Genomic DNA, 57,671 nt, shown 5'->3' on the forward strand with positions numbered 1-57,671 from the left:
TTATAGCTCTTGTTGTATTAAAAGCTTCGTTGCTTTTACATGATATTGTATAAGTAAGTGGTGTGTAGATTTTTTCTTCACTATCTGGATATTTTATAGTTATTGTTGCATTAAGGATGTCTTTCAGAATATCGTTTTCTCTAGCTATGTCTAAAATTTCTTGAATAACTTTGCGATCATGTAATGCGGCAAGTAACTTATCAGTTACTTTTTGATTATTTTTATGTTTTATGGTTATTGTTGTGTTAAGAATGTCTTTCAGAATACCGTTTTCTTTAGCTACTCTTAACATTTTCTCAACAGCTATACTATCTTTACGTAGTATAGCATAAGCAAGTGGTGTGCAAGTTTCTTCCTGACCATCTGGATATTTTATAGTTGTTGTTGCGTCAAGAATGTCTTTCAGAATACCGTTTTCTTTAGCTACTCTTAACATTTTCTCAACGGCCATACTATCTTTACGTAGTATAGCATAAGCAAGTGGTGTAACAGTTACTCTCCGACCATCTGGACATTTTATAGTTATTGTTGCGTTAAGAATATCTTTCAGAATACTGTTCTCCTTAGAGATTTTTAAAATTTCTTCAATAGCTATACTATTTTCACGCAGTATAGCATAAGCAAGTAGTGTGTAAGTTACTTCCCGGCTATCTGAATGTTTTATAGTTGTTGTTGCGTCAAGAATGTCTTTCAGAATATCGTTTTCTTTAGCTACTCTTAACATTTTCTCAACAGCCATACTATCTTTACGTAGTATAGCATAAGTAAGCGGTGCGCAAGTTTCTTCATGACCATCTGGACATTTTATAGTTGTTGTTGCATCAAGAATATCTTTCAGAATACCGTTTTCTTTAGAGATTTTTAAAATTTCTTCAATAGTTTTGCTATTTTTACATGATATAGCGTAAGTAAGCGGTGTGTAAATTTCTTTCTGACCATCTAGATATTTTATAGTTGTTGTTGCGTCAAGAATGTCTTTCAGAATATCGTTTTCTTTAGAGACTTTTAAAATTTCTTCAATAGTTTTGCTATTTTTACATGATATGGCGTAAGTAAGCGGTGTGTAAATTTCTTCTTGACCATCTAGATATTTTATAGTTGTTGTTGCGTCAAGAATATCTTTCAGAATACTGTTCTCTTCAGCTGCTACTAGAATTTCTTTAATAATTTTGCTATCCTTCCGGAACATAGCAAAAGCAAGTGGTGTGTAAGTCACTTCCCGGCTATCTAAATGTTTTATAGTTGTTGTTGCGTCAAGAATATCTCTCAGAATACCTTTTTCTTTAGCTACTCTTAACACTTTTTCAACAGCTATACTATCTTTACGTAGTATAGCATAAGCAAGTGGTGTATAAGCCACTTCTCGGTCTAGATATTTCATAATTGTTGTTGTGTTAAGAATATCTTTCAGAAGAGTACTGTTCCCTTTAGCTGCTACTAGAATTTCTTTAATAGCTTTGCTATCCTTCCAGAACATAGCATAAGTAAGTGGTGTGTAAGTCATTTTCTGGCTATCTGGATATTTTATAGTTGCTGTTGTGTTAAGAATATCTTTCTCCTTAGAGACTTTTAAAATTTCTTCAATAGCTATACTATCTCCACATAGTATAGCACAAGCAAGTGGTGTAACAGTTGCTCTCCGACCATCTAGATATTTTATAGTTGTTGTTGCGTCAAGAATATCTTTCAGAATACCGTTCTCCTTAGAGACTTTTAAAATTTCTTTAATAGCTTTGCTATTTTTACATAATATGGCATAAGTAAGCGGTGTGTAAATTAATGAATCATCACTAATGATTTTTGCATTAAGAACACTCTTTAAAAGGTTGCTCAATTTGGCTTGTTGCAAAATATCCTTTACAGCTTGACTATTCTCGCAAAATATAGCATGAGTAAGTAGTGTAAAAGTTGATTCTTTACCCCGATGTTTGCTTACTTCCGTAGTAAGAATTCTTTGTTTTTCCTTTTCAGATATTTTTTCTAGTTCTTCAGCAATGCTACTTTCTTTGCCTTCTATTTTTGATGCTAATTTTAAAATACTTTTTTCATCTTTCTCTTTCAATTTCGAATCGTTTACCTGATGAGTCATTTTTTTTCTCAAGGTCTTTCTTATTAAACTAAGCATAACATTTTCTCTCTTCGTGGTTATAATATTTGCTTTTATGAATCAGTTGTGTTGATAATGTATTAATTGCATAGTTCAGACATTGTTTTATAAAGCAAAATTTTAGTAGACCACCTTACAAGAACGTTTCTTGCTAATTCTGAATCCGAAAAAAGGACGCAGTAAAGTTATTTGTAAGGGAAGAATGAAACTTGTAGCTATAGCTAAACTGACTTACGATAATTTGAAAAACCGTCATCCCGCTGCTTGTTAGCGGGATCTAGAGATACCGCGGCGGGATGACGGTTCGCAGTGGTATGACGGTTCGCGGCGGGATGACGATAAGCTCGTCATCCCGCTACATTAATATTGTATTAATAAAAACTTAATAATAATCCTTAATAATATATGAACTAACATGTTCGCAATTTCGTATGACAGAGGAAACAAAAGATGGATATGCTTCCTTATACGTTGCAATTCAGGAAGGTAATATTGAAGCTGCAGAACTACTAATAAAATGTGGCACAAACGTCAATGATCATTATGAACGCAATCGTACGCCACTGCATATTGCCATCGGACGCAAACAATTAGAAATAGCAAAATTGCTGATAAAAAATGGAGCAAACGTTAATGCAAAAACTCAAAATCATGGTAAAGATGATCTAACACCAATGCACTTTGCAGTTTTTGCAAATACGCCAGAATTTATAGAATTACTAGCTAGCCATGGTGCATTGATTAATGAAAGAGAAAGTACCGAAGGGTATACTCCTCTTCACTTTGCTGCTTTGTATGGGAATAAAAATATAATACAAGCCTTAATTGATAAGGGGCAAAATATCGAAGATGTGGACAATAATGGGCGAACAGCTCTGTTTTTAGCTGCTAGGCAGTGCACTGAAGCAGAAGATGATAGCAGAATAGAAATTATCAAGTATTTGATAGACAAGCTCAAAGCAGATGTAACAAAGAAAGACAATAATAACAATGCAGTACTCTTTCCTGCCGCTAATAATTGCCCTGGAAAAGTGGTAGAATTCATCATTGAGCAATGTATAAAAATCTTTGAGTTAGAGAATTTTATCAACCACAAAAATAATGATGGAATGGATGCTTTGGATATTGCGCTGAATAGTGGAAACGAGAAAGCTATTGAAGTATTAAGATCATATGGAGCAGATATCAAGAATAAGGCAGATGGTAGCACTCAAAAAATTACTGCAGAAAAACCAAGTAGTACCCTAGACAGAGCAGAAAGTGCAGAGGTAGCACCTCCAATTAAGCAAAGAGTATAAAGCTTTTTACAAAGCGATTATAAATTTCAGTAAGTTGCAGAGGCTCTACAATGGGAAGTGTAGTATGTTAGCAGATACAAATGACTAGATAAATTATATTTCATTAAAGTCATTTATCTTGAAACATAAGCAGGATTTTGTATAGTTGTTTCAATTTGGGTCTGTATATTGAAACAATGCGTGAAAATGACAGGTCATTGTACAAGAGATACCTAATTCGCCGACAAGAATACTAGATAAAGAAACTTACATTTCAATTATTTCACAATTTCTGTATAATCTTAAAAACTCAATTAGTGCGTTATGAAGATAATAATAGGTAATGCTAGTAAGGAATTAGGGGAATCAGTAGTTAACCGGCTAGATGTTCAACCATCCTCTGCTTGGATATCAAAGTTTACCGATGGTGAGGTAAATGTAGAAGTAGCAAATGATCTATATAATCAAGAAGTATATATAATACAATCTCTTTCTCCCCCTGTGAATGATAATCTTATGGAGCTTCTGCTTATAATTGATGCAGTAAATAGATTAGGAGCCAAAAGGATAGTAGTAATTATCCCTTATTATGGATATAGCAGGCAAGATAGAATTATCAAGAACAATAATGTGCAGTCTGCTTTAAGTGCCAAATTAGTTGCAAATCTTATTCAAACTGCAGGTGCAAGTAGTGTTGCAGTTATTGATTTGCACTCAAGTCAAATTGAAGGATTCTTTGATGTACCGGTAACTAATTTGAACTGCTTTGAAGCATTTGTTGACTCTATAAACACGGAAAATTTGGCAATTGTTGCACCTGATGTTGGAGCAATTGGCAGAGCACGTGCTTTTGCGAGGGCTTTAGAGGAAAAGTACAAGATAGGGTTAAGTGATAAGATTATTGTAGTAGATAAATATAGGGAGAAAGCAGGCACATCTCAAGTAATGAACATAATAGGAGAAGTTGCAAACAAAAATTGTGTCATTGTTGATGATATAGTTGACTCTGGTGGAACATTGTGTAATGCAGCTCTTGCTTTAAAAAGTTACGGAGCAAAGTCCGTAACTTCATGCATCACACACGGTGTGCTTTCAGGAAGTGCAGTTGAGAAAATCTCTTCCTCTTCTTTAGATAAATTAGTGATTACGGATACCATACTTCACAAACTTGAAAAAACTGGTAAAATAGAAGTTGTTTCGGTTGTAAATATTTTAACTCACTTCATCCAAGGAGGTAGAAATGCCAGCTAAGTCAACAGAAGACGTTATTACTTCACTAATAGGATTTGCAAATAAGAGAAAAATAACAATTACCAAGGAAGAAATGCTTAAAATTGCACAGCTTGTAAGGATTAAGTTATCAAATGACGAGATTGATCACTACTCCAAAGAACTGACAATGCTGGATTGGATACACGATACTTTATTGCAAGTTAATACTGAAGGTGTTTCTCCTATGCGTTATGGCAGCATAGACAAGGACATTCATGTACGCGATGATGTTATAAATTCTCAAAACATTAAAAAAGAGATATTGTCCAATACAAAACCTGAGCATGGGTATTTTGTAGTGCCAAAGGTTATAAGCGATTAAAGTAAAATAAGGCTCATATCAAACCTATAATAGATCTACTTTCAAAAATAAGACCAATCCGGTAAAGAAGCATTTGTGGGAGTGGAAACCATTTTTTGATTTTTCTTTACTAAGTCTACTAAATATAGTTTAGAGTTGCTTGGTGATTCTGTTCTTGTAAAAATGATTTCTCTACCATTTGGTAGCCATGCCGGGGATTCAATTTTATGCCCCTCTGAAAGCAGACGTTCTTCTTTGCCATCTGGCTTCATAACTCCTATGTAAAATTTTCCTGACTGAATCTTTGTAAAAGCTATCAGATCTCCTTTTGGCGACCAAACAGGCGTAGCATATCTTCCACTTCCAAAACTAATTCTTTTAGGTTTTTTACTTTTGTTAGTAAAATCGATAACGTACAGTTGCTGACTCCCACTTATATCAGAACTAAAAGCCATATACTTTTGATCTGGAGAAAAAGAGGGAGAAGTGCTTATAGCTGAACCTTTAGTAATTTTTTTTGTTCGTTTACTACTTAAATCCAAAGATAATATATTCGTTTCACCACCCAATGAGTGGGAAATTAAAAGAGATTTACCATCGGGAGAAAATCTTGGTGCAGAAACAACTCCTTCAAATGCGCTGATTATTGATTCAGTGTTATCTTTTAAATTTTTTAATATTATATAACTTTTACCATTTGCGTACGAGATATAAACAATACCCTTTCCATTTGGTGAGAATCTCGGTGTTGACACAAATCTATCGCCATTTGTTAAGTATTTTATATTACTTCCATCTTGATTCATCACAGCAATTTTACGCACAGATTTGTAGTTGCTATCTTTTTCTTCAGCGATATACGTGATTTTTGTGTTGAAGTGCCCTTTCTCACCAATTAATCTATCATGTATCACATCCGAAACGAGGTGACCAATTTTTCTCCAGTCTTTTGCTGGAAAAACAACTGACTGAGTAAGTAATTCTCTTTTTGTAAAAGCGTCAAATAAACGAAATGATAGCTCTAATGCACTACCAGATATTTCGCTTAAACTTACTGTGACTACAGTATCGCTTTTCCAAGATTTAGATTCAGCTTCCGCGCCACGTTTTACATTAAATAAGCCACAATTAGATAAATTTGTTCCTATTACCTTTGCAATATTTTCGCTTAATTCGCTTTCCAACGCTGTTTTACATGTACATTTAGATACAACAAGACCAATGTTACCAACACTGCTTTTTTTTATATCAACATATAAAGCAGCTTTTGTAAAATAAGGAATAAATAACGAAATAAATAACACCAGATGAACGAATAGCTTCATTCATTTCATACCTGTTCTATCTGAACCTCAATTATAGGTCTTTTTAGTAAATATTCCTTTAAGATACTCAATATTGAACTTTCAATCTTATTTTTAATTTTTTTTGTTGGCTGCAAACTAAACAACGACTCAACTTTCTTGACAATTTTCTGTATGGTAGCTGCATCTTCTAGCACTTCAAAAACACCAGGTACAAATACTTTTGGTTTAGCAAGCAATTTATTTTTCTTGTTTACAACTGCTGTTACCACAATAACTCCGGCATCTCTCATTCTTTTACGCATTTTTATAACACTGCTCTCCGGATGACGTAGCAACATACCATCAATACCAAAGTAGTCAACATCAATTGAATCAACCTTTTCTCCGTTCTCCAAATTAACAATATCACCTGGTGCAATCATTATTGCTTTTGCCACACCGCACTCTTTAGCAAATTTTACATGTGCATGCGTGTGAATATATTCGCCGTGAACTGGAATAGACATCTTTGGTTTTATTAAAGAATACATTTCCTTTAGCTCTTCTCTTGTTGGATGCCCAGAAGCATGAACATGCTCTGTTTTTTCAGTAATAACTTCTACCCCCATCTCAATAAAGGCATTGAGCATGTTGTGCGCACGAGTTTCATTTCCAGGAATGATTTTTGACGAAAAGATCATGGTATCACCTTGCTGCATTTTAAATGCTTGATGACTCTTAGCAGCAAGTCTTGCGGTAGCTGCCAGTGGCTCACCTTGACAACCTGTGCAAAGTAGCACCAGTTCTTCCCTTGGAAAATTTACTGCTTCCTTTGCTTCAAGAAACTGAGGAGAATCAGTTAAATAACCACTATCTTGCGCAACTTTCACTATTCTCCATAAAGATCTACCAAGTAAAACTACTTTTCTATTTAGTGCTTTTGCAGCTTGGCTTATCGTTTCAATTCGTGCCACATTTGAAGCGAATAGCGAAACAGCAACTAATTTTTTAGACCGCTTTATTATGTTATAAATATTATTATAAATTTCACCTTCTGACTCAGGGTGATGCTTGCTTAATATATTGGTTGAATCGCAAATTGCTGCAAGCAGGTCACCTTTATCGCCAATTTCTTTTAGACGCTCCATATTAGAAGTTAATCCAACAACAGGTTTTGGATCAAATTTCCAGTCTCCGGTATGGAGTGCACTACCCATTTCAGTGCTAATTAATATTGAATTTGCCTCAGGAATTGAATGAGTTACATTTATAAACTCGACGGTAAAAGGACCCAAATTTATGCTGCCATTTATGTCTACCTCTTTCACAGGCACTATACCTTCCAATCGAAATTCTTTTAGTTTCTCTTTAAGAAAATTAACCGTAAACTTTGTTGTATATATGGAGCACTGCAACTCTTCCCACAAGTGGGGCACTGCACCGCAGTGGTCCTCATGTGCATGTGTAATTATTATTCCAAGTAAATCTTTTTTTCTTTGAGCAATAAAATCTATATCAGCAATGAGCAGCTCAACACCTGGCATAGTTTCATCTGCAAAACCAACACCAAGGTCGATCATAATCCACTTACCTTGGTAATGATATAGGCTAACATTCATCCCGATTCTTCCTACTCCCCCAAGCGGAAGAAATAAAAACTCATTTTTGTTTATATTCATTAAATTTAAATTATTAAAACCTGAGAATAGCAAAACTTCGACCTTAAATAAAGAAATTTATTGCTTTTACATAGTTTTAAGGAACTAAGAAGTTTCTGTTGGCTAATAATAACACTATTGTTAAGTTTTCCATTAATAAGGTCAAAGAATTGCAGGATTAAATGAAAACCCGTAAACAGTTACCCCTTTATGTCATTTAGCAGATTTCTTATTTTTTTTTTACTTTACTAAAAAACCCTTCAGATTGCTGTTGTACACTTGCATTTTCCTCTTCTTCAAGCGCTTTTAATAGTTCAATTTGCTTTTTAGTTAAATTTTTTGGATTTAAAGTCTCAACTATTACCTGTACGTATAAATCACCACGAGCATGTGAGTTCATATATGGCATACCCTTTTCCCTACAACGTAGTTTGGTACCAGTTTGAGTGCCTTCAGGGACCTTTACTTTTATTTTAGCTCCATCAATTGATTGAATATCGATTTCACCACCAAGCACTGCTAGTGTCATTCTTATAGGCACTTTACAGTGTAAATCTGCTTTATTTCTAGCAAAGATTTTATGGAAAATTATTTTCACGTATACGTATAAATCTCCACTTTTTCCACCTTTTGTTCCAGCTTCTCCTTTACCACTTATCCTTACCTTAGCTCCTTCTTCTATGCCTTTTGGAATTGAAACGGATATATTTACTTCATCTCTTCTACGTCCACTTCCACCACATTTCTTACATTTGTTTTGTATTATTTCTCCTTCCCCATAGCATGTAGTACATGTTCTTTCGATGGTAAAAAAGCCTTGTTGAGTTCTAATCCTACCGCTTCCCTGGCATGTGTGGCACTGAACTGGTTTAATTGCTCCTTCGCCACCTGTGCCTTGGCATGTATCACATTTTACATTTGTCACATAATGTATAGGCGCTTGTATTCCTTTAAATGCATCTTCTAAGGTAATTTCAAGATCATAACGTAGGTCTGCTCCAGATACTCCTGTTGTACTTCTTTTTGCTCTCGATCTACTTGCACCACCACCGAATCCTCCACCAAAGAAGTCATTGAATATGTCGCTAAAGTCTCCTGCAGAGCTGAAGCCTTGAAATCCACCAGAAGCACCTTCGTGGCCATAACGGTCATAGCCTGCCCTTTTCTCAGAGTCAGACAGAACTTCATATGCAGCTGTTACTTCTTTAAATTTTTCCTCTGCTTCTTTATTGCCAGGATTTCTATCAGGATGATATTTTAACGCTAATTTTTTATATGCTTTTTTTATCTCATCAATACTGGCATTTCTGCCTACTTCCAGCAGATCATAGTAGTCTTTTTTGCTCATATATAATAGTTTAGTGTTTAACCTTTAAAGATAGGTATTACATATATTAATTTCAAGTGTGACTTCTGTTTCCTATAAAATGTGGTGCACCCTGAGCGACTTGAACGCCCGACCTTTTGATCCGTAGTCAAATGCTCTAATCCAACTGAGCTAAGGGTGCTTTCACAAAGTTAACTTTAGCAGGTTTTGTAGCTTGATTCAATTAATTTGGCTAAAAATAAAACTGTTAATTTTTATCACGCGTGAACCCCTTACAATTCCCAAACTTCTGTTGCAAATAAGGATTATCAAATGCATTTTGAGGAGGAGCAGTTGGAGTAGTATTAGGATCTTGAGAAAAGTAAGGAGGTGGTGCATCACGAGAAGAATCTCCATAACCATGCACTTGTTTAAGATAGCTATCTACCGCTCTTTCAGCTTTCTCGATATTTTCTGATTCTTCCTCATGCTTCATATGAAAAGCTAAACCACCAGCAAAACATACGAGAGAATTAACGCCAAGGATAGCTAAACCCCACACTGGTAAGACTGGGTAAACAGCACAAGCTACCAAAGCTGCCAAAGAAACAACGCCAACCGCAAATTCTATATTTCTGAACGTTTTAAATTTACTATCCAGGTAATCTATTTTTTCTTCTTTTCTAGCCACTTTTCTGCTGCTGTTATACCAAAAACACATACCAGCATGGAAAGCAACACACACAACTGCAGCTACCATACCTAAAGCTAATAACTTTCTATTGTCTTCTGAGTCTTTTTTCTTATCTTCTCTGCTTTGATGGCTACCACTACTGAAACCAGGGTTATTTATAACTGTAGTATGACCACCAAACAGGCTGCGAAGTAGTAAATAATCCCAAAAATCTAAACCTCTATCATTGTATACATGTATATGTGTAGTCTGAGGGCCTGTAGGTTGTGTGTTATTCCCTGCGTTATATTGATCATTTCTGCTTCCTGTATCGTGCCTATTGCTTGAATTTGGATATGTAAATTCTTCATACACATTTTTAAAATTCTCCTTGCTCCAAGTTAAATTCGGTGTATTATTACAATACTGTAGAAACCCTTCAATATTATTATTATTACCTAATTTCTTTATATAGGCTAACGCATACCTTTTTAAAACACTATCACTTGCTACCATAAATACCCTCTTAAGTTAAGATTAAATTAATAAATATTTATTATAACAAGATAACACCTACTTGTCAACTTGAGCCTGATTCAAGTATCCGTTCAGAGTGTGGCAGAAGAACTTATTCAAATAAAGTAGGTGGTAAAATATAAACATTTTATAAAGTGAAAAATGGACTTTTCAGACCACTGCCGAGCTAAAAAAGCCCTGAAAACCGTGATACTTAGGCCACTTCTTGCTTAAGCTGTACAATTTCAGCTTGAGAAAGGCCAGTGGATTCAGCTATTAAATTAACAGATACACCAGCTTTAAGTAAATTTTTTGCAACTTCGATTTTTCCTTTCTCTATACCTTCCTCAAGTCTGTATTCAAGAATGGCTTCTTCCTTACGTAGATCCATTATTCTTTCTTCATATGCTACTAAATCTTTTTCATTCCAGCTAAACCTGTCTAATTCATCGTAGGCTAACTTTATTATTGGTGCTTTTTCTGCTATTTTCCTTAAGTCTTCTTCCGTAGTTTCATCTGCATATTGTTGTCTAAGTGAAGAAGGTCGCCCCTCCTCACTCGATTTCAAAACCGTACGTGAGACTTTGCGCCTCATACGGCTTCTCTCTAATTTGGTGCTTGTCATGCACACCTCCTGTGTAATTCATCGTGACAATGTCCATGTAACAAAGATAAGTTTTTGATCATATTGTTTCGTCTATTCCGGTTTTTGTGATGTATTTCTATTGTATCATCACTTTTAAACCATAGTCTACAATTATCACATTTACTTTGTTGTAACTTCAATAGTTTTATTACTCTTGATGGCTTATCTGGTATTTTTCTCAGACGTTTACCCCAATAAACCCAATCACCATCATATGGAGATCTGGTTTTTTGCACTTTGATATGTCGTTTAATAACATGATCGCTGTGTATAATAAGATGTATCTTGTTACTTGTAATAAAACGCCAGTTATCGTTATTATACTTTTTAAAGTATTTTCTTTTTATCCAGCATTTCCCTTTGTTTGGGTGCCTAAAGACTGACCACTTCCAGAGCTTTCTATGTATAGTATTATCCAATGAGCTAAAGATTTTACATGAAACTACCGAAGAGTAATATTGACTCCATCCTCTGTTTATTGGATTGAGATTCCTTATTATTACTTCCTGTGGCGCCCCACGCATTTCTCTAAGTTTATGTTTAATAGCAAATGTATGCTGCTTTATAGAATTACGACTTGGTTTTATTAATAATGTGTAACCTTTTTTACTTTCTTTTGTTGGATATTGTCTTATTGAAAATCCAAGAAAATCAAATCCTGGTTTTGTTTCGTCAATGGTTCTTAATGTATGAGAAATTCTTGTTTTAGAGGGCTTTAATTTTAGTCCAATGGTTTCTAACCATTCTTCAACTAAAATTTTTGCTTTAAGAATAATCTCTTCGTTTTCATGTATGATGACAAAATCATCACAGTAGAAAATTACACTAATAGACTTTTGCGCGTTTTTATGCGATATCCTACCATATTTTCTTTTCATGCATTGAAAGAGTTCGTTTGTTAATGCTTTTTTGACATGTTGCTCTAATCCGTGTAATGCAACACAAGCTAGCAACGGTGCCTCCTTGAATTGTACCACGTTTTGTGGATTGAAACTTTCCATCTTCCATAACGCCTGCCCTTAACCATCTTCTTATGATTTTCTTTAACGTTGGTGTGGTTTTCAAGCAGTTTATTATGGTTAATATTGTCAAAACATCCAGAAATATCAGCATCTAATACATATGCTGTTTTCTGTTTTAGCACATCAAATATGGCTTCAATTGCATCATGACATGATCTACCAGGTCTAAAACCATAAGTGTTTGGCTCAAGTTTTGCCTCCCATTCTGGTTCTAAAGCCATTTTTACAAGTGTTTGTGATATAGTAGGTATACCAAGCGGGCGATGCTCCGATGGCTTACCAGGTTTTGGGATTCAGACGCGTCTTGATGGCTTTGCTTTTTCTTTTATATCTAAAGAATATGATAGTTGTAATCTTTCTTTTTGATTAAGATTAGCCTTTCCATCAATACCTGCAGTCTTCTTCCCCCTATTGTCCTGTGTTACTTTCCTAACAGCGAGTGTTTTTGCACTTGTTGATTTGAGCAATAATTTTTGAAGATTATGCATCTTTTTGATATCATTACATTTAGAGGCTTGGTAAATTCGTTTTTGTAGCTTAAATGAAGATTTCTTCAGCTTTCGCCAAGGAATTCCATTCCATTCATACCTAGCTTTTTGCTGATCCATAACATATTCACTACTATTCACCACTTTACCTTCCAAATTAAAGTGTTTACGTCTGCATATCCCAGATATTACTTTGGGCATTAGCTTCTTAAACAATCCTTCCACATAGCAGCTTGTGGTTGGCTACCTACTTATATTTTAATGAATATAAGAGCTTTTATGTGGTTACTCCGTTCCATGGCTTCGTTTCACGTTAAACTTAGATTCCTACTATTTGCCGGAAGCTGGGAACATCAATAACTAAAGTCTTCAATCTTTAGTTCCCCTTTTGCTTCGTACCATTTTGGTCTATGCGTAGTTCAACCTCTTTTCGCATACTATGCTTTGACGACAATTCAAACATAGGTTCCTCTCGTAATCATATCTAACTCTGTTTGCAGGGATTCACCATGAGGTTTAGTGTTACCTGCTTTTATCTCATGCTTGCATCCCAAAGGTTGCCATCCTTTGAAATGTGAGACATACATTATCCCCGATGTCTAGGGAAGATGGAATTTAACCATCACAAAACCACGGCTTTCCGGGTCGCACTGAAGAAAAATAACCAACGATCCACTATGCTTTCTAGCTGTTCTTCCTTATTCTTAGGAAATTTAGGTAGTTCAATAAATACAAATTGAAAATCTTTTAAGTCATGCTCATTGGTTTTCTCATCTCTTATAGTGTGGCTGGATATATAATCAAGCTTATCAGGAAATAAATTACAATTAGAGATAGCAATAAAGAAAACCTTCTTTAAATCAATGTACTTACCAGATTTATCAGCTTGCCTTGAGTAAGCCTTAGCAGCATATAGTTGAGCTCGTTTCTCAAAACCTTTATCACGAGCAAACTGGTCAGGTAAGGAAGCAGTATTACTACTACTCCCTCCCTTAGAAACCTTACTATTACCCACAAATATGAGGTTCGTGAGCAAGTCGCCATCCTTCTGCTAAATCAAAGAGACGTTTATATCCTTTCCAAAGAACATAAGGTCCTGGTTCTGGGTCATTTTTTCCTGCTAAATGGCCTCCAAGTTCATGAAACAGCTTCTTTTATGTTGGGAACTACACTTGGACATGGTTTTCTGTGTATTTTAACGTATAAAACTTTCCATTCTTCTTCAGCTAATAAGGTAGTACATGGTAATGTTGGGTTAGTTCTTGCAATTGATGTAATAAAGAAAATTCTCCAAGCAATAATGCTCATGACTGTTAAATACCTCATTAATCTTTCTGCTGTTCCAAGTCTACATTCCTCAACTTTGAGACCAGATTTTAAAATCTTATGCAATATCTCTATTTTCCATCTCAAACAATACCAACTAACTTTTTCAACAGCTTCTTCAAAAGTACTGACCGGAAAAAAGCATCCACTCTAGAGGACTTGCTTCGGGAGGAGAGTTTTTTTCAACAACATGAATTGCGTGAAGTTGTAGACTCTGTCGGTTTATATTTTATGTGACCTTCTTTACATTTTATATGGCCTTCATGTGATAAATTTTCCGAATCTAATTTCTAAAAACGCTGTCCTTTTTTGCTTGTTATCTCTAGCAGGGATTTCAACTTCTACTTTTCCAGCGCAAGGGAGGCCTTGGATAAATGACCATAATTTTTGCTTGTTCCTGGTATGCATGAATTTTTTATTTACATTTCTGTTGTGGCGAGCTCTTACTAAAATTGCTGAGTTAAGATTATGTGCAAGTTCAAAAAAATCATGCATATCTGCTTTTCTGTCACATACAGTTATAGCTTCGGTTTGGGCCAGATCTATAATATTATTTGTTTTCTTTAAACTTTCTAGCCATTTCATACTTTCTTTATCCTCAATATGAACGTTGTTACGATGGCTCTTTAGTCTTTTTTCTTCTTCAGAAATGAGTTGCCTCGAGTAAATCTTTTGATCCAGTATTCCCAGCTTCCGTACTAACAGCAAGGGCTGTATGCATTACTGCTCCTTTTCCAGCAATAGTTCCCAATCCGCTTATGGCTTGAGTATGAAATATAAGTTGTATCTTGAATCACAAGAATTCTTTTATGAGCTTTTGTTCTTTCAACTGTTTTATCAATGTGTGAAGCTAGAATATCGACTTCTTTTACGTTCTCATTTTGAAAAAAACGTTATGCTGCTTTTGCTTCTGACCAACTTCCGCATGCCTCATTAATTGAGCTTTCAGGTAAACTTATCAAACTATCAGCAATCTTTACTAATCGGTCAGTTAATCTTTTATCTCCAAGTACAGCATCTCCAAATTCATTTTTAGCCCATTCATTACTCTCGTTTGCCATTTTTATACCCTCAATATTTGCAAACTTTAATATTGTAATACTTTATTTATAAGTACATTTATATTTGTGGGTAATAGTAAGATTTGATATGCTGCCAACACTTATGTTCAAATTAAAAATGTCATTTATGATACTAGCCACTTCACGCTTTGAGTTTTTGTAAAATCCGCTGAGTGCTGCAATTATAGACTTAACCCTTGGACCAAATGTATCTGGCGTAACACCTTCTGGTAACTTGCTACTTTTTCTTTTTCTGCATCTCCAACAACGACCATGTTCCAATTACTACATAAGGCCTAATTTCCGGAAGATCAACTTTTTGGTGAACATAAGGTTTTTCGCATATTACAAGCTCTCCTCCGCATTCGCAAATATTAGGCAACTCTATTTTTACTACTTTATCCGCTTCCATTGTGGCATGAAAATTTCCTTTATGCCCAACCTGATCGCCAACATTCCTTTCGCTTTTTGGCTTGTCCTTTTTTATTTTGTATAGCTCTTTTGAGCTGGGCAGGGATGAGTTTTTTGAATTTAAACCGAGCCTTTCCTTTAATTCAGCGTTCTCTATCTTTAAAGCTTTATTTTCTGCTTTTAAGTTTTCTATCTCTGCTTTCAGTTTTTCTATTTTTTGCTGTAAATTTTTGCAAAGTTCTCAAAGGTTTACCACATTACCTCACTTTTGCTCTATGATTATCTTTATTATCTTGCTTTGTCTACCTTATTCTACCACTCCGCTGAACGGATACAATTTACTAAACAGAAAAAAAGGCAAAAGAAACCCTAGGGTAGCTAGTTATTCACTATCCATTTTTTAAGTTGGCGTTTTTTAATGTTTTAAATAGCGCATTTCAGCTTATATTAGGTAAAAACCTAGAAATTTTATAAAGACATAAGGTGCACATAGTGCAAAAAATTAAAAATAAGACGCCAACTACGTTGTTTTCTTGCTGTTTAATCTGCACAGATGAAGATAACTGAATACCTTCAGTTTCATGATAAGGGGGCTGGCGAAGGGTGTCAAGCAAGTTTTTTCGTTTCTATTTCCAATAAAAGTTTGTTATATGGTTATGCAAGAAGTCTATTATAAATGAAATGAATGTGAAAAATATCTTGTTAGCACTTTTAGTACAAATGATATTCAGTTTGCCGCTATTTGCAGCTGATCCTGTTTTGCTCAACTGCATTGAAACTCCGGAAATATATGACCTTGATGCAAGGCCAAAAAATTTTAGCTCTTCAAACAATTTAAGAAGGAAACCCGGTTCTCCAAATAGTGCAACAGGAGAATTAATACACATAGTGGGTAGAATTACTGATATAAACTGTTTACCAATACAAAATGCTGTAGTTTCTATATGGCACGCGAATTCACGCGGCGTGAACCATTACGATAAGAATATAGAGGATGATCCGAATTTTGCTGGATCAGGAAGGTTTGTAGTGAATAATCTTGGCTATTATAATTTTATTACGATAGCACCTGGTAAAGTTGGTGATAGAGCTCCACATATCAACTTTCTAGTTCAACATCCGGATTTTCCAGAATTCACAACGCAAATGTTTTTTGCTGACCATAATTGCGATAATTGTGCTGATCCTGTTCTTGGAGATTTTGTTAGTAATGGGCTTGCAAGCCTTCTCATAACACCATTTACTTACAGTGATCAGGTCATAAAAACCTATACGTTTAACATTACCTTGGGCGGATATAATAAGTTCTCTAATAAAAGATAAAAAACCCTTGCATGTAAGGGAGTCCATAGTAAACTTGAGTATTATTGTACTTAGGATGTATATGAAAAATATCTTACTGATGTTTTTGCTGTGTTTTATGTACAGTTTACAATTATTTGCAACGGAGATGCCAGCAATGAAAATAACAATTTCTAAAATTTCGCCCGATTTTAAAACAATAGTAACGGGTTTATTTGAGGACAACGAAACCGTAAATGATGGCGGAGTTTTGCAAGGAAAACAGATCATGGATAATATAAAGCAATTTAGCAATTTCAATGGAAGTTTTGGTGAATTTTTCTCTACTACTTTGCCAGAAGAAAAAAATGTCATAGTTGTTGGACTTGGTAAGAAGGATGAATGGAATGAAAATAAAGAATTAAATATTGGTGGTAAAATATATTGTGAGCTAAGCAGATTAAAAATTAAAAAAGCAGCGGTTTTAATCGAAGGTAGTGCAGCAAATGTTGCATATGGTGCGTTTCTGCGTAGTTTTAAGTTTGATAAGTATAAAACTAAAAAGGATGAGAAAATTACAGAGGTAGAGGAAATTACCGTATTAGTAAAAGATGAGCAATTAAGTAATGCTGAAAGATCATTTGAGCACTTAAGGCAAGAAGGTGAGAGTATATTTCTTGCGCGCTCTTTTATAACAGAGCCTCCTAACATTCTATATCCAGAATCCTATGCTGATCATATAAAAAAAGAACTTACTAAGCTTGGCCTTGAAATTGAAGTGCTTGATAAAAAGCAGATGGAAGAGAAAAAAATGGGAGCCTTGCTTGGAGTCGCACAAGGAAGTAGTAAAGAACCAAAATTAGTAGTGATAAAATGGAATGGAGCTGCTAAAGAACAAAAGCCAATTGCTTTTGTTGGTAAAGGCATAACGTTTGACACTGGTGGAGTATCACTCAAACCTTCACGTGGTATGGAGTCGATGAAATATGACATGGCAGGCTCTGCTACTGTGGTTGGGGTGATGCATGCTTTAGCAGGACGAAAAGCAAAAGTAAATGCAATCGGCGTGGTTGCACTTGCAGAGAATGCAGTGGGTGGTAATGCTCAAAGGCCGAGTGATGTAGTAACTTCAATGTCTGGACAGACGATAGAAGTGTTAAACACTGATGCAGAGGGAAGGCTTATACTTGCAGATGCTTTGTGGTATACGCAAGAGAGATTTTCACCACAATTTATGATTGATCTTGCAACCTTAACTGGTGCTATAGTGGTTGCACTTGGAAATAACGAATATGCTGGTCTTTTTTCAAATAATGATGAATTAGCAAACCGTCTGATTGATGCAGGAAATGAAGTAAATGAGAAGTTATGGCGTTTTCCTATGAATGAAACTTATGACAAAATTATTGATTCACCGATTGCTGATGTTCAAAACATCGCTCCTGCGGGCTCTGGCGGAGATAGCATAATGGCTGCACAGTTTTTACAGCGTTTTGTGGATGAAACTTGCTGGGCACATTTAGATATCGCAGGCACTGCTTGGCACGAAAAAGGTACTGACATTTGTCCAAGAGGAGCAGTAGGTTTTGGTGTAAGGTTACTTAATAAGTTGGTTGAGAAGTACTACGAAGCCAATGATTAAAGGTCTTTATACTGGATTTATGGCTTAGCTACATGAACGTTTATTTTCGAGGCGCAGCAAATGAAAGTAGCTGATACATATTTCTTTTTTTCTGGATTCCAGTGTCAGCTACTTTCATGACACCCTGACAACCGTCATCCCGCTACTTGTTAGCGGCTGAGATACCGCGAATGAATCGCGGTATGACGGTTTGTGGCGGCGTGACGATAAGCTCGTCATCCCGCTGCTTGTTAGCGGGATCTAGAGATACCGCGGCGGTATGACGTAGGACTGCTGTCATCCCAGTGCTCCTTTTTTTGTCATCCAAGTAGCCTCCTATGGTGTCATCCCAGTGCCCAGACACTGGGATCCAGTTGAGCTATTTCAACAAAAATACTGCATTTTGAGATGAACGTTTATTTTCACCAGATTATTTACAAGTATAACAATTAAAGTCTGGATTCCAGTGTCAAGCACTGGAATGACACCGTCTTGGATGGAAACCAGTGTTGGCTACTCGGATGATATCATAGGGGCGCTGGGATGACACCCTGACAATCGTCATCCCGCTGCTTGTTAGCGGCTAAGAGATACCGCGGCGGCATGACGTAGGGAAACCGTTTTTTGGGTTAGCTATAACAGTAGTCAGGAAACAATAGCTTAAAAAGAGACTTAGTGTTAAATTTCTAATAGATTACTTATAAAAATAAATCTTATGGAAAGCAGAGCTAAGGCTTGGTTCATTTGGCTGATTAGTAACTTGGTTGTTATATTCAGCAACATGCAGATAATTTATACCTTTATAAGTGTAAATCTCGAAAAGGAACTTGGACTTACAATCGCGCAAGTTGCACTGGCTAATTCAGCATATACTTGGACTTTCGCCATCTTACAATTTTTTAGTGGAGCAACGTTTAATGTTTTTTCCAGTAAAAAAATTTATTTTTTCTCGTTATCAACTATGATCTTGGGGTTTTTTGTCCTTATTAATAGTGACAATTTCTCCCATTTGATTTTGTCTCAAGTGTTGATTGCAACTGGAGCATCATTTGGTTTTATTGGTGCTGCTCACACAAGTAGCATATGTTTTTCCGCTGCCCAATTTGGACTAATGTTTTCACTAGTGCAGACAATTTCAAGCCTTTCTGCTTTGGTAATTCAAATACTGTTCTCTAACTTGCTTGCCGAAGATGCATATTGGAAAAATCTGATTGTATGCATAATACTATTTGGTGTGTTGATATTTGTACTTACGCTTTTTTGTCCAAACACACTTCCAGAAAGCAGCTCAGAAAAGCGCACAATAAAAAGCTCTATGAAGACAGTAATGTGCTCTATATTAACAGTGCTAAAATTAAGAGATATCTGGATAACTTCAGTGGTGGGTGCTATTACTTTTGGAACATTTTTAGCACTTAATACCTTGTGGGCTCCAAGGTTACTGGGCAACTCAGAACTCAATGCAATGGAGTCAGGTATAGCAACTGCAATACTATGGCTTGGTCTTGCAGTTGGTGCTCCAATTGCAGATCGAATCTCAAACTTATTTAAAAATAGGAAACATGTAATTTCTGCTTTTGCTTTATTGCAAGGCGTCTCAATTATTATTTTACTATACAGCCATTTAACAGTCCACGTTGTGTACTTTTGTATGTTAATGTTCGGGTTTTTTGCGGGAGGACATATGCTTAATTTTACTGTCGGCAGCGAGATTGTGAAACGAAAATACATCAGCACATCATCATCCATTATCAATGGATTTATGTTTATTGGCAGTGGAGTTATAGTGTCAATGTTAGCACTTTTTACAGATCATAAAATGGCACTTTTTGCAATATTTGCGATATTGATAGTTGCCGGTATTTTAAATTATGCAACAAAAGAGACATACTCTAAAAAATAAAGTAGCTGAATCTCGAGTCGATTGCTATATTATATTTACGTATTGTAATATTTATCAATAATGGATCACGTTACAACAAAAGACACAACAGTAACTAAGGCAACGATAGCTGGAGATATAAACCAAGAAATAGGATTATCAAAGGAAGACTCTGTTTCGATAATAGATGATATATTGGACGAAATAAAGACAAGCTTGGTAAAGGATGGAATAGTAAAAATATCGTCATTTGGAACATTCTTGGTTAAGAAAAAGAAGGAAAGACCAGGAAATATACCAAATACATCGGAGAAAGTGATGATTCAGGCAAGAAATTCAGTTTCTTTTAGGCCTTCAAAAATTATAAAAAAATCAATCAATAATTAATGAACAAGGAAAAATTATTTTATACGATTGGGGAAGTAGCTGAAGAGCTACATTTGGAACAGCATGTTTTGAGATTTTGGGAAGGTCAATTTCATCAAATTAAGCCTACAAAGCGTAAAGGAAGAAGGCTATATGATCGCAAGTGTATAGAGGCCATAAAGAAAGTAAAATACATGCTATATGATAAAGGATATACAATAAAAGGAGTGCAAAAAGAATTTGGTAATGATATAAAAGTCACAAAGAATTTGTTGCAAGAACTCACCGATTTGAGGGACTATTTAACTAGTAAAATAAATAACGAGGAAAGTAACAAGCAGGCGTGAAACACTACGTCTCGCTAAAATTTTGGAGTTTTGTGAGAGTTTAAAATGTGGCATATAGCCTCATTTCTTATGTTATTAGCAATATTAATAGGCTGTGGCCTGCAAAAACCTGCACCTGTGCTGCTTAAAGGCGAAGAATTTTACGGAAAAAGAGATCTGGAATATACAAGAGAGTACCATTTAATTAGGGAGCCTTCAGTGCAAAAAGAAAGTAGAAAAGCCATCATAAATAGGATATACAAAGATAACAATAATACACAAAATGTGGGGGTAAATTGTAAATTTGTAATGCCAGTTAAAGGTTCAGCTACCTCTTCTGATGAAATGTGTAAGGATGGCATAAAAATTGCTGCTCAAAATGGAACGAACGTAGTTTCCTCTGCACCAGGCAAAGTGATATATGTAGGCAAAGGGCTGAGATGGTATGGGAATTTAATTATAGTGGAACACAAAGATAATTACATGACTGTGTACTCCTATTTAAAAAACATACATGTTGAAATTGGCGATAAAGTAAAGCAAGGTCAAGTAATTGGATCTGCAGGTAAATCAAGCACACAAGATAAAGATCCACAGATGTGTTTCACAATACGACATAATGGCCAAGCGGTTGATCCTTTGATGCATATGAACTGTAATTGAATTTGGATTTATATGAAATATGATTTTAAAAGTGTTGAAAAATTTTATCAAGATAAATGGGATTTTTCTGTAAGCAAGAGTGGTAAACAAGAAAAGTGTTACGTGTTGGAAATGTTTCCATATCCATCTGGTAAAATTCATATGGGACACTTACGTAACTATGCAATAGGGGATGTGATAGCGCGTTACAAGAGAGCTAATGGATTTGAGGTTTTGCATCCAATTGGCTGGGATGCGTTTGGATTACCAGCTGAGAATGCAGCAAGGGATAACAATATTAGCCCCGAAACATGGACAAAAGAGAATATAGATAATATGCGTACACAGTTGAAATCTATAGGTCTTTCTTATAATTGGGAGCGTGAGCTCTCCACATGTGAGCCTGATTATTACAAACACGAACAAAAATTTTTCCTGGATTTTTTAAAGCATGGGCTTGCCTATCGAAAAGAATCATGGGTTAACTGGGATCCAGTGGACCAAACAGTGCTTGCAAATGAACAGGTGGTTGATGGAAAAGGATGGCGATCAGGTGCAGTTGTTGAAAAACGTAAGTTGTCCCAATGGTTTTTAAAGATTACTGATTTCGCTGAAGATTTACTCAAGTGCCTGCAAAGTTTGAAAAATTGGCCAGAAAAAGTCAAAACAATGCAGGAGCGTTGGATAGGAAAATCTGAAGGAGCAACTATAGAGTTTGAAGTAGTTGGCCTGAATAAGAAATTAAAAGTTTTTACAACTTATCCTCATACTTTGTTTGGGGCTTCTTTTTGTGCAGTGGCAGCAGAGCATCCTATTGTGCAGGATTTAAAGAATGGTTCTTCTGTTGTCATCCCAGTGCTTGACACTGGGATCCAGGAAATAAAATCGAAAAGAGAGAACGATGAAAAAATAGGAGTTTACACCGGATTAAACGTCAAACATCCATTTCTTGATAAGGAATTGCCGCTTTACATAGCGAATTTTGTGTTGATGGAATATGGGGAAGGCGCGATTTTTGGTTGCCCTGCACATGATCAGCGTGACTTTGAATTTGCACAGAAATATAATTTGCCGATAATTCCCGTTATTTCTTCAGCCCACTTAGGTGTCATTCCAGCGCGTGACCAGAATTCTTACAATGGATCCCAGTGTCAAGCTACTCAGATGACAAAGGAGGCGTATACTGGAGACGGGACAATGTTTAACTCCGAATTCTTAAACGGATTAATGGTTAGTGAAGCAAAGGAAGCCATAGTTAAAAAATTTGAAGAAAAAAAAATAGGCAAAAAAACAATAAACTATCGTTTGCACGATTGGGGAGTTTCAAGGCAGCGTTATTGGGGATGCCCTATACCTATCATATATTGCAAAGATTGCGGAACTGTTCCAGTGCCAGAAAAAGACCTTCCTGTAGTTCTACCAATAGATGTAGAATTTACAAGTGGTGGCAATCCGCTGGATAAGCACCCAACTTGGAAATTTGTTGATTGTCCAAAGTGCGGAAAGCAAGCAGAGCGTGAAACTGATACATTCGACACCTTTTTTGAATCTTCCTGGTATTTTGCTGCATTCTGTAGTGAAGATAAATCAATAGACAAAGATGCATGTAATCGTTTTATGCCTGTTGATTATTATATAGGTGGGATAGAACATGCAATTCTGCATTTGCTTTATTCAAGATTTTTCTGCCGTGCTTTAACCAAATGTGGCTATTTTGATATTAAAGAGCCTTTCTCTACTTTAATCACTCAAGGAATGGTCTGCCATGCAACTTATAAAGACGAAAATGGTAAGTGGCTATTTCCCGCAGAAGCAAAAGAATTAATAGCGCGAGGTGCAAAAGTTCAAGTGGGCAAAGTTGAAAAAATGAGCAAATCGAAAAAGAATACAGTTGACCCAAACTTTATCATAGAAAAGTATGGTGCTGATACTGCTCGCTTGTTTGTGTTGTCCGACACTCCTCCGGAGAAAGATATGGAATGGTCCGATGATGGTGTGGAAGGTTGTTCTCGTTATGTAAATAAATTGTGGCGTATGGTCATGCAGCTAAGACCTGTAAATATACACTATGATAATGAAAATGTTACGGGTGGACTTCTAGAGTACAGAAAAAAAATTCATAAACTCTTACACGGACTTACAGATGACTTGGAAAACTGCAGATTAAACTGTGTAGTGGCAAAATTTCGTGAGATGACGAATTTAATAGCTGAAATAGACGTAAAAACTGGAAAATCTCTTATTGATGAAGGTATATGTATATTAATCAGAGTAATCGAACCATTCATACCACATCTAGCTGAAAGCCTATGGCAAGAAATAGGAGGTCAACCTTGGCCAAAAGCTGATGAATCATTATTAGTTGACGATACGGTAACTATAGCAGTGCAAATCAATGGAAAATTACGTACAACAATCAAGGTGGCAATTAACTTACCTCAAGAAGAATTGAAGAAAATAGCGATAGACTCTGTGTCCAGTAAGATCGATCAAAGCAAAGTTCGCACTGTATATGCTGTACCAAATAAGATAGTAAATATAGTTATATAAAAGACCTGAGTAGTACGTTTTATATAATCTGATTTTATGGCTATACTTTTTTTGACATGTAGTTATATCTTTTTTAATATAAAGGATATATACTTATGCATTATATATTTTTTTGTATGAGGAGTTATATGAAAATAAAGAGATTGTGCGTTTTGGCTGTGTTGCTTACTTCATCTCTAGCAGGTGCAGCTAGTAATAGTGCAAGTAAGTCAGAAGATAAGTACTATGCAGGTTTAAACTTTGGTGCTGGTTGGGGTGGTGGCTTTAAAATGAAACCTGGTGTTGTTCTTGGTTACCATTATGACCAAAACTCTAAATTTGAACTTGAGGTTCTCAGTAATATTAAGTCATTAAAGAGCATAGGAGCTAGCTTATTGGCAAACTACCGCTTCTATCCTGACCTTGATATTGATCCCGTTAAACTATATGTCAGCGGAGGTTTAGGAGGATATCTCCAAATAACACCTTTTGGCTTTGGTGTTAGTGATACAGTTGATGGTGATGGCGATAGTTCACAAGAAGAAAAAGAAAAGGAAGAAGAAACACAAGGTGCTCCAGAATCAGGTGGTGAAGCTGCTGGTTCATCTGTAGTAGATAAAATACTGAGTTCTATTTCCTATAAACTAAAGTTAGGTGTTGATTATGAAATTACTCCGCAGATAATTGGTGCAGTTGGTATGACCATGGGTGGGCAACTAAGTGGTATAAAAGCAAAACAAATACCAGATGCAACTCTAGAGATAGGGGTACGTTATAATTTTTAATGCTGCTACTTAGTTCATAAAGGTAGAGACGATGTTGAGGATGAAATAAACAGCATTAAAAAAAATCCGAAAACGTATTTTCGAATATGGTTTTGAACGCTAGCTATAGATTAGAAAAATAACAAGAAAAAGGGTAAACATACTGTAATTGCTGTTGAATGATGGAGTCCATTATTTTAGCACGAAGTAACGAATTCAGTAGAATAAGTTCTTCAAAAATAATTTAAACTTTTATTAGTAGGAGCAGTCTCATGGAATATTATAGCGATCTCACTAAAAGAAACTTTTATAAGTATCGTTGATGAGAAAGGAAAAATTGTTAAGGAAGAAGTTGTTGCAAGAGAAAGTAAGGCAATAGCTGAATTTTTTCTTGGTCAAGGCAAAAATGACCTTACCCAGAAAAAGTGGAGAGAAAGTGTGGAATGTTTTTTACAAAAAGAATGATGCATCAAATTGTTCTGGAATGCAATAGTTAATAGTGACGTTGTTTGTTATAAAAAATTTCTATGTATTCAAATATTGCAGTTCTAGTTTGTTGAGCAGAGTGTTGTGAAGTATCAATAAGTATTTCTCTTTTCAATGAGCTAAAGAAGCTTTCTGCAACAGAATTGTCGTAACAACAGCCTTTATTACTCATCTATATTCTTTACAGCTAAGAGATATTGATACCCTTGCGCAGTATATTGTGAACCTTGGTCACTGTGCAGCAGTAGATTTTTAACAGGTTTACGCCTATTAATGGCCATTAATAAAGAGTTCATAACCAATTGTTTATTTATTGCACTACTCATTAACTACCATACGTGAGAATTATTGCTGCCAAATATAGCCATCCCTCCTTGGTTTTGATGTAAGTAATCCCATACTTTATTTGGTTGATCAACAATAAAGTTTTGATCTAGTATATTGGGAGCTACAGCTCTATTATCTGTTTGTTGTTTTTTAATTTTAAACTTTCTTTTCAGTATAGCCCTGATGTCATTTTTCTGCATAATACTTTGCACCGTTTTCAAATTGCAACTTTTACCCAAAGCCTTCAATTCAGCATGAATTTTAGGAGCTCCATATCTACATTTAGAAACTTGATATATTTTTTGAATAGCTGCGAGTAGCTCTTTATTTGCTGATTCTCTACTGCTTATTTTTCTTGTGGTCCACTTATAGTAGCCACTAGCAGAAAATCCTACATAATTCCTGTACTTTATAGCAGTTACTATATAAAAAAATATTTTACTCTTTTTGACTGGCCAGGGCTTTTTTTTAAATGTCTCTTTCCCTTGTTACTCTTGCTTTGTAAATCAAACCTCTCTTTGTCATAAGGTGCTACATCTGGAAATGCATTTGCCGCTGACTTTTTTTCGTTATATTTCTTCATCCATTTTCCTAATAAACCACCCTTTATTCCTAAATCCTTTGCTATTTTTGTAATTGTTTGACCTGCCTTTCTTTGTTCATTTGCCAGTTTAACAGCTTCCAATTTGAATTCTGCTGTATATTCTCTTACCATTTCTAATCCTCCAAAATTTTATTTTACCCAAAAAAACTCTTTTCTTTCTCTCCACTTTTTCTGGGTAAGGTCAAACAATGACTATGCAAAAAACCTAATAACATGTATAATCTATAAATAATTTCTGAGGTAGATTGTGAAACTAGGTGTTAATATCGATCACGTTGCAACCCTCCGCAACGCACGCGGAACTTCTTATCCAGATCCATTGAAAGCAGCAGAAATAGCCATTGACGCTGGAGCAGACTTTATTACTGTACACTTACGAGAAGATAGAAGGCATATTAGAGATGAAGACGTATTTAACCTAAAAAAAAGCATTAGCACTGAGTTAAATCTTGAAATTGCAGCCACGGAAGAAATGCTTGAAATAGCAAAAAAGGTAAAACCCTATTCGATTAGTATAGTACCAGAAAAAAGAGAAGAATTAACAACCGAAGGTGGCCTGGATATCGTGAATATGCACAGTAAACTTTCTAGTATAATAGAGGAAATGCATAGCTCTAGCATAAAAGTCTCACTGTTTATCGATCCAAATATTGATCAACTAAAATATCTTGAAAAGCTAGGGACAAAACCTGACATAATAGAAATTCACACAGGGGATTACTGTGATAATCCATCAGAAAAAAAGTTACAGTTAATTACTAATGCTGCAGAGTACGTCAATAAATTAGGAATAGAATGCCACGCAGGACATGGCATAACTTATAAACACGCTAAGAAGATGACAAGAATACCTCACATCTCAGCTCTTAACATAGGCCACTATTTAATTAGCGAAGCTGTATTTTACGGCTTACACAGCGTAGTAAAAACAATGAAAATGACAATGTCTAACTAACTGCTGCTTTTTCCTTCTCATTTAAAATACTTAAAAGAGTTTGGCTTGCTTTAAATTTTACCCTTGTCTTTTTAGGAACAGTCATGATCTCACCACTTTGGGGGTTACGACATTGTTTTTCCTGACTGATAGCAGTAGAAAATGTTCCTATTCCATGCAAACGTATTTCACCTTTCCCATGCAGCTCATTCTTTATTATTTTAATAAACGCATCATGAATCTTGCTCAAATCAGATTTTGTTATATCTATATTCTGACTAGAACAATCTTCCTTTAATTGTTTTATTATATCTTCTTTACTCATAAATTACCTTAATATTGAAAAAATCACATAAATAGCATATTATGTTGACACCGATAGTCAACTAAATTCATCACAAAAATAGAGGATATCATACATTTTTGCAAATATTTGTATAATACTTACAAAAAAACACCCCTATAAAATAACTATCTCTTAGAAAATTGACACTTTTTCCGAGCTTTATGTTGACCATATTTCTTACGTTCAACAACACGTGAATCTCTAGTTAAGAACTCACCATTACGTAGTATAGAATGCAAATCTTGGCTTACACTACTTAAAGCTCTGCTTATTCCATGAGCTAGAGCACCTGCTTGACCAGATAGCCCTCCACCTTTTACAGTTGCAAATACATCGTATTTATCCAATGTGGAAGTTGCAACAAATGGCATTTTTACTATTTGGCACACTGACTCTCTTTTAAAATAAGAAATTAGATCGCCTTTTTTGTTAACACTAAATTTTCCACTCCCCGGCTTTATCCATACTCTTGCTACAGATTCTTTTCTTCGGCCTGTAGCATATAAACGACCAAGCGAATCAACTGCTGATTTAATTGTCTTTTCTGACCAATCATTGTTATTTATTGTAGAACTCTTCATTTTTACTCCATTACTTTTTATTTTTACGATTCAAAGAGGCAAAATCTATCTTTTCAGGTTGCTGTCCTTGATGCTTATGCTCTGAACCAGAATAAACATACAAATTTTCAAAGCGTCTACGTGCCATAGGGCCATCATCAAGCATCCTTTTCACTGCCATTTCTATTACACGCTCAGGAAATTTGCCATTTAAAATATTATCTGGAGTAGTTTTCTTCAAACCACCAGAATAACCTGTATGCTTATAGTAAATTTTATCTTTAAGCTTCTTCCCGGTGAAATGCACCTTTTCTGCGTTGATAATAATTACATTATCGCCACAATCCATATGAGGTGTATACTCAGGTTTATGCTTTCCACGTAATAGTGTCGCTACAAATGCTGCAAGCCTCCCTACCACTAATCCTTCTGCATCTATGACAAACCACTTTTTATTGATTTGTTTCTCCTTTAAGAAAAAAGTCTTCATTATTTGATCCAACAATAGTAAACTATGATATACTTAATTTCTCAATAGTGTCAACAATATTAGTTATTGATTATTAAAGTAATTTATGTTAGTAATTGAGCTGCGCAACCAATATGCATAGGAATTAGAATGTTTCGATTGATTATCACACTTGCGATCATTTTTAATACTATAAGTTGCTATGCAACCGATGTGGGAGAAGTGATAAGCAAAGCCATCAAAAATAGCTCAAAAATAAAGTCTCAATTTTACCAATATAAAAGCGCAGAAAAACACTATAAATCTTCTGGGTTAGCTGGATTTTTACCTGACATTAATTTGCAATACAATTTCGATAGTAACTTTAATCTTGATACATCTGAAAAAAAACTTACATTGCGCCAGAAATTAATCGATGGCGGTGGTACCTTTGCCACATTCAGTCGATCAAGCCATCTTCTCAAAGCAGAAAAGATGCGATTTCAGCAATTAAAACAAGAGCTTGCACTTAATGCTGTGAAAGCATATGTTAATGTTTTACAAAAGACAGAAATATTAAAGCTCAGAGAACATAAAGAACGCGTTTCTTTGGAACATTTGTCAGCTATGAAAAAACGCTTTTCCCTTGGAGAGGTAACCAATGCTGAAGTTTTGTTAGCAAAAGCAAAATTTTCGTCTTCTATATCCGAAAGAGTTGATGCTGAAGGTAAATTAAAGTTGGTAAATATTGCTTATTATCATTTGATTGGCGAAGATGCTGATGACCTTTCTGAAGCTAATGATAAACTACCTTCTGTTCCAGAGCTAAATGAATGTTTACAGTTAGTAAAAACCAATAATTTATCTCTAAAAGCAGCAGTTTATCAAAAAAGAGCAGCCGGAATGGAAGTGATTGCTGAAAGCTCCAAGTGGCTTCCTTCTTTAAATCTAAGTGCAAGCAAAAATTTTGGGGAGGATGGTATGAAGGTAGACAAACTATTAGAAAATGTTCATGTAGTTTTTACTCTTGATGTTCCAATCTTTAAGAGAGGAGTTAATGCTTTTGGTGTCAGTAAAGCTAAAATGGATGCAAAAAAATCTACCTACGATTATTATGAAACGGTAAAAAATATAGAACAAGCAGTTGTAAATGCTTGGAATAATGTGTTGACAGCAAAGGCCATTATCAAAGCAAGTCAAGAAGCGGAAAAAGCAGCAGCTCTAGCATTGGAAGGAGTTGAGCAAGAAGTAAACTTAAATTTAAAGAGTACATCTGACCTTTTGGACACTGAAGATGCATTATTTAAAGCACGTTCAGACTTAGTTGAAGCAAAAAGCAATTATGTGATTAGTGTTTACAACTTGCTTTTTATGATAAATAGTATAGACCTCTAAATTTAATGGTATTAGCACTATGCATGATGAACAAGGCAATCAATCTGTAAAAGATATCCTAGAAGATATAAAAAAAGCTATCTCGGGTAAAAACGCGAGTAACGATAAAGCAGAAATAAAGGATGAAAATGATGATGTGCTATACCTTGAGGAAGAGTATCCAGAAGAAATAGAAGAAGATGGCAAAAAAGAAAATAATGAAAAAGAGGACATTGATAATGATGACCAAAGTGAGGAAATGGCTTGCAACAATAACCAATTTAATGGCCATAGCTACAATTCAGAAGAAAAAAAAGATATTTATTTGTACGATAATATCCAAATGAGTAATAACAAAGCGAGTAATAGCGACTTACAAGCGCAAAATAACGATCATCTAATTTTAAAAGAGAATATGGAAGAGATCAAAGCGTTGCTTGGAAAAATGCAAAACGAATTACAGCATAAACAACAAAAAAAAGCGAACCTTACTGTTGAAGAATTAGTTACATCTCTTTTAAAACCTCAGCTCTCAGAATGGCTGAATAAATATCTACATGCACTGGTAAAAGAAGTAGTTGAAAAAGAGCTTAAAGATATAATCAATAATAAGTAGGGTATTAGCAATAAAAACTAGAGTAAAGACGGCTAGAGGCAGAAAACTATCTTCAACAAGGTGGCTACATCGTCATTTGAATGATCAGTATGTGCAAAAAACTAGCAAGGATGGTTATAGGTCACGCTCAGCATATAAGCTGGTAGAAATGGATAACAAATTTAAATTATTCCAAGAAGGGCAAAAAATTATTGATCTTGGTGCTTCTCCTGGTGGATGGTCACAAGTTGCATCTCAGAAAGGTGCAAATGTGGTTGCTCTTGACATAAAACCAATGAACGCAATTAATGGAGTAGAGTTTATACAATGTGATATTATCAATGAGTTTGAAATTTTAAGAGAAAAATTCAAGGATCAAAAATTTGATGTAATTTTATCTGACATGGCGCCCGAATCTTGTGGTTTAAAATCGTTGGATCATATCAGAATTATGCTTTTATGTGAGGCAGCGCTCAATTTTGCAAAGCATTTCTTGAGCCATGGTGGCACGTTTGTAGTAAAAATTTTCCAAGGAGAATCTGATAAAGATTTTTGTAACGAGCTAAAAAAAATGTTTAAAACAGTAAAATACTTTAAACCAAAGTCAAGTAGATCTGAATCTACAGAAATGTATTTGGTAAGTTTAGGCTTTATTGGCAGCAGACTTTCTATATAATATTAATCCAGGTAGCCCACAGAAACGAAAAAACTTCCTTGACAAACTCCGCCAGCCCCCTTATCATGAAACTGAAGCTATTGTATTTGCTTTCGCCAATCTGCAGATTAAAAGGTAAGGATTACTTAATGTATCGGCGTCTTATGTTCAATTTTTTGCAGTATATAGATACTGTATGTCTTTACAAAACTTCATCTACATCTAGATTTTTATCTAAATAAGCTGAACGCGCTTATAAAGCGTTACAAGACATCAAAAAATGCCAATACTCGACAGAGATAGTAAAAGACTAGCTAACTCGGGGATTCTTTGTCTTTTTTTCTGCTTGGTAAATTTCTTAAATATTTGCAGCGTAAATTAGTTGCAATTAAAAGCAGCTGAATTTCGCTTGTCAAGCGTTTAAAACATAAAAAACGCCAATATTTTAAAGCGGATAATAACCACGGGGCTTCTTTTGCCTTTTTTTCTGTTTAGTAAATTTCTTAAATATTTATAGCTAAACGACAACCGTCATCCCAGCGGGATCTGGAGATACCGCGGCGGTATGACGGTTCGTGGCGGCATGAAGATAAGCTTGTCATCCCGCTGCTTGTTAGCGGGATCTCTTGTTAGCGCCGCGGCGGTATGACGTAGGACTGCTGTCATTCTGCTACTTGTTAGCGGATGAGATACCGCGAATGAATCGCGGTATGACGGTTCGCGGTGGCATGATGTAGGACTGCTGTGACACCATTATAGAGTGAACCAGTGTTAGCTACTGGGATGACAGACAAGAAAATGTTTATGACTAATTTTTAGATCAAACATGGAATTTCGACAAACTTAACTTTTTTGTGAGACTGTTTAGCAATAATAAATAAATTGAGAGGAAAGGTTACAGCAATGGAAAAGAAAAAGTTTTTTGAAATAATAAATGAGGTAAGCAAGAGTGAAGGTTTAAATGAGAATAATTTACTTGAAAGAATAGGGAATAAGCTAAAAGGTGTAAACTCAGGAGTATATGACACTTATAACAAATTGAAGATAGGTAATACAAGTAAGACATTCAGTACATTTAACAAATTGAAGATAAATGAGATAAATAAGATGTTCCGTGTATCAGATTCATACAAAACTGTAAATTGTATGTTGTTACATCTTGCTGTGGAATGTAACAGTGTACCAATAGTAAAACTCCTACTAGCAAAGGGAGTAAAAGTTAATGAACCAATATATGAACTTGATGGAGCTAAGTCTCAATTAACTGCTTTGCACATTGCTGCTTTACATGGTCATCAAGAGATAGCTCAGCTTTTATTGAACAATAACGCAAATCCTTCACTAAAAGATAGTCAAGGCCGAACTCCAAGGGATATTGTCGGTGATGTAAAAGGTAAAAAGGCTATAATAGAAATGTTAGAGGAAGGAGAACAACGTTATGCTGAGGCAGGAGCTACGAGAAGACAAAATAGACAAGGCACTTTACCGCAGCCTAATAATAAAACTCCAGGAAATTTAGCTGTGAACGGAAATAACGCAACTGCTGCAGTGCAAGCATGTAATGCAAGAGATCAGGAAGAGAACAACGGAACTACACCAAACAACAGAAAAATCTATGTACAAGATGAGGATGAACAGACTTCTTCAAACTCAATCATTAATGAAAACAATATAAACAAAGTAGATGATACATTAGAAAGAGAACTGGCTATAAGAGAAAGAGATGCTGTGGAGCAAAAGTTGCAAGAGGCAGAACAACGATTTGCCAATAATCGGAAGCGCATAGAACAACCCGGTCATAATCAACATTCGGAACAATACGGTGCTACATATAATGGTGAACAGACCTTTTTAGATTCGACTATTGATGAAAGTAATAGTAGCGACAGTGGAATAAATACTTCCACAGAAGACATCGGTAAAGAGTTAGAAAAACACAATACACGAGATGAAAATGGAATGACTCCTTTACACCATGCTGCTGCAAATGGTGATGTAAAGACTGCAAAGTATCTAATAGATGATGGAGCAAATGTTGATGCACAAGATAAAGATGGACTGACCCCTTTACATTATGTTGCTACATATGGTTATGTAGAGATTGCAGAATATCTAATAGATAATGGAGCAGGTGTTGATGCACAAGATAAAGATGGCGTGACCCCTTTACACTATGCTGCTGCAAAAAGCGCTAAAGAATCAGTAAAACTTTTGATAAAACGTAAAGCAAATATTAATGCACAAGATAAAGATGGACATATCCCTTTATACTTTGCTGTTACAAATGACAATAAAGAATTAGCAAAACTTTTGATAAAATATGGAGCAGATCGCTCATTGATAAAGGATGAAGACCTAATAGATAGACTAAACAGTATGTGTGATCAGCCATCTGAGGTTGTACCTAGTACCTTTTCTCATTCCAAAACACACAACGCAACGGAAACTCCAGAAAAAGCAGAAAAGGTTGAAAAACGTAAAGCTAAGTTAAAAGAATTACGTACTCAGCTAAAGGATGAGCAGAAAAAGAATGAATTGCTAAAACAAAAAATACAAGATCTAGAAAGTAAAAATACAACACTTAATAGCGAATTAGAAGAAAACGAAAATAAGCATTCTAAAACAAAAGTGTTGTTAGAAAAAGCGCAAAAGGAACTAGCAGAATCAAAAAGTTGCATAGTTGGACATGAGACTAAGTTGAAACAATTCAATAAAGAGAATGAATCACTAACACAAAAAATAAAAAGTCTGGAGAATGAAAACACACCACTTGAGGGTGAACTGGGCAAAACTAAAACTAAAACAAATGAAGTGTCGCTAGAAAAAGCAGGAAAAAGACAAATGAGTTTCTTAAAAGTTGCTTCTGTGAATCTTGTAACTATGTTAACAGTAGGTGCTACTCTCAGTATTGCTTTCGACTTGTCTGTTCTACCAATAATTGTAGTTTTTGTAACATCTGCTGCATTGCTAGCTAGTTGCGTTACATACGCAATATCAAAACCCATCGCTCCTACCACTGAATTGAAAGAAGTGGATATTCAAGGTTCAGCACAACGGTGTTTGTAAAACTTAGCACCCACAGTTGTACGAACATTGCAATTTGCAGATGCAAGTAGCTGCACTGGAATCTATAACTAACCCAATAAAGGTTTCCCAGCAGTCCTACGTCATACCGCCGCGAACCGTCATACCGTCACGGTATCTCTTAGCATAGATCCCGCTAACAAGCAGCGGGATGACGAATTTGTTGTTTTTCAAATTGTAGGTAAACCTAAGCCACTTTAGCTATAGTAAAAAGTATTTGCAAGTTACACAGTAGTGTGAATTTTTTACTTTGGTAGTTTTTCATTGTCATTATAATCATAATAGTAGTTGAGTTTAATTGATATGAAAACTTTTACGAAAAATTTTAAAAATAACGAAAAAAAGCTAGAGGAGTTTAATAAGGAAATTGAAGATATAACAACTATAGCTCAAGATAAATTTGCACATGAACTTGAGAACATCGCATATGACAGTGTGCAGAAATTTCGCAGTCTGCTTGCTAAAGAGTTAAACTCCATCTTCAACAATATTCATTCTCAAAATGTTAATCTACTAAAATCTAGCCTAGTTGAATATGCTATAAGTTCAAATTTTATCAATAAAAAAGGAGAAACAGCTTTAATACGTTCTCTTCTTAATATATTCATACGATAAAGCACTCAGAGTTGTTGCTGCGCCAATCTAACTTAATGTTGAATGCAAGCTGTATAGCTAAAGTAAGTAAGATTTGCCCCACGCTGTCACGAGGTAAACCTTACTTATTCTAGCTATATCAAAAAGGAGGGTTATTATGTCAATAAGATCTACTTCACCAAGAATATCTGTGCAACGTAAATCTAAGCTTAAATCTTTTCCGGTTACTTTAGAAGAGGTTAAATCTTTTTTACGCATTGAGAACGACCAGGATGATAAGTTGATTTCAGATCTAATTTTTATGGCAACTGATTACGCTGAATGGCATATGGAAAAGTCACTGGTGAAACAAACATGGCAAGTTTCATATGAAGATTATGTACCTCGTAGGATCTATTTAAGCTATGGCCCTGTGAGTAAGATAGTATTGGCTACTGCAATGATGTCTAAAAATCAAGAGAAGAGAACACTTAAGTATTATTTTAGTGATGTAGGGGGCTACGTTGAGTTTTTCAATTGTTTGAATGCAATAAGAGTTGATGTTGTATACGAAGCTGGTTATGACAATGTTCCTGAGCAGATAAAACTAGGTATTATGCGGCATGTTTCTGCTCTTTACAAAAATCGTGAATCGGAGGTAAGTAGCCATTTATCTGAAGTGAAGAAGGTATATTCTCCGTTTCGCGAACCAAAGGTTGTGTTGTAGCTCTTTCTTGTCATCCAAACTGGGCTACTACGTCATACCGTTACGGATAGATCCCGCTAACAAGCAGCGGGATGACGAGGTATAAACCTTATCGTCATCCCGCCGCGGTATCTCTTAACATAGATCCCACTAACAAGCAGCGGGATGACGAGTTTCTATATATCTTTTGAGGGTTAATCATGAAAAAAATTCAAGCTATAAATGAGTTGTACAATAGCGTTTATGCAGCACTAAAAGCAAATTCTGATTTAAGGAAATATGTTACTAACATTTATGACTACTTACCTAAACAGGTCACCATTCCTTACTTGAGATTGCGCGCAGTGAATTATAGCAACCTGCATATGCTGTCCAATTTTGCTACAAAGGCAAGATTTTCATGCGACATATATACTTATCATATAGACAGTATGTTTGCCATTATAAGGCATATTAACTTGATACTTAAGAGCATTGAAGGTTTTAATAATGAGGCCATTTTAGAAAGTAATTGTGCTATGGATCAGCACGATGAAATTTTACATTCAACAATTAATTTTGATATTTTAATAAAAGGAGGTGATAATGAGCAAATTACAGCTAAAAATTAAAGATCATGACAATAATTTTATTGTGTTAAATAATATAAGGAACCTAAGGTTTACTTTGCGTAATAACAGAGAAGAGGTGAGAGATATTTCTTCTTTTGGCTGGAGAAAAGTATTGGACTCTGCTGGAAGCAGACACATTACAATAAAAATTAATGGAATTTTAGACTCTGTATTAGCTGATGAATTATTACGTAATTCTGCTATGCTAAACTCTAATAATGATTATGAAATTAGTTTTAATGCTAAGGAAAAGATAAGGCTTAGGTGTTCAGTTGAATTGTATGAGAGGTATTATGATCCTGTTACTTTTGACAGTTTTACTGTAGTTTTAACTAGTGCTGAAGTTGTAAACGCTTTTCATTAATGTTAATTTAATTTTTTCATATACAATAGTAACTGGTGAGAATTTTAACTAAATTAAAAAAAATCATGAACGACAAAGACCTTTTCGAGGAAGACGGTGATGATATTGAAGAAAATAACGATGATAAAAGAGAGAAAAGTTTAGAAAATGAAAATCAGCAAAATCAAGAAGAACAACACAAAGAGGAAGATAAGCAATACATAATACAGTATATTCAAGACTATTTGAAAGTTTTTGAGGATATTCTAAATCAGATCGATGAAGGAATTGATAATTCGGATAGTTACGAAAGGACTATGCAAATAAAGCGAAGCATAGACAGGCTCATAGAGACTTTATATAGTCAGGCTGCGTCTGAAGATATTGATGCAGAATTTGAAACCACAAAGCATACTCGCGATAAATCAGAATCTATGAAAAGAGTTAGAGAGAAGAGAAGAAAGCAAGTGATAGAAGAAGTATTAAGTAGCATGTTTGCCCAGCAACAAAAGGAGCTAATGAACGCTAAACACTTAAGTCATGGACATGAAACAGCAAAAGATGGGGATGTCCACGAAGCAAAGGAAAAAGTGAAGTCTTCAATCAGGGGAGTGTTGTTTTCGGTGATTGCTCATAGGATGGATCCAAGAAGGAGGGCAGGGGAAACTGCTGACGGTAACGAAAAGCAAGCTCATATATATGGCAGGGAAGCAGTTGGTGGAGCTTTAGGTGCATTGTTAAAAACGTTTTTAACAGCAGTTATTGCCGTTGTGCGTGAAATTGCTAAGCCACTTCAGAAACCGGAAACATCTTTTGCAAAACAAGTTGAAGAAAGCAGAAACGCAGATTCACAAAAGGGTCGATCTGTGTAGATTTCTCCTTGTAATAATCTTTCGATTCTACTGTCTGTTAATTCAAATTAGGGTTATAAAATTTTAGAAGCCAGCTCTTATATAACCAATTTATAGCAAGAAATTACGATACAAAAATCAGCGTCCGTTAGAAAATAAACATAACACAGGGTGATAGAGTTGCCCCTATCCATAAGCGTCAGTTAAGCTCAAAATTGTAAGCTTAAAATATGGTTGAATAATTATTAATAATAGTATATAATTATTAACGTTTTTCAGGCATTTTTGTTATGGGTGCGCCAAGTAAGCGTTTAGAATACAGTTGGTGAAAATCCAACTTAGGCAAAGTCTAGCCAACAGCCTAGAACAGACCATTATGCTGCGTGAGGTAACGAGCGTAGTAAAGCTAATGGAATGGACAACATAGGGTGCAATGAAAATTGACCTTACCCAGAAAAAGTGGAGAGAAAGTGTGGAATGTTTTTTACAAAAAGAATGATGCATCAAATTGTTCTGGAATGCAATAGTTAATAGTGACGTTGTTTGTTATAAAAAATTTCTATGTATTCAAATATTGCAGTTCTAGTTTGTTGAGCAGAGTGTTGTGAAGTATCAATAAGTATTTCTCTTTTCAATGAGCTAAAGAAGCTTTCTGCAACAGAATTGTCGTAACAACAGCCTTTATTACTCATCTATATTCTTTACAGCTAAGAGATATTGATACCCTTGCGCAGTATATTGTGAACCTTGGTCACTGTGCAGCAGTAGATTTTTAACAGGTTTACGCCTATTAATGGCCATTAATAAAGAGTTCATAACCAATTGTTTATTTATTGCACTACTCATTAACTACCATACGTGAGAATTATTGCTGCCAAATATAGCCATCCCTCCTTGGTTTTGATGTAAGTAATCCCATACTTTATTTGGTTGATCAACAATAAAGTTTTGATCTAGTATATTGGGAGCTACAGCTCTATTATCTGTTTGTTGTTTTTTAATTTTAAACTTTCTTTTCAGTATAGCCCTGATGTCATTTTTCTGCATAATACTTTGCACCGTTTTCAAATTGCAACTTTTACCCAAAGCCTTCAATTCAGCATGAATTTTAGGAGCTCCATATCTACATTTAGAAACTTGATATATTTTTTGAATAGCTTCGAGTAGCTCTTTATTTGCTGATTCTCTACTGCTTATTTTTCTTGTGGTCCACTTATAGTAGCCACTAGCAGAAAATCCTACATAATTCCTGTACTTTATAGCAGTTACTATATAAAAAAATATTTTACTCTTTTTGACTGGCCAGGGCTTTTTTTTAAATGTCTCTTTCCCTTGTTACTCTTGCTTTGTAAATCAAACCTCTCTTTGTCGTAAGGAGCCATGTTACCTCTACCTGGAAATGCATTTGCCGCTGACTTTTTTTCGTTGTGTTTCTTTATCCATTTTCCTAATAAACCACCCTTTATTCCTAAATCCTTTGCTATTTTTGTAATTGTTTGACCTGCCTTTCTTTGTTCATTTGCCAGTTTAACAGCTTCCAATTTGAATTCTGCTGTATATTCTCTTACCATTTCTAATCCTCCAAAATTTTATTTTACCCAAAAAAACTCTTTTCTTTCTCTCCACTTTTTCTGGGTAAGGTCACTACTGCTATTCCACGTCAAGAACAACCATAAGTTCATTAGGGTTCACATAACCTAAAGCATTTTTTGCTTGCTCATCAAGCAGATCTAAATCTAAGCTTTTTTCATATAAGCCAAATACTTTGTTGTCCAACTTTTCCTTTTCAGAAGAGACATCCTTTAGCAAAAGTTTATTGTACTCGATTTCTTTTTTTAAATCGATTAACGTCAATAAGCCACGTTTACCTGTAATTGTGCTAATGCTGAAATATAATGTAAGGGAAGAAATGAGTAAGGCTGCGCTTAAACACAGTAACTTTTGCTTCTTTTTAGATATAAGCACCGTACTTTCACATATAAAAAATATATAACATGAAAAGGTGAACAAAAAGCTAAGAACCTTGACGCGCTTTACACCTTGGCTTTACCTTATTTATAATGTAAATCTTACCACCCCTTTTCACAACTTTACAATTTTTATCTCTGTTACGATGAGATTTTAGCGACCCTTTGACTTTCATATCTATAGTAAGAATTAAATTACTTTACATTATAATCACTTATCAAGAGTTAGTCAATTGATAACATTTTATTAAAATATTGTATAATTGTTGCTGATACTTCTTCGATCGACTTTTGCGTGACATCGATAATTGGCCAGTTATTCTGTTTAAAGAGCTCCTCTGCTTCTTTAATTTCCTTTTCTACTTTCTCAGGGTTAGCATATATATTATTATCTTCGTTGTTAATTGAAGTAAGTCTATTTTTGCGTATTTCTATTAGCCTACTTACGTCTATTGTTACCCCTATCGTTAGTTTATTTTTTAATTTTGCCAAGTCAACATAAAAGGGTACTCCACTAACAAAAGGAATATTTGCAACTTTATAGCCTCGGTAAGCTAAATACGTACTGGTGGGAGATTTTGATGTACGTGAAACTCCAACCAAAATTATATCTGCTTTATCAATATCTTGAATATTTTGTCCATCATCATGATTAATAGTGTAGTTTATTGCCTCAATGCGCTGAAAATATTCGTTATTTATCTCAGTATGCAAGTCAAGCTTTTCGTCTTTTTCAATTTCAAGATAGGACGAAATTTCTCTAATAATATGTGATAATATTGCTCTATAGGGAATTTTCAACTTTATACAGTTATCTTTTAAATATTTTCTTAGCCCATCATCAGTAATAGTGCATATAACAAAATTATGCTCATCACTTTTCCTATTAATTTCCTCCAGAATTTTGTCAATCTGCTCCTCTTTTTTCACAAAAGACCAAACATATTCGATCGTTTCTATAGAACGAAAGTGTTTCAGAGCTGATTTTGCAACTGATATAACAGTTTCACCACTTGAATCTGATACTAAGTGTAGATTAAGCTTTTTAAGGGTCATATACTAAAAATAATAGCTAGCAATCTGCTACTGAAATTATGCTAATTTGTTGACCTACGTAAATATAGAAAAACTATCCTGTTGATAAAACTCAAACTAATTGGTAAATTCTTAACACAATTATTCTCAAAACGAATGTTTTTATTAAAGCCTACAAATTTCTCTTATTTTTCTAAGAAAGCTCTACCTTGGCTTGGGGTTATTTGTTTCGCATGTTTTTTAATTGGAATGTCTTTGGCGTTATTCTTCTCTCCAGAAGATTATAAACAAGGAGAAATTGTACGAATCATGTACATTCATGTGCCTTCTGCATGGCTTGCTCTTGGAATATATGGATTAATTGCATCACTTGGTTTCATTTCATTGGTATGGAACAATAGCATTGCTAGTGTCTTGGCACATGCTGCTGCTCCTGCAGGGACAGTCTTTTCGGCAATATGCTTAATCACAGGCAGCATCTGGGGAAAAGGAACCTGGGGCACTTGGTGGGTATGGGATGCAAGGCTTACTTCAATGCTGATTTTATTTTTCCTATATGTTGGCTACCTTTCATTGTGGAGCGCTTTTGATAATGAAGCGAGGGCAGAAAAATCAGCAGCAGTATTTGCCATCTTTAGTGCTATAAATATTCCTATAGTAAAATTTTCCGTGAATTTATGGTCCACTCTCCATCAGCCAGCAAGCATTTTGAGAAAAGGTGGAATAGCAATAGAAAGTTCCCTGCTGTTGCCACTGGTTGCAATGTTTATGTTTTGTGCCACATTTTTTTTAGTAGTGTGGATACTGTATTCACTTTACTTAATTAATTTATATAAGATAAAGAGAGAAATCAGTATGCGGTATTAGGCCGAGAGATGAAAATAGAACACACCACATCACCAAGTAGCAAAGACATTGAATTCCTACTCAAAAAGATTAATGAAGAAACCGTTGATAAAGGTACGTGTAACCCATTTGCTTTTTTTATTCGCGATGATACTGAACAAATTATTGCAGGTTGTAGCGGTTTTGTTATCTATGGTTCAATTTACACTGACTTGCTTTGGGTGCACTCTGATTATAGAAGAAAAGGTATGGGAAAGCAGCTAATGGAAGAAGTTCATGATTATGGTCGTGAGATGCACTGTAAAATAGCAACCGTTGCAACCATGAATTTTCAAAAAGCGAAAGTATTTTATGAAAAGCTTGGGTATAAGTGTGATCTTGTACGTCCAGGGTATGTTAACATGTATATTTTTGAAGAAAGTGTTGTGAGATGCACTGTAAAATAGCAACCGTTGCAACCATGAACTCTAAAATATTTAAGGAGCCTACCAGTATCTTTAAGGTAAATGTTCATGTGATTCCGCAGAATAATTCTGTTTTTTGATTCTATCTGTCCATTTATCATTTTCTATATCTTGTTTGTTGGTTGCTTTTTTTTCTTGCTCAACAATTGCCTTATCTATCTCCTTATGAATTGCATCAATTGCATTAATTGCATTTTTTTCTTTGTATACTTCGCTTTTCCCTTCAATAATTAACTTAATAAAAGTATTTACAACAGACTGCACTTGATTATGATTAATATGGCCTCTTATCAAAGAAGGTAAAGAGTTTAATTCCATCAATACTTCTAATGCTGTTTTATCTTGAGTGGAAAGCCCTAAATTATCTGCTACTTCACTTATTAATAACTCTCTATTTTCTTTATTATCTTCCAATTTAGCATAATCACTCAATAGATCCATAACTGTAGATACTCTGACTTCAACAAGATCATTAACATCTTCTAGAGCAAGTCCTAACCCCAAGAACCTCTCTCTGAGATTTTCGCTTAAAAGATTGATAAATTCTTCATTTGCATCTGATCCTGTGGTTGATATTGTACCATCTAAATAGTTACTTTGAGCACCGAAGCCATGCTCTATTTGTATTTTTGTCTCAGGTTTAAATCCTAATTTTGCACAGAATTTCTGAAAATATTCTTTAATAATGTCAAACAAGCTCTTGCCATTATCTTTATAATTTTTTAACTCTTTAGGAATAGTAAGTGACAATTTACCATCTCTGTATGTTACAAAGTCTTCACCATTGTGAGATTCAATTGTAAATTCCAATGAACTAGACAGATTACATATCTTATCGCCATGCATAACTTGATTTTTAACAGAGAGTATTGGTAGCCTCATATCAGATCTAATTCTCACATTATTTTGGTTAGCACAATCAATGTTTATTACTTTTTTAGGATTTTCTACTATGAACGACTGTCCAAGTGCAAGTTGGGTTTGTATAAATGGAGCAGCCTCATACCCTGCTTGATTACAATTGGTAACTAGCTCTTCTAAAATAGCATCACTTGGAACTTCTGCCCCAGCGTATCTGAACATTTTTTTGAAAACTTCTTTTGCAAAGGAACGGTAATCCTTGTTTTCATCTTTCTCTGTTGGTAATAGATGGATATACCTTTGGCCAGCATTGTAAAATTCTTCAAATTCTTTCTTATATGAATCGGTTTTTTGATGATTGGCAGTTTTGGAATTTTCACAGTGATTTTTCCATAGCTCACCCAATGCATTACTTACAAGCTCTTTCTCAATATCTTCGAGTACTGAAGCAACAAAAGCTTTGCCATGATCCGTATCTATTTCTCTTGTTCCTTTTTTGTTAAATATTTCGTCATTATATATATCATCACTATTAAAAAGTTCGCTTTTGCGGTGCTTAGCTCCTTCCTTAAATGCAATAATAAGATTTTTATCTATTTCTTTTCCGTTAATAATAAAATTCATCCTTTGAAAATCTAAGAACATTGTTTCACCGGAATTCGCTAATTTATTATCTTGATCTGCTCTTAATTTACTAAAATTGAACTCTTTAGCTGTGGCCTTTAATCTAACTACTGGACTCTTATTATTTTTTCCTTTTGTCTCTTTCATAAATAACACCTTACTGTAAATATGCTGTAAGTTATATCATATAATGATGAATAATTTGGTAATATATTAAGAAAATCGACAGTATATTTCTTTATTTAAGGGGTGTAGGAAAGGCGTAGATTTCTCTTTCCATTTGTAGCGTACTGCATTAATATTTATGTATTAATCTAGAAAATAATGATGAATAACATTGTAATTGTTGGTCTGCAATGGGGTGACGAAGGCAAGGGTAAAATAGTAGATTATCTTTCTGAGAATGCAGATGTAGTTGTGAGATTTCAGGGAGGAAATAATGCAGGGCACACTATAGTAGTAGATGATGAGGTTTATAAATTAAATTTACTGCCCTCTGCTGTTTTGAGGCCAGGCAAAATATCTATCATAGGAAATGGCGTTGCTCTTGATCCACACGCTCTAATCTCAGAAATAGAGTCATTGAAAGTTAAAGGAGTAGACGTAAACTATAACAACTTGATGGTATCCGAGAGCTGTCCATTAATACTTAGCATACATAAGGACAAGGAAAAGCTATTTGAAGATTTAAATGGAAATCACAAAATTGGTACAACAAACAAAGGGATAGGGCCATGTTATGAAGATAAAGTTGGAAGGAGAGCTATACGCCTTTGTGACTTAGAAAACGCAGATGAGCTCAATAAAAGAGTGGATACTCTTTTGAATTACCACAATGCTATCAGGAAAGGCCTTAACTACCAGGTGGTTAAAAAAGAAGAAATATTAAAGGAAATTCAAGAGATTTCAGAAAAAATTCTTTCATATAAAAAACCTGTGTGGAAGATATTAAATGACTTGATGAAAGAAGGTAAGAAAATAATATTTGAAGGTGCCCAAGGCGCATTTTTAGATATCGACCACGGAACTTACCCTTTTGTTACTTCAAGTAATACTGTAGCATCGCAAGCAATAACAGGCTCAGGGTTATCCTCCAATGCTTACATTATTGGTGTGGTAAAAGCTTATACAACAAGAGTGGGCAATGGCCCATTTCCTACTGAGCAGAAAAATGAAGTAGGAGATAGCTTGTTTACTATAGGTAAGGAACTTGGAACAGTGAGCAATAGAAGAAGGCGTTGCGGATGGTTCGATGCAGTTTTAGTGCGCCAGGCCGTACAACTCTCTGGAGTTTCAAGCATTGTATTAACAAAATTAGATGTGCTTAATTCTTTTGATACAATTAAAATATGCACTGGTTACAAGTATAGCGGAAAAATGTATGATTATTTACCCGCATCGCATTCAATACAAGGGGAATTAGAGCCAATATATGAAGAGTTTCCTGGCTGGAAAGAAAACACTCAAGGTAAAAGGTCGATTGAAACATTGCCTATCAATTTAATAAAATATATAGAAGGGTTAGAAAAATTAATAGGTGTACCAATTCATCTAATCTCAACTAGTCCAAAGAGAGAGGATGTTATTAAGCTTAAAGATTTCTGAAAACGTCTTTGTATCTTAGAGCCTGTACGTAATCTCAAAAAAGAGATAAAGTGAGAGGATAAAGTATATAAAGTAGGATATGCGAAGTTTATAACCAAGTGACATAAGTCGAGAAAAGTTTGAGATTATTGTAGCAGATCTGGAATCTTGCAGAAAGAAGACAAAACCAAGAACACTTGATTTACATGATGTATTTTGTGGAGTGTTATACGTGTTAAAAAGTGGTTGCCAGTGGAGAATGGTATCAAAAGAGTTCCCAAAATGGCGCAATTGTTACGACTATTTTAAGAAGTGGAGTGAAAAACCAGATGCAAATAAAGAAAGTGTTCTGGAGCTGGTATTAAAAAAAAATAATTGCGACAAAACAATGGTCGGAAAAGCTTCTGCATAATTGATGCACAGAGTATAAAAAATGCAGATACTGCTGAAGCTATGATGCAGGCAAGAAGATTTCAGGGCCGTATTGCAGTAGATACGCAAGCATGCAATTTATACAACAACAGCAGAGATAACTGACCGTAGCAGTGCTGTGAGAATGGTCGAAAATGCAAAAGAAAACCTCTCGGGAGTTAAAAATGTACTGGTTGATGCAGGCTATACTGGAGAGAATTTTGCAACTCAAATAAAAACGATTATTGGTGCAACCGTTGAAGTGATCAAAAGAAATGAATTATGTTCCTTTGTTGTATTGCCCAAAAGATGGGTTGTGGAGTGATCTTTTGCTTGGTTAGAAAAATGTAGAAGATTGTGGAAAAATTGTGAGCGAAAACTCAATACTAGCCTACAAATGGTCGTTCTGGCTTTCACTACCTTACTTCTGAAAAAATTATGAACAGGCTCTTACTAACTCTTATCTAATAAAAAAAATACTTGTGTAACTTCGAATAGTCTATTATGCAAGACAGCAGTATAAACATGTAGTAAGAAATGTATAATGAAAAATAAAAGCTCAAGTTTAACACTTGCAGTTATTTTTACACAATTAAGTAATCATAAAAGTTAGTGTAGGACGAGGTTATACAGTTTGATTTCTTTTAATATATGTTAATTGGTATAATATAAATATAGTTAAGGAGGCGTATTATGACTGGAAGTTTGGCTAAGGAAGAAAAAACAGCAGAGGCAGGAAAAACAAGTAATCAGTCAGAGAATTATGATGTTGAATCAGTTATAAGGGTAGCATCATGTGCTTGGAATGCAATACATTGCTTGTTGGCATTTTATGAATACGATATATATTCGTCATGGCTTGAATCGCATTTTACATCCCTCAAGGACTGTATCAATAAAATGGAAAAAGACAATTCTTTCACTAAGGACTCTGCTATAATAAAGTTCTGCCGCTCAATTGCAGAAAATAATAAATTATACAAAGAGTTAAAAAATTTAAATAATCCTGCTGAAAAATTTTCTCAATTAGAGAAGATAATAACAGGCTTTAAACTAAAAGACCTAGGAGACAAGGTAAGCTTCTTAATGCTTTTGAAAGAAGAAAGTGACTTCACTGCTATACAGAAGGCTTATAGAGATGAGTGGAGTTTTTATGACCTAATAAATGATAGAGATTTTAAAAAAACGTACATAGATAAAGCAGTAACAGAGTCTGCTAATAAGAGCTTTAAGAAAGATATAGATAAATGCATAAAGTTGGCAGAGCAGGGAAAAAAAGCTGCAAGTAAATATCTTGGAAGGAAAGGCGTAGAGCTTCAAGCTTATTACACAGAAACTGATAACGCTTATAGAGTTTTGAATATCAACTCTATTAATTACAATAGAAGTGAGCCAACCAGGATTAGTGACATTTTACAGCAAGAGAAAGATATTAAAGAGCTGAATATCTATTGCAATAAAAAACATGAAATACACGCTCATCGGAAAGGTAAGGAAAGATATTATGAATTTAAAGAGGGCGCATATTATGAAATGAAAAGCACTTGGCCTGTAAAGGATGGATCCGAAATGTGTACCATGATTATGAATGTGAGTAGCGATGGCATAACTGAAGTACTAAAATTTAATGATGAAGATTTTGTGCTATCGGATGAGATCTTAGAATTAATAAAGCAAAACGATGAATTATATATTCAAGGTCTCTCCTTATATGATGCTGTACTAGAAAAAGGTAAGGCTGCTGATGTTGTACCTACTGCTAATAATAATTTTCAAAATGAGTCTATAGCGGCCTATCGCGAGGAACCAGAGGGGGAATTAGACCCTAAAGTTGATGCTGACAATAGCCTTCCTCCTTCTATTAATAGCAATGCATCAACTCAAACAGAAGTTGCTTCACAACAAATCGAAACTAAAACGGAAGTCAATTTACAGCACACTGGAACTCAGACAGAATTTGCTTCACAACAAATGGATGAATTGATTTTAAATAATCAGATGCTGTCCGAAAAAAACGTTGAATTGAAGCAAGAAATGTCAAATTTGAAAAAAGAAGCTGTTGAATTGAAGCAAGAAATAGAAGCAGGGTTGCAAGTGATAAATAAAAAGCACCATGAATTAATACAAGAAAATCAGCGACTACAGGAGAAACTAGAAACAACCCAAGCAGAAGCTAATCAAACAATTGTAAAGTTAGAGAAGCAGAATAGCAATTTACAAGACAGGTTTGAAAAAGAGGAGCAAAAAAACACGGAATTGCAAACTGAACTGGCACAAAAAAATGAAGAATTAGCAGGTGTGTTAAAAGAGCTACAAGGGAAAGCACAAGAACTTAAAGGTGTATATGAAGAAAAAAGAAAGCTAAAGGAAGAGCTGAAAATTGTTAATGCAGGAAAGAAGAATTTGGAAAAAGAGCTAAATCAAGCACGAGAAGATGCGGAACAGATAATGGTTGAACGACGCCAGCAGAAAGAGCGCTTGAAAGATCAGCTAAGAGAATTAGATCAGGAATATAAGGTACAAGTAGAAATTGAGCAAAAGATTAAAGAATCAGATAGGCAGGATAGCAATTTACAAGATACACTTGGAGAAGAGAGACTAAAACTCAACATTGAAGAGCTAGAAAACGAGTACGAGGAATTTCCAGGAGATAAGGTGCTTACACTTGAACTCACTAAAGATGAAGATAAAGTCGAAGAGTTAAGAAACGAGCTAGAGCGTGAGAAAGAAAAGTGTAAACAATTATTAGAAGAAGAAAATGAATGGGGTGATGAATTGGTAGGAATGCTTGATGGACTGGAAGAAAAAATTCGTGCTGATGAACAAAGGAGCTTCAACAATCAATTAACGGGAGAAATTTCTAATGAGTCTGGTAATGCTCCACGACAGAAGAAAAGGTTATCCAAATCTTCAAGCGTTGATAATGAGTCTTATGTTCCACTGAGAGAGAAGACAACATTACTCAGATCTTTAAGCGTTGATAGTGGACTTGATAGCGATGAAGAAAATTGTGATAATGATTTATCTTTCAACATAAGTCCTATAAGTTCTATTGAGAAGGTGGCAGAGAGTAGAAACGTAGGTAGGGTATCATTGTGAAGATGGTTGGGGTTAAGTTGCAACTTAAGTGGGGCGCAAAAGGTCTTTTGTGTTGATAATAATTTAAAATCTATAGTAGACTAAAAAAGATTATTAAATTATAATATAACATATGATAAAAGACGAGAAATCGAAAACAATTTTTGAAGTGGAAGGGGCAGTAACTGCTTTACTACCTGCAGCAGAATTTAGAGTGAAACTGGACAATGAACATGAGATTATCTGTCATGTATCAGGGAAAGTGAGAAGAAGTAAAATACGCATCATTATAGGGGATAGGGTGTTAGTTGAGATGAGCATTTACGATAGGAATGCGAGAAAGGGTAGGATCATTAGAAGGCTTAAAGGTACAAGTGACAGAACGATCTCTAAATAATCTTATTCTTGCTTCATCATCGAAAAGGCGTATAGCTTTACTAAAACAAATAAACATTGAGCCAGGTTTAATTTTGCCAGCAGATATAGATGAAGCCCCTTTAAAAAAGGAACTTCCAAAGGATTACTCAATCCGTATGGCAAAAAGTAAAGCGGAGAAAATACAAAGCTCAAATCCAAATTACTTTGTGCTTGGTGTTGATACAGTTGTTGCTTGTGGTAGAAGGATATTGCTCAAAGCTGAAAACGTTGAGCAAGCAGAAAAATGTATCCGCTTGTTATCAGGAAGAAGGCATAGAGTATACACCAGTGTATGTCTATTAACTCCCGATCAATCTAAACAACATATCAGGACTGTGGTTACAATAGTGAAATTTAAACGTCTCAGTGAACAAGAAATTAAGTATTATTTAGCATCAGAAGAGTGGAAAAATAGGGCGGGGGGATGCAATATACAAGGCCTAGCTGGAGTGTTCGTATTGTTCTTACGCGGCTCCTACTCTTCCGTTATAGGGTTACCATTACATGAAACCTATTGTTTGCTAAGCAATTATTTTAACTTCAATTTATATTGAAATACCTTTATTAGTATCTTTTTTTTGTTGTGACTCAGCAACCTGTTTAGCCCAATCTAGTGGTCTTTTATTTCTGTTAGCTAATGCAATTCTATTGCGATCATAACCATCAGTGTGTTCTGTTAAAGTATCTCCTCTTTCTTCTTCTATTACTCCAGCTTTCAGTTGTGCTTCATCTTTCTCTAGTAATTTATATAGTTCGCTATTTTTATCTACGGTTGGATTAGTGTCAGCATTTTCTCGTTCTGCCACTGTTTTTACATCTGTTGAGCTGTCTTTTAGCAACCCGGCTGCTAATAAATGTTCTTTGGTTTGTTCACTAATTCCTCTTTGATCCACTGGTTTTAGTGGAAACTTCTGAGTTTCTTTATCCAACTTACTGGTAAATTCCGTAAGTAGAGTATCATCTCTTTGTCCAACATTCATTAGGCTCGCTTTTAACTGTCCAGGATTTACTTGAGATCGTTCATTATTGTCATGAGTTGGAGATGAATAGCCCGAATCGTTTGCTTTTATGTCTGTTGAGCTGTCTTTTAGCAACCCAACTTCTCTCAAGCGTTTTTTAGTTTCTTCGCTAATCTGACTCTGATCAGCTGGTTTTAACCCGAGATTTTCTTGACCTAATGTATTTTTAAGTTCTTCAAATAGAGTTAGATTACTTTGTCTAATATGTTCTTCTAATTTCCTTCCTACCTGTTTTAAATCTGTTTGAGATTTACTATCACTATTAGTTGGAGATATATAGCCTGAATCACTTATACTATTTGGTGTTGAAGCAGAGACACTAATAGTTGGACCTTCCACTATTTTTACATCTGCTAAATCGTCTTTTTGCAATCCATCTTCTTTATCTTGTGACAGTTTATCAGTAGGATCAACTTGCCTTAATCCTCTATTATCCTGCTGTGATCTATCTCTGATTTCTTTAAGAAGATTTTCAGGTGGAGTTTGATCACTTTGTTCAATGTTCTCTAAGCTCTTCTTTAACTGTTCAGGATTTACTTGAGATTGTTCATTATTGTCATGAGTTGGAGATGAATAGCCCGAGTCACTTTTATTATTGAGTGCTGTAGCAGAGAGCGGCTGTTCACTTTCTTTCCACTTAGCATCACTAGCATCTTGGTTATCACTGTTATCTGGAGAAGATGAATAAGGAATTATGTCCTTTAATGTCTCTAACGGTGATGGGTTATTTTTTCTACTTCCTGCAATTGATGCTTTTCTATCATCAACATCAATGTGCCGTAAGTTGTTTTTCTTGAAATTTCTGATGTCTTGTAACAGATCGCCTTTGCTATTTCCTTCTTGTTGCTGGGTTTTAGGTTGTTGCTGATCATTAGGTGTTTGCTCACTTCTATCTGGTTTTTGGCTTCCAGGTACAGCATGTCCAAATGTAGGATTGTCATACCGTTCATCTTCTTGCCTATTATCTTGATTGTGGCTTACAGACTTGGTGAAAGTAGAACTATCTGAAGAATCAGAAGTTGCACCTTTTTGCTGATTATTAGGTGTTTGCTCATTTTCGCGCAAGTCATCTGGTTTTTGGCTTCCAGATTTGGCTCCCCCTTGCTCATCGAAAACACCTTTTTTAGGTGGTAGTAAACTAGTTCTAGGTGGAAGTGGCGGAGGAGTTTTTTTGTTCTGAGGATTCTCCTCAAAAAGCGATTGTAGGTTATAAACTTGACCTCCCGAATTTGCTTCTCGTGCTGCTTGTCTAAGCTCACGCTTTTCTTTAGCCTCCTGAGAATTAATTTTATCGTCAAAATCTTTTCCAATTCCGCTATCGTAAGACTGCCTTCTGCTGTTAGATTGTGGTCCAAAATGTGAATGGTGATCTTCTTTTTTTCGAGTTATATCAGTAGCTTGAACGCTAACATCTCTATTAACATCAATTCTTGTTGTAGTTTCAGATGATAGCTCGTTACTGTCTTTATTATGTTGCACCTCATTCACTTTTCCTTTTTCCCTGAATTCTATTTCATGCAAGAATAAACCACCTATTTTTACGTCTTTATTTGCTTTTAGCTGATCTTCAGTAACGCCATTACCTTCAATAAGTTCTACACCATCTTTATCAATATTGATTTTGATAGTACACTTTTCCCCATTCACATACCAATTTAGCGTCATTTCATATGAACCATCGGTTACGACATAATGTCTTACTTTTCTCTTTTCTTTCCCTTCACCTTCCTCGGCAACAAAACCGTGCATTCCGCTCTTTCCATCACTATGCAACGTTGAAAACCCCGAGATTCCATTCTTCTGACAAAAATCACTGTTTAAAAATTCGCTGATTTTAAACTCTTTTTTGTTATCTCCCAGCGTAATACTTGCGTGATTACCGTATATTGAAACTCCTGCAACATCATCAACATACTCTTTCAACCTTTCTTTAACTTCACTTTCAAGGTCTTGTCTAGCTGTCTTTATCTTGTCGCATTTCTGAAGAATAACTCCATATGCTTTATCTTTGTTTTCTTCTTCGTCCCAATTCCAGTTGGCGTGTTTTGTTAAAAACTTTACTGTGTTAAAATCAACTCTAGCATTATAAATTGGGTCGTCTTCCTTTCTTATTTTATCAAATAAAGGAAAAATTTCTTGAATGCGCTCATTATAAATGTGTTCTTGTTGTGTATCGTTAGTGCCCATATATCCCTCACTAATAACCCTCTGCCTTTAGTTCTAGCTAATACTAGCTAATATAATTATCACAAGCATTGGTTGAATTTTTATTAAGGAAGGTTGTGTTACTAATGTGATGACACAAGCTATTTTATGGTAACATCAAACGATTTAAGTTGTCATTCCAGTCTGGAATCCAGCCTTTCACGAACCCCATCAAAAATGTTGTGTTTTAACATAAGATTAGCTACTTTTATGCTCACTAACTTAGTGCCAATCAAGATTCCTGGATCCCAGTGTCTGGGCACTGGGATGACATCCTTCTTGGCGGAAATCACTTTTATATCACAACAGCTGCATAGCCTAAATTGCTTTAGCTATAGCTCTGTTTTTGCAACTTCAAATATCTGCTACTCATAGTAAACACTTCTGGATCTTGAGAGGTTAGCTTGAGTATAGCGAGTATGTTGATAAACAACAAAGCAGCAATCGAGATATCAGCAACATCCCATAGCAACCGGACTTTACCTATCGCACCAAGCGGAATGATCATGGTAAAAATTACAATCCAGATTTTAGTGTATTTATTATCCATAGACACATAGCGTATTGTCTGTTTTGAGCAAAAAAACCAAGTAAAAATAGTAGTAAAAGCAAAACAAAACATTATGGCCATAATTAAATAGTCAATATAAGGCCAATTCATTGCCTTTCTAAAAGCAAATATGCACATGTTAGTGCTCTCTAAATCAGTGACCCAAGAATCTGTGACAAGCAGTACCATTGTTGTAATAAACACTATAAACGCAACTATAAAAGGCGATATTATCGTAATTAGACTCTGCTCAATAATAAATTTATTATTATTTTTCTTAGGAACAATTGAAGAATGTACGATTCCTTCAAGGCCAAGCCCTATATCTGTTGCAAAAATACCTCGCAAAGTTCCAACTTGAATAATAGTCAACATTTCTAAAATCAAACCTAGAGATAAACCAGAGTTAAAGCTACTAGTTGTAAAAAAACTGCTTGTTATTAGTTTTAGAGAAGGAAGAATATTTTCACTAAATTTAAATAATATGATACCGCAAAGTGTGAGGTAACTTACCGTCATTATCGGTATCATAGCCGATATAAAAATTTTAATTTTTTTTAAGCTGAGAGCTGCAACAACAAAAAATATTATGGCCATTACAATGCCACCAATGACTACAGGCACATCTATCATGTTAAGTGGTATTGATAGAGAATTTACCTGAACAAGGTTACCAACTGTTATTGAAACCATTATCATAACAACTAGAAACACAATTGTAGCTTTTCTAGAGTTAAATGCATCAGCCATGTAGGCTACAGGGCCACCTATAAACCGTCCGTTCTTTTCCTTTCTGGTTTTTATACTTAGATAACAAGTGACATATTTTATCACAGAAGTGATAACAATAATTATCGCCATCCACAAAATAGAGCCCGGTCCTCCGGTTTTTAGAGCAACAGCAGTTCCTGAAATATTTCCTACTCCTAAATTTCCCCCTAAAATTGTAAACAGAGCGGCTATAGAAGAAAATTTATTTTCTCCTTTTTTAGCTCCAAGGAGTGAAAGGGCGTATGGTAATCTAAATACCTGTAGCCATTTTAGTTTAATCGATAGGTAAACACCAGCAACTAGCATGAGTAATATTGTTGGCAGTAATAAAACAAACTTTACTGTATCCATCTGTAAAAGTGAGATTTTTATTTGAGTATACAACAAAAATTGAAAATACCTAACCTATTTTCTATGTATGACTTCGTTTCCGTCATTCTAGAAACCTTTTCTTGTCATCCAAGTAGCGTGACACATAACTGTACGAACATTGTAATATGGTACAATGTTAAGACGATGTCATTCCAGTGCTTGACACTGGAATCCAGCTTTTAATGCAACCCCTCACCAAAAATATTGTGTTTTAACATAAGGTTAGCTACTTTTATACTCACCAACTTAGTGTCCAATCTGGATCCCAGTGTCTGGGCACTGGGATGACATCTTTTTTCTTGGTACAAATTACTCTTATATCTCAATGTTCGTACAGTTAGTGCGTGACACTGGGATCTAAATTTTTTATGCGAAACCATTATGTTTATATACTTGTAGGCCCAAGTTCCTCACATAGTGAACAAAAAAGTAAATGAGATTCCAGTGTCACGCGCTGGAATGACACCTACCCCATGAGAACTCTATTTTTCATACCACTCATTTATAAGTTTATTGATATCAGAATCTATAAAATCCTTTAATGGTTGCCTGATTTTTATCTCAACATTTTTAGGGATGCACCTATCTTTACATATCGCATAATTTATATGGAAGTTAAGGTCAATATACCCTTGATTTAAAAATATATTCATCTTAAAGGGAAATAATACCATATCCTCATATACGTTACTTACAAACGTCTCTCTCCCTACTTTATCTTTATGTTCCTTTGGAATAGGCCAGTGAATATTTATATCTGATGCATTACCTTTGCAACTAATAGACGTGGGAAGGCCAAAATCTCCAGGATCTTTATAATATATGTGCCAGCCTGGTTCTACTGTAACCTTTATTGCACCTTTAAGAGTGAAGCTTGCTTCATTTATCTCGCCAATAAGCAAATCAAATTTTGCAATTTCCTCGTCAGCATATAGTTGAGTGCAAGAAAAAAATAAAAACAATATTAAATATATATGTATTTTCATTAAGGTAAATTTCTCCTTTTATAGAGAAAGTAATTTAGATTTTAATTATTATATTTAATAGTATTATATAGATTATTTATTAATATAGCATTATGCTATAGCTAAACTGACTTACGACAATCTGAAAAACGACAAATTCGTCATTCCGCTACTTGTTAGCGGAATCTATGCCGAGATACCGCGAATGAATCCACAACTGTACGAACATTGTGATTTTGGCCCATAAGGAGGGTGTCATCCCAGTGCTTGACACTGGGATGGCTTTGTTGCATCACACTTTATGAGATGGTGATTTATGGTAAATTCATGTAACTATCTCAAATTTAGCCATACCAATATCAGTGAATTTATTAAGCAAATAGCATTTGATTAGCAGTTCTTTTTCTCGATTTATCTCAGATTTATTCCTAAAACTAAATCCGAATATTTGCTTTAATCTTGAGAAAAACCCTTCAATATAAGATCTTTTCCCATAATTTACTTCTTTTTTCCATTCTTTCATGCCATCTTCACCGTATAATTTTATTAACCTAATAGCAGCATTCCTGTCAGACATATAATCTATTTCTGGATGTTCTGCCGCATTGTTTATTGGTGGAATTTTTGTCTTTATATCATATTCGTTACACAACTTATAAAACTTGTGCCTATCACATGCTCTATCTGCATATAGTGCTTTTATGGCATGCTGAAAATCAACTTCTTTTAGCAAATCACAAGCTCCATAGTGATCAGAGTAGACACCGTTACTGTATTTTACAGCTATGGCTTTTTTGTTGTTTATATTCAACATTACGTGCAATTTTCTCGTTTGCTCATAGCCACGATATTTTCTGTCAGTGCTATTTTCCTTGCTGTGTGTTGTTGTATATACTAATTCCTGTACTGTCTATAGCAATTTCGATATCTTCCATATTATTTTCTGCAATCATTTATCTTAATATTAAGTTTCTTAAACCTTCTTGATGCTTGTGAATAGCTGATAACTGCCAAATCTCTTCCTATTTGTTGCAAATACCCTTTTATAAACCCGACTGTTTGTCTTAAACCAATTCTAAAGAAACTGACGATTATATGCACCAAAATCACAACTTTATCACTATAAATATAGTTGCCGCCCTGCATTTTTGGACAATTCTCGTACCAATTTTCTATGGCGTCATTGATATAACAAAAAATGCTTCTTCTTTCTTGGAGAAATTTGTTATATTCATGGCAGTTACTGACTCTCATTTTTTGTGGCATATTTTTTCTTCAACAGTTAAATGGCTATTTATAATGAATTTTGTCAGTAACTGCCAGTTCTTTTCACTTGAGCAATGCAACAAAGCCCACTGGGATCCAGGAATTTTATTAAGTTGGCAAGCATAAAAATAGCTGTTTTTTGTTAAAATACAATGTTTTGATGATTATGGAAATGCTGGATTCCAGTGTCAAGCACTGGAATGACATCACAGGGGCACTGGAATTTTTGTTTCAATATTTGTACATTAGCCATGCATCTGAACAGATACTGTAAATTAGCTATATTACATTAGCCCATCAGATGAGTTGTAATGGTTATAATTGTCTGATAAGTGATCTCTAACATCGTGACCTAACTCATTGGCATCAGGCTTAACTTCGTGATCTAACTCATTAGCATCGAGCTTAAACAAAGAAGGATTATCATCAGATTGTTGATTAGACTCTTTCTCTTTCGACCCAAATAACCATGAAAAGAGTGATGAGATAGAATCAATAATGGATTTAATTGCTGAAAAAATATTGGATAAGAAATTACTGGGTTGCTGAGTATCCTCTTCGGCTGATTCTGGTTCAGGCTCTTTTCCTGCTGTGTCATCCACATCTTGTTCAGGTTTACTTCTGCTTATGAGTGTCTTATCTAACCATTTGGACATATTCTTGTCTGGATTATGAAAATACATTTTCTCTATGTCCTTGTTTTCATCAACAAAAATTACTACAGTTGCATTCTGACTTAATGACCCTTCATTTAATCTATAACGTTCACTAACGAGCGATTCATGAGAGTTCTTTATATCTTGAATCAATCGAAGTTTTTCTTCTTCTACTAAAAGGTAACCTCTGTGTTGTATAGCATAATTGGTCCCTTTGTACTTAAATTGCAACACTTCTGTAGCCTCTGTGTAGTCATCACCTTTTTGTTCTTCTTCTGGCTCTGGATTCGTGCGGTTTTCATTTACCTCTTCTTTGTTTTTATTCATAGACATTGTTACAGTTGTATTCTGACTTAATGGCTCTTTATTTAATCTATAATATTCACTAACGAGCGATTCATGAGAGTTCTTTATATCTTGAATCAATCGAAGTTTTTCTTCTACTACTAAAAGATAACCTTTGTGTTGTATATTATAATTGATCCCTTCGTATTTAAATTTAAACATCCATCCACGGTCTTCATATTCATCTACACCCATATATTCATCTACACCCATCTGCTTGCAAATAGCTTTATAATTTTTTTCTTCTACCTCAAGTCCAATTGCATTTGCCATCAGCTGACTATTTACATAGTCCAATTCTCCTACTTTTGTTGGGGAAAACTTGTTTTGAAATACGTGACCCAATTCATGGGCTAAAATATTATCCATATAAGCAGTTTTATAGCACATCAGGCTTTCTTTATATGCCATTCCCCCAGAATTATCAATCATACTCTGATATCCAGCAAATCTCGGAATTAGAGCACCATATTTCCTATAATCATCTTCATTATTAAAAATATAGATCTGTACAGCTTCTGGTCTATCAATACAAAACTTTGCTTTATATGCATCATAAGCACTTTGGATATCCATTTTTACTTGATCTTGCTCGCGTTGTGATAGGCTATCAAAATTTATGGTGAAATCTAGATCTTTACACCTATAGTTGAATTGATTAGGCAGCACATCTTGTAATCCTTCGTATTTTGTATTCTCACCAAAGTTTCTTGATTCTGCAGTTTTATATAAATTATTATAGTATGTAATAGAGTTTCCGTTAGGCAACTTAGGTATCTGCGCAATCACTGTTTCATCGCTATCATAGAAGAAAATATCAGAATCACCAATCCAAAAATTCGTTATAGATTGCCCACAAGTGCCATCGTTTGCACAATCGTGATGATTTGGATCAGTCTTCTCATAAGACCATGCGTTAGTGTCTTTTCCCATTGATACCTCACTACCAAATCTTACTATATTATTATCTTGGTAAA

48 protein-coding genes, 1 tRNA gene and 8 pseudogenes (1 of these 57 only partly in view) are annotated in these 57,671 nt (G+C 35.0%); 29 read left to right on the forward strand and 28 right to left on the reverse strand.

Annotated elements, in window-relative coordinates; translation table 11 throughout:
* A protein-coding gene (locus tag INQ25_RS00225) for a WD_0033/WD_0034 family tandem repeat-containing protein (RefSeq protein ID WP_246484032.1) crosses the window boundary here: on the reverse strand, window positions 1-2,125 show its 5' portion. The gene continues 236 nt to the left of window position 1, outside the view; 2,125 of the gene's 2,361 nt are visible here — the first part of the coding sequence; it begins with the start codon at window positions 2,123-2,125; its stop codon lies beyond the left edge, outside the window.
* Window positions 2,126-2,538: 413 nt separating this feature from the next.
* Between INQ25_RS00225 and INQ25_RS00230 the strand changes: the two genes are divergently transcribed.
* From INQ25_RS00230 to gatC, 3 genes are all read left to right on the forward strand, one after another.
* A complete protein-coding gene (locus INQ25_RS00230; protein WP_213862744.1) occupies window positions 2,539-3,405 on the forward strand; it encodes an ankyrin repeat domain-containing protein in 867 nt (288 codons plus the stop codon).
* 303 nt (window positions 3,406-3,708) lie between these two features.
* On the forward strand, window positions 3,709-4,635 hold the full coding sequence (locus INQ25_RS00235; RefSeq protein WP_213862745.1) for a ribose-phosphate diphosphokinase: 927 nt from the start codon (window positions 3,709-3,711) through the stop codon (window positions 4,633-4,635).
* On the forward strand, window positions 4,625-4,978 hold the full coding sequence (gene gatC / locus INQ25_RS00240) for an Asp-tRNA(Asn)/Glu-tRNA(Gln) amidotransferase subunit GatC (RefSeq protein WP_213862746.1): 354 nt from the start codon (window positions 4,625-4,627) through the stop codon (window positions 4,976-4,978). The genes INQ25_RS00235 and gatC overlap by 11 nt, the downstream gene beginning before the upstream one ends.
* 41 nt (window positions 4,979-5,019) lie before the next feature.
* On the opposite strand, the gene INQ25_RS00245 is transcribed toward gatC, so the two are convergent.
* The 12 genes and pseudogenes from INQ25_RS00245 to INQ25_RS00300 form a co-directional block, all read right to left on the reverse strand.
* Window positions 5,020-6,282, reverse strand: a complete 1,263-nt coding sequence (locus INQ25_RS00245) for a Tol-Pal system protein TolB (protein WP_006279726.1) — start codon at window positions 6,280-6,282, stop codon at window positions 5,020-5,022.
* 5 nt (window positions 6,283-6,287) lie between these two features.
* On the reverse strand, window positions 6,288-7,922 hold the full coding sequence (locus tag INQ25_RS00250; protein WP_012673044.1) for a ribonuclease J: 1,635 nt from the start codon (window positions 7,920-7,922) through the stop codon (window positions 6,288-6,290).
* 208 nt (window positions 7,923-8,130) lie between these two features.
* Window positions 8,131-9,249, reverse strand: coding sequence for a molecular chaperone DnaJ (gene dnaJ, locus INQ25_RS00255; protein ID WP_213862747.1), 1,119 nt, complete (start codon window positions 9,247-9,249; stop codon window positions 8,131-8,133).
* 82 nt (window positions 9,250-9,331) lie between these two features.
* Window positions 9,332-9,409, reverse strand: a tRNA-Arg gene (locus INQ25_RS00260).
* Between the two features lie 66 nt (window positions 9,410-9,475).
* Window positions 9,476-10,396, reverse strand: a complete 921-nt coding sequence (locus tag INQ25_RS00265; protein WP_213862748.1) for a hypothetical protein — start codon at window positions 10,394-10,396, stop codon at window positions 9,476-9,478.
* A gap of 214 nt (window positions 10,397-10,610) precedes the next feature.
* Window positions 10,611-10,922, reverse strand: a pseudogene (locus INQ25_RS00270) (Rpn family recombination-promoting nuclease/putative transposase); the annotation flags it as partial.
* A 95-nt stretch (window positions 10,923-11,017) separates the two neighbouring features.
* Entirely contained in the window at window positions 11,018-11,995 is a 978-nt protein-coding gene (locus INQ25_RS06565) for a group II intron maturase-specific domain-containing protein (protein WP_213862750.1), read from the reverse strand.
* A complete protein-coding gene (locus INQ25_RS06570) occupies window positions 11,989-12,357 on the reverse strand; it encodes a reverse transcriptase/maturase family protein (protein ID WP_209473350.1) in 369 nt (122 codons plus the stop codon). Before INQ25_RS06570 ends, INQ25_RS06565 begins: the two co-directional genes overlap by 7 nt.
* Window positions 12,358-12,693, reverse strand: a complete 336-nt coding sequence (locus INQ25_RS00285; RefSeq protein WP_209473178.1) for a reverse transcriptase N-terminal domain-containing protein — start codon at window positions 12,691-12,693, stop codon at window positions 12,358-12,360.
* Between the two features lie 481 nt (window positions 12,694-13,174).
* Window positions 13,175-13,507 (reverse strand): annotated as a pseudogene (locus INQ25_RS00290) (PD-(D/E)XK nuclease family transposase); the annotation flags it as partial.
* A 52-nt stretch (window positions 13,508-13,559) separates the two neighbouring features.
* Window positions 13,560-14,939 (reverse strand): annotated as a pseudogene (locus INQ25_RS00295) (IS4 family transposase).
* Window positions 14,940-14,993: 54 nt separating this feature from the next.
* Window positions 14,994-15,564, reverse strand: a pseudogene (locus INQ25_RS00300) (DUF6444 domain-containing protein); the annotation flags it as partial.
* A gap of 467 nt (window positions 15,565-16,031) precedes the next feature.
* On the opposite strand from INQ25_RS00300, the gene INQ25_RS00305 reads away from it, so the two are divergent.
* The 8 genes from INQ25_RS00305 to INQ25_RS00340 all read left to right on the forward strand — a co-directional run bounded on the left by INQ25_RS00305 (window position 16,032) and on the right by INQ25_RS00340 (window position 24,782).
* Entirely contained in the window at window positions 16,032-16,673 is a 642-nt protein-coding gene (locus tag INQ25_RS00305; protein ID WP_213862751.1) for a protocatechuate 3,4-dioxygenase, read from the forward strand.
* A 97-nt stretch (window positions 16,674-16,770) separates the two neighbouring features.
* On the forward strand, window positions 16,771-18,273 hold the full coding sequence (locus INQ25_RS00310; protein WP_213862781.1) for a leucyl aminopeptidase: 1,503 nt from the start codon (window positions 16,771-16,773) through the stop codon (window positions 18,271-18,273).
* 694 nt (window positions 18,274-18,967) lie between these two features.
* The gene (locus INQ25_RS00315) at window positions 18,968-20,155 is read left to right on the forward strand and encodes an MFS transporter (protein WP_141456806.1); all 1,188 of its coding nucleotides are present in this window, start codon (window positions 18,968-18,970) and stop codon (window positions 20,153-20,155) included.
* A gap of 60 nt (window positions 20,156-20,215) precedes the next feature.
* The gene (locus INQ25_RS00320) at window positions 20,216-20,521 is read left to right on the forward strand and encodes an integration host factor subunit alpha (RefSeq protein WP_006279881.1); all 306 of its coding nucleotides are present in this window, start codon (window positions 20,216-20,218) and stop codon (window positions 20,519-20,521) included.
* Window positions 20,521-20,847, forward strand: a complete 327-nt coding sequence (locus INQ25_RS00325; protein WP_006279880.1) for a MerR family transcriptional regulator — start codon at window positions 20,521-20,523, stop codon at window positions 20,845-20,847. The genes INQ25_RS00320 and INQ25_RS00325 overlap by 1 nt, the downstream gene beginning before the upstream one ends.
* A 45-nt stretch (window positions 20,848-20,892) precedes the next feature.
* Entirely contained in the window at window positions 20,893-21,489 is a 597-nt protein-coding gene (locus tag INQ25_RS00330; protein WP_006279879.1) for a murein hydrolase activator EnvC family protein, read from the forward strand.
* 12 nt (window positions 21,490-21,501) lie between these two features.
* The gene (gene leuS, locus INQ25_RS00335) at window positions 21,502-24,018 is read left to right on the forward strand and encodes a leucine--tRNA ligase (protein ID WP_010962340.1); all 2,517 of its coding nucleotides are present in this window, start codon (window positions 21,502-21,504) and stop codon (window positions 24,016-24,018) included.
* 128 nt (window positions 24,019-24,146) lie between these two features.
* Window positions 24,147-24,782 (forward strand): hypothetical protein, encoded by a 636-nt coding sequence (locus INQ25_RS00340; RefSeq protein ID WP_155968855.1) that lies wholly within the window; start codon window positions 24,147-24,149, stop codon window positions 24,780-24,782.
* Between the two features lie 429 nt (window positions 24,783-25,211).
* Here the strand turns inward: INQ25_RS00340 and INQ25_RS06895 are convergent.
* Window positions 25,212-26,289, reverse strand: a pseudogene (locus INQ25_RS06895) (IS3 family transposase).
* 136 nt (window positions 26,290-26,425) lie between these two features.
* Between INQ25_RS06895 and INQ25_RS00365 the strand changes: the two are divergent.
* Window positions 26,426-27,133, forward strand: coding sequence for a pyridoxine 5'-phosphate synthase (locus INQ25_RS00365; RefSeq protein ID WP_006279877.1), 708 nt, complete (start codon window positions 26,426-26,428; stop codon window positions 27,131-27,133).
* Here INQ25_RS00365 and INQ25_RS00370 read toward each other — a convergent pair.
* The 3 genes from INQ25_RS00370 to rplM form a co-directional block, all read right to left on the reverse strand.
* Window positions 27,126-27,437 carry an HU family DNA-binding protein gene (locus INQ25_RS00370; protein WP_006279876.1) on the reverse strand — a complete coding sequence of 104 codons (312 nt, stop codon included), beginning with the start codon at window positions 27,435-27,437 and terminating at the stop codon, window positions 27,126-27,128. The genes INQ25_RS00365 and INQ25_RS00370 overlap by 8 nt on opposite strands.
* Before the next feature lie 146 nt (window positions 27,438-27,583).
* Complete coding sequence (gene rpsI / locus INQ25_RS00375) at window positions 27,584-28,039, reverse strand: 30S ribosomal protein S9 (protein ID WP_006279875.1); 456 nt, start codon at window positions 28,037-28,039, stop codon at window positions 27,584-27,586.
* Window positions 28,040-28,049: 10 nt separating this feature from the next.
* A complete protein-coding gene (gene rplM / locus INQ25_RS00380) occupies window positions 28,050-28,508 on the reverse strand; it encodes a 50S ribosomal protein L13 (protein ID WP_010082596.1) in 459 nt (152 codons plus the stop codon).
* 129 nt (window positions 28,509-28,637) lie between these two features.
* On the opposite strand from rplM, the gene INQ25_RS00385 reads away from it, so the two are divergent.
* The 9 genes from INQ25_RS00385 (at window position 28,638) to INQ25_RS00425 (ending at window position 37,279) form a co-directional block, all read left to right on the forward strand.
* The gene (locus INQ25_RS00385; RefSeq protein WP_213862753.1) at window positions 28,638-29,861 is read left to right on the forward strand and encodes a TolC family protein; all 1,224 of its coding nucleotides are present in this window, start codon (window positions 28,638-28,640) and stop codon (window positions 29,859-29,861) included.
* Window positions 29,862-29,880: 19 nt separating this feature from the next.
* Window positions 29,881-30,456 (forward strand): PopZ family protein, encoded by a 576-nt coding sequence (locus INQ25_RS00390; protein WP_213862754.1) that lies wholly within the window; start codon window positions 29,881-29,883, stop codon window positions 30,454-30,456.
* A 76-nt stretch (window positions 30,457-30,532) separates the two neighbouring features.
* A complete protein-coding gene (locus INQ25_RS00395) occupies window positions 30,533-31,111 on the forward strand; it encodes an RlmE family RNA methyltransferase (protein ID WP_015588787.1) in 579 nt (192 codons plus the stop codon).
* Window positions 31,112-31,993: 882 nt separating this feature from the next.
* Window positions 31,994-34,156 (forward strand): ankyrin repeat domain-containing protein, encoded by a 2,163-nt coding sequence (locus INQ25_RS00400; protein WP_213862755.1) that lies wholly within the window; start codon window positions 31,994-31,996, stop codon window positions 34,154-34,156.
* A gap of 321 nt (window positions 34,157-34,477) precedes the next feature.
* On the forward strand, window positions 34,478-34,789 hold the full coding sequence (locus tag INQ25_RS00405; RefSeq protein ID WP_007548422.1) for an ECH_0659 family protein: 312 nt from the start codon (window positions 34,478-34,480) through the stop codon (window positions 34,787-34,789).
* A gap of 136 nt (window positions 34,790-34,925) precedes the next feature.
* A complete protein-coding gene (locus INQ25_RS00410) occupies window positions 34,926-35,474 on the forward strand; it encodes a head-tail connector protein (RefSeq protein WP_151807563.1) in 549 nt (182 codons plus the stop codon).
* Between the two features lie 179 nt (window positions 35,475-35,653).
* The gene (gp17, locus tag INQ25_RS00415; protein WP_213862756.1) at window positions 35,654-36,064 is read left to right on the forward strand and encodes a tail completion protein gp17; all 411 of its coding nucleotides are present in this window, start codon (window positions 35,654-35,656) and stop codon (window positions 36,062-36,064) included.
* On the forward strand, window positions 36,039-36,428 hold the full coding sequence (locus INQ25_RS00420; protein ID WP_151807561.1) for a phage tail tube protein: 390 nt from the start codon (window positions 36,039-36,041) through the stop codon (window positions 36,426-36,428). The genes gp17 and INQ25_RS00420 overlap by 26 nt, the downstream gene beginning before the upstream one ends.
* A 65-nt stretch (window positions 36,429-36,493) precedes the next feature.
* Window positions 36,494-37,279, forward strand: a complete 786-nt coding sequence (locus INQ25_RS00425; protein WP_182364772.1) for a hypothetical protein — start codon at window positions 36,494-36,496, stop codon at window positions 37,277-37,279.
* Between the two features lie 463 nt (window positions 37,280-37,742).
* On the opposite strand, the pseudogene INQ25_RS06900 reads toward INQ25_RS00425, so the two are convergent.
* The 4 genes and pseudogenes from INQ25_RS06900 to INQ25_RS00460 form a co-directional block, all read right to left on the reverse strand.
* A pseudogene (locus INQ25_RS06900) lies at window positions 37,743-38,829 on the reverse strand (IS3 family transposase).
* 79 nt (window positions 38,830-38,908) lie between these two features.
* Complete coding sequence (locus tag INQ25_RS00450; RefSeq protein ID WP_010962526.1) at window positions 38,909-39,223, reverse strand: FtsB family cell division protein; 315 nt, start codon at window positions 39,221-39,223, stop codon at window positions 38,909-38,911.
* Window positions 39,224-39,272: 49 nt separating this feature from the next.
* Entirely contained in the window at window positions 39,273-39,401 is a 129-nt protein-coding gene (ykgO, locus tag INQ25_RS00455) for a type B 50S ribosomal protein L36 (protein WP_006279631.1), read from the reverse strand.
* Window positions 39,402-39,450: 49 nt separating this feature from the next.
* Window positions 39,451-40,281, reverse strand: coding sequence for a pyruvate, water dikinase regulatory protein (locus INQ25_RS00460; protein ID WP_213862758.1), 831 nt, complete (start codon window positions 40,279-40,281; stop codon window positions 39,451-39,453).
* A gap of 135 nt (window positions 40,282-40,416) precedes the next feature.
* Between INQ25_RS00460 and ccmC the strand changes: the two genes are divergently transcribed.
* On the forward strand, window positions 40,417-41,127 hold the full coding sequence (gene ccmC, locus INQ25_RS00465) for a heme ABC transporter permease CcmC (RefSeq protein WP_010962525.1): 711 nt from the start codon (window positions 40,417-40,419) through the stop codon (window positions 41,125-41,127).
* Window positions 41,128-41,135: 8 nt separating this feature from the next.
* Entirely contained in the window at window positions 41,136-41,552 is a 417-nt protein-coding gene (locus INQ25_RS00470; RefSeq protein WP_006279634.1) for a GNAT family N-acetyltransferase, read from the forward strand.
* Window positions 41,553-41,603: 51 nt separating this feature from the next.
* On the opposite strand, the gene INQ25_RS00475 is transcribed toward INQ25_RS00470, so the two are convergent.
* Window positions 41,604-43,202 (reverse strand): hypothetical protein, encoded by a 1,599-nt coding sequence (locus INQ25_RS00475; protein ID WP_213862759.1) that lies wholly within the window; start codon window positions 43,200-43,202, stop codon window positions 41,604-41,606.
* A gap of 180 nt (window positions 43,203-43,382) precedes the next feature.
* On the opposite strand from INQ25_RS00475, the gene INQ25_RS00480 reads away from it, so the two are divergent.
* From INQ25_RS00480 to INQ25_RS00500, 5 genes and pseudogenes are all read left to right on the forward strand, one after another.
* A complete protein-coding gene (locus INQ25_RS00480) occupies window positions 43,383-44,660 on the forward strand; it encodes an adenylosuccinate synthase (protein WP_070357042.1) in 1,278 nt (425 codons plus the stop codon).
* 103 nt (window positions 44,661-44,763) lie between these two features.
* Window positions 44,764-45,492, forward strand: a pseudogene (locus INQ25_RS00485) (IS5 family transposase).
* A 251-nt stretch (window positions 45,493-45,743) separates the two neighbouring features.
* Entirely contained in the window at window positions 45,744-48,149 is a 2,406-nt protein-coding gene (locus INQ25_RS00490; protein WP_213862760.1) for a hypothetical protein, read from the forward strand.
* Between the two features lie 112 nt (window positions 48,150-48,261).
* Window positions 48,262-48,525 (forward strand): translation initiation factor IF-1, encoded by a 264-nt coding sequence (gene infA / locus INQ25_RS00495; RefSeq protein WP_007550159.1) that lies wholly within the window; start codon window positions 48,262-48,264, stop codon window positions 48,523-48,525.
* Window positions 48,503-49,099: a Maf family nucleotide pyrophosphatase gene (locus INQ25_RS00500; protein WP_007550161.1), complete on the forward strand. Its 597-nt coding sequence runs from the start codon at window positions 48,503-48,505 to the stop codon at window positions 49,097-49,099. The genes infA and INQ25_RS00500 overlap by 23 nt, the downstream gene beginning before the upstream one ends.
* Here the strand turns inward: INQ25_RS00500 and INQ25_RS00505 are convergent.
* The 3 genes from INQ25_RS00505 to INQ25_RS00515 all read right to left on the reverse strand — a co-directional run bounded on the left by INQ25_RS00505 (window position 49,091) and on the right by INQ25_RS00515 (window position 53,441).
* Entirely contained in the window at window positions 49,091-51,751 is a 2,661-nt protein-coding gene (locus tag INQ25_RS00505; protein ID WP_213862761.1) for a hypothetical protein, read from the reverse strand. The genes INQ25_RS00500 and INQ25_RS00505 overlap by 9 nt on opposite strands.
* Before the next feature lie 152 nt (window positions 51,752-51,903).
* Window positions 51,904-52,062 (reverse strand): hypothetical protein, encoded by a 159-nt coding sequence (locus tag INQ25_RS00510; protein ID WP_153296804.1) that lies wholly within the window; start codon window positions 52,060-52,062, stop codon window positions 51,904-51,906.
* Between the two features lie 35 nt (window positions 52,063-52,097).
* Window positions 52,098-53,441: an alanine:cation symporter family protein gene (locus tag INQ25_RS00515; protein ID WP_213862762.1), complete on the reverse strand. Its 1,344-nt coding sequence runs from the start codon at window positions 53,439-53,441 to the stop codon at window positions 52,098-52,100.
* Window positions 53,442-53,462: 21 nt separating this feature from the next.
* Between INQ25_RS00515 and INQ25_RS00520 the strand changes: the two genes are divergently transcribed.
* The gene (locus INQ25_RS00520) at window positions 53,463-53,645 is read left to right on the forward strand and encodes a hypothetical protein (protein ID WP_174515886.1); all 183 of its coding nucleotides are present in this window, start codon (window positions 53,463-53,465) and stop codon (window positions 53,643-53,645) included.
* Between the two features lie 299 nt (window positions 53,646-53,944).
* On the opposite strand, the gene INQ25_RS00525 is transcribed toward INQ25_RS00520, so the two are convergent.
* The 3 genes and pseudogenes from INQ25_RS00525 to INQ25_RS00540 all read right to left on the reverse strand — a co-directional run bounded on the left by INQ25_RS00525 (window position 53,945) and on the right by INQ25_RS00540 (window position 57,627).
* Window positions 53,945-54,448: a protein-disulfide reductase DsbD domain-containing protein gene (locus INQ25_RS00525; protein WP_213862763.1), complete on the reverse strand. Its 504-nt coding sequence runs from the start codon at window positions 54,446-54,448 to the stop codon at window positions 53,945-53,947.
* A 304-nt stretch (window positions 54,449-54,752) separates the two neighbouring features.
* Window positions 54,753-55,693: pseudogene (locus INQ25_RS06905) on the reverse strand (IS5 family transposase).
* A 284-nt stretch (window positions 55,694-55,977) separates the two neighbouring features.
* The gene (locus tag INQ25_RS00540) at window positions 55,978-57,627 is read right to left on the reverse strand and encodes a hypothetical protein (protein ID WP_213862764.1); all 1,650 of its coding nucleotides are present in this window, start codon (window positions 57,625-57,627) and stop codon (window positions 55,978-55,980) included.
* Between the last annotated feature and the right edge of the window lie 44 nt (window positions 57,628-57,671).

Source organism: Wolbachia endosymbiont of Rhagoletis cerasi (assembly GCF_018454475.1).
GTDB classification, from domain to species: Bacteria; Pseudomonadota; Alphaproteobacteria; order Rickettsiales; family Anaplasmataceae; genus Wolbachia; species Wolbachia pipientis.

Bases quoted from the DNA above. Each gene is read 5' to 3' on its own strand.
- INQ25_RS00250 (WP_012673044.1), bottom strand. From the start codon at position 7,922: ATGAATATAAACAAAAATGAGTTTTTATTTCTTCCGCTTGGGGGAGTA.
- leuS (WP_010962340.1), top strand. From the start codon at position 21,502: ATGAAATATGATTTTAAAAGTGTTGAAAAATTTTATCAAGATAAATGG.
- INQ25_RS00490 (WP_213862760.1), top strand. From the start codon at position 45,744: ATGACTGGAAGTTTGGCTAAGGAAGAAAAAACAGCAGAGGCAGGAAAA.
- INQ25_RS00390 (WP_213862754.1), top strand. From the start codon at position 29,881: ATGCATGATGAACAAGGCAATCAATCTGTAAAAGATATCCTAGAAGAT.
- INQ25_RS00405 (WP_007548422.1), top strand. From the start codon at position 34,478: ATGAAAACTTTTACGAAAAATTTTAAAAATAACGAAAAAAAGCTAGAG.
- INQ25_RS00310 (WP_213862781.1), top strand. From the start codon at position 16,771: ATGTACAGTTTACAATTATTTGCAACGGAGATGCCAGCAATGAAAATA.
- INQ25_RS00315 (WP_141456806.1), top strand. From the start codon at position 18,968: ATGGAAAGCAGAGCTAAGGCTTGGTTCATTTGGCTGATTAGTAACTTG.
- INQ25_RS00370 (WP_006279876.1), bottom strand. From the start codon at position 27,437: ATGAGTAAAGAAGATATAATAAAACAATTAAAGGAAGATTGTTCTAGT.
- INQ25_RS00480 (WP_070357042.1), top strand. From the start codon at position 43,383: ATGAATAACATTGTAATTGTTGGTCTGCAATGGGGTGACGAAGGCAAG.
- INQ25_RS00410 (WP_151807563.1), top strand. From the start codon at position 34,926: ATGTCAATAAGATCTACTTCACCAAGAATATCTGTGCAACGTAAATCT.
- INQ25_RS00540 (WP_213862764.1), bottom strand. From the start codon at position 57,627: ATGGGAAAAGACACTAACGCATGGTCTTATGAGAAGACTGATCCAAAT.
- INQ25_RS00425 (WP_182364772.1), top strand. From the start codon at position 36,494: ATGAACGACAAAGACCTTTTCGAGGAAGACGGTGATGATATTGAAGAA.
- ccmC (WP_010962525.1), top strand. From the start codon at position 40,417: ATGTTTTTATTAAAGCCTACAAATTTCTCTTATTTTTCTAAGAAAGCT.
- INQ25_RS00525 (WP_213862763.1), bottom strand. From the start codon at position 54,448: ATGAAAATACATATATATTTAATATTGTTTTTATTTTTTTCTTGCACT.
- INQ25_RS00515 (WP_213862762.1), bottom strand. From the start codon at position 53,441: ATGGATACAGTAAAGTTTGTTTTATTACTGCCAACAATATTACTCATG.
- INQ25_RS00320 (WP_006279881.1), top strand. From the start codon at position 20,216: ATGGATCACGTTACAACAAAAGACACAACAGTAACTAAGGCAACGATA.
- INQ25_RS00400 (WP_213862755.1), top strand. From the start codon at position 31,994: ATGGAAAAGAAAAAGTTTTTTGAAATAATAAATGAGGTAAGCAAGAGT.
- INQ25_RS00420 (WP_151807561.1), top strand. From the start codon at position 36,039: ATGAGCAAATTACAGCTAAAAATTAAAGATCATGACAATAATTTTATT.
- INQ25_RS00460 (WP_213862758.1), bottom strand. From the start codon at position 40,281: ATGACCCTTAAAAAGCTTAATCTACACTTAGTATCAGATTCAAGTGGT.
- INQ25_RS00265 (WP_213862748.1), bottom strand. From the start codon at position 10,396: ATGGTAGCAAGTGATAGTGTTTTAAAAAGGTATGCGTTAGCCTATATA.
- INQ25_RS00245 (WP_006279726.1), bottom strand. From the start codon at position 6,282: ATGAAGCTATTCGTTCATCTGGTGTTATTTATTTCGTTATTTATTCCT.
- INQ25_RS00235 (WP_213862745.1), top strand. From the start codon at position 3,709: ATGAAGATAATAATAGGTAATGCTAGTAAGGAATTAGGGGAATCAGTA.
- INQ25_RS00385 (WP_213862753.1), top strand. From the start codon at position 28,638: ATGTTTCGATTGATTATCACACTTGCGATCATTTTTAATACTATAAGT.
- infA (WP_007550159.1), top strand. From the start codon at position 48,262: ATGATAAAAGACGAGAAATCGAAAACAATTTTTGAAGTGGAAGGGGCA.
- INQ25_RS00305 (WP_213862751.1), top strand. From the start codon at position 16,032: ATGAATGTGAAAAATATCTTGTTAGCACTTTTAGTACAAATGATATTC.
- rpsI (WP_006279875.1), bottom strand. From the start codon at position 28,039: ATGAAGAGTTCTACAATAAATAACAATGATTGGTCAGAAAAGACAATT.
- INQ25_RS00230 (WP_213862744.1), top strand. From the start codon at position 2,539: ATGACAGAGGAAACAAAAGATGGATATGCTTCCTTATACGTTGCAATT.
- INQ25_RS00475 (WP_213862759.1), bottom strand. From the start codon at position 43,202: ATGAAAGAGACAAAAGGAAAAAATAATAAGAGTCCAGTAGTTAGATTA.
- ykgO (WP_006279631.1), bottom strand. From the start codon at position 39,401: ATGAAAGTCAAAGGGTCGCTAAAATCTCATCGTAACAGAGATAAAAAT.
- INQ25_RS00330 (WP_006279879.1), top strand. From the start codon at position 20,893: ATGTGGCATATAGCCTCATTTCTTATGTTATTAGCAATATTAATAGGC.
- INQ25_RS00470 (WP_006279634.1), top strand. From the start codon at position 41,136: ATGAAAATAGAACACACCACATCACCAAGTAGCAAAGACATTGAATTC.
- dnaJ (WP_213862747.1), bottom strand. From the start codon at position 9,249: ATGAGCAAAAAAGACTACTATGATCTGCTGGAAGTAGGCAGAAATGCC.
- gp17 (WP_213862756.1), top strand. From the start codon at position 35,654: ATGAAAAAAATTCAAGCTATAAATGAGTTGTACAATAGCGTTTATGCA.
- rplM (WP_010082596.1), bottom strand. From the start codon at position 28,508: ATGAAGACTTTTTTCTTAAAGGAGAAACAAATCAATAAAAAGTGGTTT.
- gatC (WP_213862746.1), top strand. From the start codon at position 4,625: ATGCCAGCTAAGTCAACAGAAGACGTTATTACTTCACTAATAGGATTT.
- INQ25_RS00505 (WP_213862761.1), bottom strand. From the start codon at position 51,751: ATGGGCACTAACGATACACAACAAGAACACATTTATAATGAGCGCATT.
- INQ25_RS00325 (WP_006279880.1), top strand. From the start codon at position 20,521: ATGAACAAGGAAAAATTATTTTATACGATTGGGGAAGTAGCTGAAGAG.
- INQ25_RS00340 (WP_155968855.1), top strand. From the start codon at position 24,147: ATGAAAATAAAGAGATTGTGCGTTTTGGCTGTGTTGCTTACTTCATCT.